Annotated in this window: 62 protein-coding genes, 6 tRNA genes and 1 pseudogene (1 of these 69 running past the window's edge); 58 read left to right on the plus strand and 11 right to left on the minus strand. The window is 37.0% G+C overall.

Going from position 1 to position 57,671, the window contains the following annotated elements:
- Positions 1-104 precede the first annotated feature (104 nt).
- On the minus strand, positions 105-653 hold the full coding sequence (locus MNY27_RS06465; RefSeq protein ID WP_346392021.1) for a hypothetical protein: 549 nt from the start codon (positions 651-653) through the stop codon (positions 105-107).
- A 310-nt stretch (positions 654-963) separates the two neighbouring features.
- Between MNY27_RS06465 and MNY27_RS06470 the strand changes: the two genes are divergently transcribed.
- From MNY27_RS06470 to MNY27_RS06520, 11 genes are all read left to right on the plus strand, one after another.
- The gene (locus MNY27_RS06470) at positions 964-2,880 is read left to right on the plus strand and encodes a ferredoxin--nitrite reductase (protein WP_152184512.1); all 1,917 of its coding nucleotides are present in this window, start codon (positions 964-966) and stop codon (positions 2,878-2,880) included.
- A 59-nt stretch (positions 2,881-2,939) separates the two neighbouring features.
- Positions 2,940-3,527 (plus strand): diguanylate cyclase, encoded by a 588-nt coding sequence (locus MNY27_RS06475; RefSeq protein ID WP_152184511.1) that lies wholly within the window; start codon positions 2,940-2,942, stop codon positions 3,525-3,527.
- Positions 3,528-3,554: 27 nt separating this feature from the next.
- Positions 3,555-4,727 (plus strand): EAL domain-containing protein, encoded by a 1,173-nt coding sequence (locus MNY27_RS06480; RefSeq protein WP_152184510.1) that lies wholly within the window; start codon positions 3,555-3,557, stop codon positions 4,725-4,727.
- Positions 4,728-4,796: 69 nt separating this feature from the next.
- Positions 4,797-5,507 (plus strand): UMP kinase, encoded by a 711-nt coding sequence (pyrH, locus tag MNY27_RS06485; RefSeq protein ID WP_152184509.1) that lies wholly within the window; start codon positions 4,797-4,799, stop codon positions 5,505-5,507.
- Between the two features lie 10 nt (positions 5,508-5,517).
- Entirely contained in the window at positions 5,518-5,739 is a 222-nt protein-coding gene (locus MNY27_RS06490; RefSeq protein ID WP_152184508.1) for a DNA-directed RNA polymerase subunit omega, read from the plus strand.
- 4 nt (positions 5,740-5,743) lie between these two features.
- A complete protein-coding gene (locus tag MNY27_RS06495) occupies positions 5,744-7,897 on the plus strand; it encodes a RelA/SpoT family protein (protein WP_152184507.1) in 2,154 nt (717 codons plus the stop codon).
- 23 nt (positions 7,898-7,920) lie between these two features.
- The gene (gene tyrS / locus MNY27_RS06500; protein ID WP_346392022.1) at positions 7,921-9,129 is read left to right on the plus strand and encodes a tyrosine--tRNA ligase; all 1,209 of its coding nucleotides are present in this window, start codon (positions 7,921-7,923) and stop codon (positions 9,127-9,129) included.
- Positions 9,129-10,220, plus strand: a complete 1,092-nt coding sequence (locus tag MNY27_RS06505) for a nitronate monooxygenase family protein (protein WP_152184505.1) — start codon at positions 9,129-9,131, stop codon at positions 10,218-10,220. The genes tyrS and MNY27_RS06505 overlap by 1 nt, the downstream gene beginning before the upstream one ends.
- A gap of 8 nt (positions 10,221-10,228) precedes the next feature.
- The gene (locus MNY27_RS06510; protein ID WP_346392023.1) at positions 10,229-11,641 is read left to right on the plus strand and encodes an N-acetylmuramoyl-L-alanine amidase; all 1,413 of its coding nucleotides are present in this window, start codon (positions 10,229-10,231) and stop codon (positions 11,639-11,641) included.
- 68 nt (positions 11,642-11,709) lie between these two features.
- The gene (locus tag MNY27_RS06515) at positions 11,710-12,903 is read left to right on the plus strand and encodes a molybdopterin-dependent oxidoreductase (protein WP_152184503.1); all 1,194 of its coding nucleotides are present in this window, start codon (positions 11,710-11,712) and stop codon (positions 12,901-12,903) included.
- A gap of 9 nt (positions 12,904-12,912) precedes the next feature.
- Positions 12,913-13,215, plus strand: coding sequence for a sulfite:cytochrome C oxidoreductase subunit B (locus tag MNY27_RS06520; RefSeq protein ID WP_346392024.1), 303 nt, complete (start codon positions 12,913-12,915; stop codon positions 13,213-13,215).
- A gap of 12 nt (positions 13,216-13,227) precedes the next feature.
- Here MNY27_RS06520 and MNY27_RS06525 read toward each other — a convergent pair whose 3' ends face one another.
- Genes MNY27_RS06525 through MNY27_RS06535 form a run of 3 tightly spaced genes read right to left on the minus strand, consistent with a single transcriptional unit; the run spans position 13,228 to position 16,930 of the window.
- On the minus strand, positions 13,228-14,307 hold the full coding sequence (locus MNY27_RS06525) for a phosphoesterase (protein WP_346392025.1): 1,080 nt from the start codon (positions 14,305-14,307) through the stop codon (positions 13,228-13,230).
- Between the two features lie 14 nt (positions 14,308-14,321).
- Positions 14,322-16,472 carry a flagellar biosynthesis protein FlhA gene (flhA, locus tag MNY27_RS06530; RefSeq protein ID WP_281346801.1) on the minus strand — a complete coding sequence of 717 codons (2,151 nt, stop codon included), beginning with the start codon at positions 16,470-16,472 and terminating at the stop codon, positions 14,322-14,324.
- 53 nt (positions 16,473-16,525) lie between these two features.
- The gene (locus tag MNY27_RS06535; RefSeq protein ID WP_152184499.1) at positions 16,526-16,930 is read right to left on the minus strand and encodes an Rrf2 family transcriptional regulator; all 405 of its coding nucleotides are present in this window, start codon (positions 16,928-16,930) and stop codon (positions 16,526-16,528) included.
- Between the two features lie 169 nt (positions 16,931-17,099).
- On the opposite strand from MNY27_RS06535, the gene rpsO reads away from it, so the two are divergent.
- The gene (gene rpsO / locus MNY27_RS06540; RefSeq protein WP_152184498.1) at positions 17,100-17,375 is read left to right on the plus strand and encodes a 30S ribosomal protein S15; all 276 of its coding nucleotides are present in this window, start codon (positions 17,100-17,102) and stop codon (positions 17,373-17,375) included.
- 81 nt (positions 17,376-17,456) lie between these two features.
- Here the strand turns inward: rpsO and kdsB are convergent, their stop codons facing one another.
- Complete coding sequence (gene kdsB, locus MNY27_RS06545; protein WP_152184497.1) at positions 17,457-18,173, minus strand: 3-deoxy-manno-octulosonate cytidylyltransferase; 717 nt, start codon at positions 18,171-18,173, stop codon at positions 17,457-17,459.
- A gap of 52 nt (positions 18,174-18,225) precedes the next feature.
- Between kdsB and MNY27_RS06550 the strand changes: the two genes are divergently transcribed.
- From MNY27_RS06550 to MNY27_RS06735, 38 genes are all read left to right on the plus strand, one after another.
- Positions 18,226-18,921 carry a methyltransferase gene (locus MNY27_RS06550; RefSeq protein ID WP_152184496.1) on the plus strand — a complete coding sequence of 232 codons (696 nt, stop codon included), beginning with the start codon at positions 18,226-18,228 and terminating at the stop codon, positions 18,919-18,921.
- Positions 18,915-19,286 (plus strand): YkgJ family cysteine cluster protein, encoded by a 372-nt coding sequence (locus MNY27_RS06555; protein ID WP_223176047.1) that lies wholly within the window; start codon positions 18,915-18,917, stop codon positions 19,284-19,286. Before MNY27_RS06550 ends, MNY27_RS06555 begins: the two co-directional genes overlap by 7 nt.
- Positions 19,279-20,556, plus strand: a complete 1,278-nt coding sequence (locus MNY27_RS06560; protein ID WP_152184494.1) for a hypothetical protein — start codon at positions 19,279-19,281, stop codon at positions 20,554-20,556. The genes MNY27_RS06555 and MNY27_RS06560 overlap by 8 nt, the downstream gene beginning before the upstream one ends.
- Entirely contained in the window at positions 20,553-21,350 is a 798-nt protein-coding gene (gene trpC / locus MNY27_RS06565) for an indole-3-glycerol phosphate synthase TrpC (RefSeq protein WP_152184493.1), read from the plus strand. The genes MNY27_RS06560 and trpC overlap by 4 nt, the downstream gene beginning before the upstream one ends.
- Positions 21,343-21,687 carry a hypothetical protein gene (locus MNY27_RS06570; protein WP_152184492.1) on the plus strand — a complete coding sequence of 115 codons (345 nt, stop codon included), beginning with the start codon at positions 21,343-21,345 and terminating at the stop codon, positions 21,685-21,687. Before trpC ends, MNY27_RS06570 begins: the two co-directional genes overlap by 8 nt.
- Before the next feature lie 3 nt (positions 21,688-21,690).
- Positions 21,691-22,791, plus strand: a complete 1,101-nt coding sequence (gene dapE / locus MNY27_RS06575; protein ID WP_346392026.1) for a succinyl-diaminopimelate desuccinylase — start codon at positions 21,691-21,693, stop codon at positions 22,789-22,791.
- Positions 22,791-23,201: a thioredoxin family protein gene (locus tag MNY27_RS06580; RefSeq protein ID WP_152184490.1), complete on the plus strand. Its 411-nt coding sequence runs from the start codon at positions 22,791-22,793 to the stop codon at positions 23,199-23,201. The genes dapE and MNY27_RS06580 overlap by 1 nt, the downstream gene beginning before the upstream one ends.
- Positions 23,198-23,578 carry a RidA family protein gene (locus tag MNY27_RS06585; protein ID WP_152184489.1) on the plus strand — a complete coding sequence of 127 codons (381 nt, stop codon included), beginning with the start codon at positions 23,198-23,200 and terminating at the stop codon, positions 23,576-23,578. Before MNY27_RS06580 ends, MNY27_RS06585 begins: the two co-directional genes overlap by 4 nt.
- Before the next feature lie 187 nt (positions 23,579-23,765).
- Positions 23,766-24,101, plus strand: coding sequence for a cytochrome C (locus MNY27_RS06590; protein ID WP_152184488.1), 336 nt, complete (start codon positions 23,766-23,768; stop codon positions 24,099-24,101).
- Positions 24,102-24,175: 74 nt separating this feature from the next.
- Entirely contained in the window at positions 24,176-25,582 is a 1,407-nt protein-coding gene (locus MNY27_RS06595; RefSeq protein ID WP_152184487.1) for a DUF3373 family protein, read from the plus strand.
- Between the two features lie 20 nt (positions 25,583-25,602).
- Positions 25,603-27,042, plus strand: a complete 1,440-nt coding sequence (locus MNY27_RS06600) for an FAD/NAD(P)-binding oxidoreductase (RefSeq protein WP_152184486.1) — start codon at positions 25,603-25,605, stop codon at positions 27,040-27,042.
- 323 nt (positions 27,043-27,365) lie between these two features.
- Positions 27,366-27,674, plus strand: coding sequence for a 50S ribosomal protein L21 (gene rplU, locus MNY27_RS06605; protein ID WP_152184484.1), 309 nt, complete (start codon positions 27,366-27,368; stop codon positions 27,672-27,674).
- Between the two features lie 30 nt (positions 27,675-27,704).
- Positions 27,705-27,962, plus strand: coding sequence for a 50S ribosomal protein L27 (rpmA, locus tag MNY27_RS06610; protein WP_152184483.1), 258 nt, complete (start codon positions 27,705-27,707; stop codon positions 27,960-27,962).
- A 151-nt stretch (positions 27,963-28,113) separates the two neighbouring features.
- Positions 28,114-29,214: a GTPase ObgE gene (gene obgE, locus MNY27_RS06615; protein ID WP_152184482.1), complete on the plus strand. Its 1,101-nt coding sequence runs from the start codon at positions 28,114-28,116 to the stop codon at positions 29,212-29,214.
- A 5-nt stretch (positions 29,215-29,219) separates the two neighbouring features.
- A complete protein-coding gene (gene proB / locus MNY27_RS06620) occupies positions 29,220-29,990 on the plus strand; it encodes a glutamate 5-kinase (RefSeq protein ID WP_152184481.1) in 771 nt (256 codons plus the stop codon).
- Entirely contained in the window at positions 29,987-30,898 is a 912-nt protein-coding gene (gene fmt / locus MNY27_RS06625; protein ID WP_188109492.1) for a methionyl-tRNA formyltransferase, read from the plus strand. Before proB ends, fmt begins: the two co-directional genes overlap by 4 nt.
- Entirely contained in the window at positions 30,876-31,514 is a 639-nt protein-coding gene (locus tag MNY27_RS06630; RefSeq protein ID WP_346392027.1) for a biotin--[acetyl-CoA-carboxylase] ligase, read from the plus strand. Before fmt ends, MNY27_RS06630 begins: the two co-directional genes overlap by 23 nt.
- Entirely contained in the window at positions 31,511-32,293 is a 783-nt protein-coding gene (locus tag MNY27_RS06635; RefSeq protein WP_152184479.1) for an AAA family ATPase, read from the plus strand. Before MNY27_RS06630 ends, MNY27_RS06635 begins: the two co-directional genes overlap by 4 nt.
- Entirely contained in the window at positions 32,293-33,138 is an 846-nt protein-coding gene (locus MNY27_RS06640; protein ID WP_152184478.1) for a ParB/RepB/Spo0J family partition protein, read from the plus strand. Before MNY27_RS06635 ends, MNY27_RS06640 begins: the two co-directional genes overlap by 1 nt.
- Positions 33,139-33,223: 85 nt before the next feature.
- The gene (locus MNY27_RS06645; protein ID WP_152184477.1) at positions 33,224-33,646 is read left to right on the plus strand and encodes a FoF1 ATP synthase subunit B'; all 423 of its coding nucleotides are present in this window, start codon (positions 33,224-33,226) and stop codon (positions 33,644-33,646) included.
- Positions 33,647-33,655: 9 nt separating this feature from the next.
- Positions 33,656-34,171: a F0F1 ATP synthase subunit B gene (locus MNY27_RS06650; RefSeq protein WP_152184476.1), complete on the plus strand. Its 516-nt coding sequence runs from the start codon at positions 33,656-33,658 to the stop codon at positions 34,169-34,171.
- Positions 34,172-34,705, plus strand: coding sequence for a F0F1 ATP synthase subunit delta (locus tag MNY27_RS06655; RefSeq protein WP_152184475.1), 534 nt, complete (start codon positions 34,172-34,174; stop codon positions 34,703-34,705).
- Positions 34,706-34,726: 21 nt separating this feature from the next.
- Positions 34,727-36,244 carry a F0F1 ATP synthase subunit alpha gene (atpA, locus tag MNY27_RS06660; protein ID WP_152184474.1) on the plus strand — a complete coding sequence of 506 codons (1,518 nt, stop codon included), beginning with the start codon at positions 34,727-34,729 and terminating at the stop codon, positions 36,242-36,244.
- 10 nt (positions 36,245-36,254) lie between these two features.
- Positions 36,255-37,145, plus strand: coding sequence for an ATP synthase F1 subunit gamma (gene atpG / locus MNY27_RS06665; protein WP_152184473.1), 891 nt, complete (start codon positions 36,255-36,257; stop codon positions 37,143-37,145).
- An 11-nt stretch (positions 37,146-37,156) separates the two neighbouring features.
- A complete protein-coding gene (atpD, locus tag MNY27_RS06670; protein ID WP_152184472.1) occupies positions 37,157-38,551 on the plus strand; it encodes a F0F1 ATP synthase subunit beta in 1,395 nt (464 codons plus the stop codon).
- Positions 38,552-38,576: 25 nt separating this feature from the next.
- Complete coding sequence (gene atpC / locus MNY27_RS06675; RefSeq protein WP_152184471.1) at positions 38,577-38,969, plus strand: ATP synthase F1 subunit epsilon; 393 nt, start codon at positions 38,577-38,579, stop codon at positions 38,967-38,969.
- A gap of 3 nt (positions 38,970-38,972) precedes the next feature.
- Positions 38,973-39,539: a MotA/TolQ/ExbB proton channel family protein gene (locus MNY27_RS06680; protein ID WP_346392028.1), complete on the plus strand. Its 567-nt coding sequence runs from the start codon at positions 38,973-38,975 to the stop codon at positions 39,537-39,539.
- 3 nt (positions 39,540-39,542) lie between these two features.
- Positions 39,543-39,935, plus strand: a complete 393-nt coding sequence (locus MNY27_RS06685; protein ID WP_152184469.1) for a biopolymer transporter ExbD — start codon at positions 39,543-39,545, stop codon at positions 39,933-39,935.
- A 76-nt stretch (positions 39,936-40,011) separates the two neighbouring features.
- Complete coding sequence (locus MNY27_RS06690; RefSeq protein WP_188109491.1) at positions 40,012-40,638, plus strand: TonB C-terminal domain-containing protein; 627 nt, start codon at positions 40,012-40,014, stop codon at positions 40,636-40,638.
- Between the two features lie 3 nt (positions 40,639-40,641).
- On the plus strand, positions 40,642-41,892 hold the full coding sequence (gene tolB, locus MNY27_RS06695) for a Tol-Pal system protein TolB (RefSeq protein ID WP_152184467.1): 1,251 nt from the start codon (positions 40,642-40,644) through the stop codon (positions 41,890-41,892).
- Between the two features lie 74 nt (positions 41,893-41,966).
- A complete protein-coding gene (locus tag MNY27_RS06700; protein WP_152184466.1) occupies positions 41,967-42,521 on the plus strand; it encodes an OmpA family protein in 555 nt (184 codons plus the stop codon).
- A 14-nt stretch (positions 42,522-42,535) separates the two neighbouring features.
- Positions 42,536-43,450 carry a tetratricopeptide repeat protein gene (locus tag MNY27_RS06705; protein WP_152184465.1) on the plus strand — a complete coding sequence of 305 codons (915 nt, stop codon included), beginning with the start codon at positions 42,536-42,538 and terminating at the stop codon, positions 43,448-43,450.
- 76 nt (positions 43,451-43,526) lie between these two features.
- On the plus strand, positions 43,527-44,048 hold the full coding sequence (locus tag MNY27_RS06710) for a peptidylprolyl isomerase (protein ID WP_152184464.1): 522 nt from the start codon (positions 43,527-43,529) through the stop codon (positions 44,046-44,048).
- A complete protein-coding gene (locus MNY27_RS06715) occupies positions 43,999-44,787 on the plus strand; it encodes a Fis family transcriptional regulator (protein ID WP_246153849.1) in 789 nt (262 codons plus the stop codon). Before MNY27_RS06710 ends, MNY27_RS06715 begins: the two co-directional genes overlap by 50 nt.
- A 12-nt stretch (positions 44,788-44,799) precedes the next feature.
- Positions 44,800-45,738: an ACP S-malonyltransferase gene (fabD, locus tag MNY27_RS06720; RefSeq protein ID WP_152184463.1), complete on the plus strand. Its 939-nt coding sequence runs from the start codon at positions 44,800-44,802 to the stop codon at positions 45,736-45,738.
- A 1-nt stretch (position 45,739) separates the two neighbouring features.
- Positions 45,740-46,456, plus strand: coding sequence for a nitrilase-related carbon-nitrogen hydrolase (locus tag MNY27_RS06725; protein WP_152184462.1), 717 nt, complete (start codon positions 45,740-45,742; stop codon positions 46,454-46,456).
- An 8-nt stretch (positions 46,457-46,464) separates the two neighbouring features.
- Positions 46,465-47,160: a 5'-methylthioadenosine/adenosylhomocysteine nucleosidase gene (locus MNY27_RS06730; RefSeq protein WP_152184461.1), complete on the plus strand. Its 696-nt coding sequence runs from the start codon at positions 46,465-46,467 to the stop codon at positions 47,158-47,160.
- The gene (locus MNY27_RS06735) at positions 47,160-47,918 is read left to right on the plus strand and encodes an ATP-binding protein (RefSeq protein ID WP_152184460.1); all 759 of its coding nucleotides are present in this window, start codon (positions 47,160-47,162) and stop codon (positions 47,916-47,918) included. Before MNY27_RS06730 ends, MNY27_RS06735 begins: the two co-directional genes overlap by 1 nt.
- Here MNY27_RS06735 and MNY27_RS06740 read toward each other — a convergent pair.
- The 6 genes from MNY27_RS06740 to ileS form a co-directional block, all read right to left on the minus strand.
- Positions 47,908-48,411, minus strand: a complete 504-nt coding sequence (locus MNY27_RS06740; RefSeq protein ID WP_152184459.1) for an RDD family protein — start codon at positions 48,409-48,411, stop codon at positions 47,908-47,910. The two genes, MNY27_RS06735 and MNY27_RS06740, sit on opposite strands and share 11 nt — an antisense overlap.
- A complete protein-coding gene (guaB, locus tag MNY27_RS06745) occupies positions 48,404-49,849 on the minus strand; it encodes an IMP dehydrogenase (protein ID WP_346392029.1) in 1,446 nt (481 codons plus the stop codon). The genes MNY27_RS06740 and guaB overlap by 8 nt, the downstream gene beginning before the upstream one ends.
- A gap of 66 nt (positions 49,850-49,915) precedes the next feature.
- On the minus strand, positions 49,916-50,257 hold the full coding sequence (locus MNY27_RS06750) for a hypothetical protein (RefSeq protein ID WP_346392030.1): 342 nt from the start codon (positions 50,255-50,257) through the stop codon (positions 49,916-49,918).
- An 89-nt stretch (positions 50,258-50,346) separates the two neighbouring features.
- Positions 50,347-50,760 carry a hypothetical protein gene (locus MNY27_RS06755; protein WP_152184456.1) on the minus strand — a complete coding sequence of 138 codons (414 nt, stop codon included), beginning with the start codon at positions 50,758-50,760 and terminating at the stop codon, positions 50,347-50,349.
- Between the two features lie 52 nt (positions 50,761-50,812).
- The gene (gatA, locus tag MNY27_RS06760; RefSeq protein ID WP_152184455.1) at positions 50,813-52,156 is read right to left on the minus strand and encodes an Asp-tRNA(Asn)/Glu-tRNA(Gln) amidotransferase subunit GatA; all 1,344 of its coding nucleotides are present in this window, start codon (positions 52,154-52,156) and stop codon (positions 50,813-50,815) included.
- A 147-nt stretch (positions 52,157-52,303) separates the two neighbouring features.
- Complete coding sequence (gene ileS / locus MNY27_RS06765) at positions 52,304-55,066, minus strand: isoleucine--tRNA ligase (protein WP_152184513.1); 2,763 nt, start codon at positions 55,064-55,066, stop codon at positions 52,304-52,306.
- Between the two features lie 112 nt (positions 55,067-55,178).
- On the opposite strand from ileS, the gene MNY27_RS06770 reads away from it, so the two are divergent.
- The 8 genes and pseudogenes from MNY27_RS06770 to MNY27_RS06805 all read left to right on the plus strand — a co-directional run.
- Positions 55,179-56,267 (plus strand): CinA family protein, encoded by a 1,089-nt coding sequence (locus tag MNY27_RS06770; RefSeq protein ID WP_152184454.1) that lies wholly within the window; start codon positions 55,179-55,181, stop codon positions 56,265-56,267.
- Between the two features lie 76 nt (positions 56,268-56,343).
- Positions 56,344-56,419: transfer RNA gene (locus MNY27_RS06775), tRNA-Lys, on the plus strand.
- Positions 56,420-56,434: 15 nt separating this feature from the next.
- A tRNA-Asp gene (locus MNY27_RS06780) sits at positions 56,435-56,511 on the plus strand.
- Positions 56,512-56,524: 13 nt separating this feature from the next.
- Positions 56,525-56,600: transfer RNA gene (locus MNY27_RS06785), tRNA-Val, on the plus strand.
- 32 nt (positions 56,601-56,632) lie between these two features.
- Positions 56,633-56,708: transfer RNA gene (locus tag MNY27_RS06790), tRNA-Glu, on the plus strand.
- Positions 56,709-56,738: 30 nt separating this feature from the next.
- A tRNA-Val gene (locus MNY27_RS06795) sits at positions 56,739-56,814 on the plus strand.
- Between the two features lie 15 nt (positions 56,815-56,829).
- Positions 56,830-56,906: transfer RNA gene (locus tag MNY27_RS06800), tRNA-Asp, on the plus strand.
- A gap of 121 nt (positions 56,907-57,027) precedes the next feature.
- Positions 57,028-57,671, plus strand: a pseudogene (locus MNY27_RS06805) (hypothetical protein); its annotated part runs 409 nt beyond the window's last position; the annotation flags it as partial.

Below are 57,671 nucleotides of genomic sequence, written 5' to 3' on the forward strand. Positions count from 1 at the left end.
AGTCAGGAATTATTCATTCAGATTTATATAAGTTTGGATCAAAATCTTCAAATAAAACAGGGCAAAACAAAGAGGTGGTTTAAGTTTCAAATTGTAACTTTTTTTTACTTTTTAGTGCAAATTTTTAGGGTTCGTTTGACAGGTGGATCAATAATTAATGTTTTTATATGATCTTTTAATAAATTTAGAATTTCAATTCCCCATGCTTGATTAGTGTGTTCTATTTTAAGCATAATACTTTTATTTGATTCTTCTGTATTAAAAGATACTTCAATTTTTTGATTTTCTATTGTTTGTGTATTTGGAAAATCTAGTATTATATTCCATGTAAGAATAATATTTCTTGGAGAAACATCTCTTGTCTCTAAATATGTTTTTAAAGAATTTATACCATTGATTTCTCGTTTAGTTTTGTCATGATAGGATATCAATACTGAAAAATAGTCTATATTCGTATAATTTTCTTTATGTATTTTTTCATCAATTAAATAATAAAATTGTTCTATATCATTCAATGTAATATGAAAATCATTTTCATTTTCATATGAAAGGATTTGTTTATTCCCCAAAAAGTTTAAAATAATATCAGCAAATATATTTTGTGAAATATTTAATACAACATCATTTTTTGCTATATCGATTTTTTTGTCCATTGTTTACCTTTTTATCTAACTGGGGCGTGGGTGTTTAACCCGCGCCCCAGTTGCCTCGGTAAGCGAAGCGTCCGAGGCAACTATTTATTAACAAACATTCTATCAAAAAGAGTCAATATATTCCAAATAAATAAACACATTTTTTGTATGTTAACTGTTCAATATCTTACATAATATACAAAATGTTACTTACGAAAGTTTTTTATATCTAAAGTTTACTGTCTAAAAAATAATCAAAAAATTAATAGAAACTGCCTAAAAATAGAATATAATTCTAGTATATAATATAAATTGGAGTTATAATAATAGTATGGAAGTCTTACAAAAAGCATATGAAGCAAGAAGCAAAAAGCTCAATAAAATTGAAAAACTCAAAGAGTTAAAATCTCCAAAAGAGGCTTATGAAAAGCTTGAGGAGTATGCTAAGAATGGATATGCTTCCATTCCTGATGAAGATAAATCCTACTTTTTAAAGTGTTTTGGGATTTATGACAGACCTGCTACTCCTGAGCGTTTTATGTTGAAACTCCGTATCCCGGGTGGTTATATGAATGCTGCTCAAGCTAAGGTAATAGGGGAGTGTGCCAAAGAGTTCGGTCAAGACTACATAGATCTAACAACGCGTGCACAGTGCGAACTTCGTTATTTACGCATAGAAGATTTGCCTACTATCATTAAGCGTCTTGAAGCTGTTGGGATTGATGCCTATCAGACCGGTGTAGATAATATTCGTGGGATTATGGCTGATCCTTTTGATGATAAAGCCTTTGATAACGTTCTTCCATCGCACCATATACTGCTTAAAATGCAAGATATCTTTTTACATAACTATGAGTGGATATCTGCGCTGCCTAGAAAATTCAACACGGCAATTACGGGTAATATCTCTAACCGCTGTAATATCTTTTGTCATGATGCATCATTTGTTCTTGCGCAAAAAGATGGAGTTTATGGTTACAATATGTACCTTGGCGGAAAAGTTGGAGTTGTCGGAAAATCTGCCAATATCTTTTTAAAAAATGAGGATGAGGTTCTTACTGCATTTAGTGCAATCATAGAGATATTTAAACGTTATGGATTTCGTGACAACAGAAACAAAAACAGATTACACTTTCTTATAGAAGCCATAGGTATAGAAGAGATGGCAAAGGCAATTCGTGAGCATGCAGGCATAGATTTTGCGACTGCCGGTGAGACGATGACCAAGATGGACTACTATGAGCCAGATCAGGGAAAAGTGCAGCTGCGTGATGGAAGTTTCGGTGTACATGTTGTTGTGCCTTCTGGAATTTTCAAAGGTTCCTCCATGATGGAAGCTGCACGTCTTTCTGAAGTCTATGGGGATGGTAATATCCGTCTTGATATGGAGCAGAGTTTTTACATTATGGGTGTTAAAGATGTAGATGGACTCTTGCATGAGCCATATTTTGAAGAGTATAAAAGTTTAAATACTCCATATTTTAACCATTTGATCGCCTGTGCTGGGACAGAACACTGTCCTTTTGGTGTGATAGAGAACAAAAACGATGCCATAACAATGGCAAGTTACTTGGATGAAAAAGTACCACTTGAAGCTGGACGTGTTCGTATGTACTGGTCAGCTTGTGTCAAAGGATGTGGGATTCACGGACTTGGAGATATCGGTTTTGAAGGCTGTAAGGCGAAAGTGGGTGGTATTAACGGCAGTGGTGTCAATATCTATCTTGGCGGTAAACTAGCAGGTGAGGGTGCTGTTGAAGGGCATACTGTACTTAAAGGTGCTCCGCTTGAGTATGCTAAGTATTATGTTGAATCATTGATGCTTGAGTATAGACGTCTGCGTGAGCCAAGTGAGAGCTTTGAGCGTTTTACAGACAGAGTACTACGTAATTTCACCAGTGCCAAGATTGGCTTTATGATGATGCTTTTAGCCTATATGCGAGCAAAAAACATCAACATTGATTTTGGTTTTGAGACGAAAGTCACTACCGGAAAGAATGAAGAATTTGAGGTATTTGAGCTTGGAAGAAAACTTTATTATCAGTTTGCAAAAAAAGAAGCATATAGCTCTTATGAGCGTTTTACGAATGTTATCAAGAGTGAAAAACTTGAAGATATCAGAAAACTTGTACCTGAAATCGATGAGAATATCGCTCAGATGTTGGAGTTGATACTACATAGTGATGAGAGAAAAAGAGCTGTTGTTTTTTCAGAGATTATTCCTTTTATCATGCTGTATGAGAAGTGAATTTATCTTTTAACATAATTTATGATACAATGAAGTAAATAGATTATGAGGTGTGAGCAATGTTGGAGGGTGATTTATATCAGTATTTAGCTGCAGTATTTGCTTTATTATTTTTTATAAGTTTATATTTTAATTTTAGATTTTTTAAAACAATAAAGCGGCATAATGAAAATGACAATGCACTTATCCGAAGTGCCTACTTTAATCCTGTAAGTGATCTTCCCAATCGTGCAAATATTGAGCTTGTCCTCAGCGAGCAGATTGAGAGAGCATTGCGCCATAATCAGACCTTTCTTATTACTGTCATAAAAATAATGAACTATCATGATGTGAAAATTCGCTCAAAAGAGTTAGCAGATGAGTTCATGTATGAAGCGAGCAACAGACTTCTCTCTTCGATTCGTGATGAGGATATTGTCGGACATATCACAGATGACGGTTTTATCATTGTGTTTAATGAATACCTTGATGAAAAAAATTATCATATCATAATTGATAGAATAAAAGTGGCTTTCTCTGAAAAACCTCATATCAACACAAAATACCATATAGAGTATAACTTAAGTATCGGTTACTCGAAGTATCCAAACGACGGGACTGATGCAAAGCTGCTGATTGACCGTGCAACGCGTAATGCCTTAAAGTAATCGATAGAAAAATTATTAAGAGAAGATATGAAGATCCAAAAAGCTATACAAAATAATCTTTTTACGCTGTATTATCAACCAAAAATTAATCTGCATACAAAAAAAGTAGAATCCGCTGAAGCACTTATTCGACTAGAGGGTAAAGATGGAATTATCATGCCTTCTGAGTTTATACCACAAGCAGAAGAGAGTGGTGAAATAATCGATATAGACAGATGGGTTTTTAACCGCTTGATAGAAGACTCAAGATACATCTCTATGATGGCACAAGATGATATTACTATCTCATTTAATGTCTCATCCACTCATTTTAGGCAGGACTGTTTTTTAGAAAACCTAGAAAATATTTTTAATTTTACTACAGATTTTCTATCACAGTTTGAAATAGAGCTGACAGAATATGCACTTATAGATGATGTTCAAGGTACAATATCTAAAATGAACACATTGAAGGAGAAGGGCTTTAAGATAGCTATTGATGATTTTGGAACAGGCTACTCATCTCTACTCTACTTAAAAGATTTTCCGATAGATACAATTAAAATAGATAAGGCTTTTGTAGATGGTATCGAAAATGATGATGAAAAAACGCTTAAAATTATCGATTCTATCATCTATCTTGCAAAAAAATTAGATTTAAACGTTGTTGCTGAAGGTGCTGAGAGTATGAAACAGGTCACTTGGTTATATGAAAATCAGTGTGATGAAGTTCAGGGATATTACTATTCAAAACCTTTACCAATAGATAAGTTTGTAAAGTTTGTTAAAGCAGTAAATGAGATAGACGACCCCAACGCTTATATCGTATGGAGCGAAAAATATTCAGTGAATAATTATGCATTTGATACACAGCATATGATAATAGCGAGTCTTTTAAATAAACTCTATGAAGAGTTGAAAAATAAAGATATGGCAGAGAAGACAGATGTAAACATCTATTTTTCTCTGTTGGACAGGTATATTGATATCCATTTTAAGGCAGAAGAGAAATTTATGTCAGATATGAACTATGCAGATATTGATGCGCATATAAATGCACACCATGAATTTAAAAAACTTTTAAAAGAATTTGGCACAAATCTTTCTCTTTCTAGCAAAAAAAACAGTTATGATCTTTTTGTAATACTGAAAGAATGGTTTATAAGGCATGAATTGACCATGGATAAAAAGTTTACGACAAAGTTTGCAATGGAAGATTAAACTTACTCCAAAGCAGATTTAAAGCCATTTTTTAGTATAATTCACGGATTTTTATAAAAAGGTGTATGCATGGCTAACAAACGTGTTTTGGTTAAGTTTTCAGGTGAAGCTCTTGCCGGTGAGGCAGGTCATGGAATTGACACACAGATTTTAAAGTATATAGCACAGGAGATAAAATCTCTCGTTGATGCAGGTATTGAAGTTGGTATCGTTATTGGTGGCGGAAATATCATTCGTGGTGTGACTGCTGCACAAGGTGGTATCATTAAGCGTACATCGGGTGACTATATGGGAATGCTAGCTACTGTAATTAACGGTGTAGCAATGCAAGAAGCGTGTGAGCATGCAGGACTTCAAGTGCGTATGCAAACTGCTATTAAAATGGAGCAGATTGCTGAGCCATACATAAACCGTAAAGCGACACGTCATTTAGAAAAAGGTCGTGTTGTGATTTTTGCAGCGGGAACAGGGAATCCGTTCTTTACAACAGATACGGCGGCGACACTGCGTGCAGTAGAGATTGGTGCAGAAGTTATCATTAAAGCAACAAAAGTTGATGGTGTTTATGATAAAGACCCTGCAATATACAGTGATGCGAAGAAGCTTGATGAGCTTACATACGATCAAGCACTTCAAGACCATATTAAAGTGATGGATGACACATCTATTGCACTTGCAAAAGATAATAGCCTGCCTATTATCGTTTGTGATATGTCTATTGAAGGAAATCTTTTAGACATTTTAAATGGCAATATGCAAAATTGCTCAATAGTTAAATAAAGGAAAAGAAATGAAAGTTGAAGAGTTAACAGCCAAAGTTTTAGAACAAAATCCAAATGTTGATCGTTATCAGTTGGCAATTGCAGTTTCAAAAAGAACAGATGAGTTGGAGAATGGTGCAACAAGCAAACTGAATGTAAATACTAGCCATATTAAATCAGCTGACTTGGCACTTATGGAAATCGCTGAAGGCCTTATCGTAATTAAAGGCTTTACTAAAAAAGAGAAGTAATCTCTTGGGACTGGATCAACTAAGTATTGAAAAGATCAAGCATCTTCGTGATGTTGATTCAGCATCTTCTTATCTATTCTCACAAATACCTCCAACAGAATTTTTAAAACAAGCTCTTGATTTTTCGATAGAAGCGCATAAAGAGCAGTTTCGAAAGAGTGGAGAGCCTTATATTGTCCACCCTATCTTGGTCGCTTCTATTGTCGCTGCACTTACCAATGATGAGTCTATGGCAATATCAGCTCTTTTGCATGATGTCGTTGAAGACACAAACATCTCTATTTTAGAGATTGAAGAGAAGTTTGGCAAGGATGTGGCACATCTGGTCTCGGGATTGACAAAGATAGATGTCATTCGTGACAGTGAATTAGTACCTTCATACTCTGATGAGAAGCTTGTTGTATCAGCACTTTCATTTAGAAAGATGCTGCTAGCAAGTATTGAAGACGTACGGGTCTTGGTTGTAAAACTGTGTGACAGACTGCATAATATGCTTACCCTTGATGCACTTCCTACACACAAACAAAAAAGAATCGCAGAAGAGACACTTGTTGTATATGCTCCTATTGCACATCGTTTGGGTATTAGTTTTCTCAAAAATATTCTCGAAGATTTGAGTTTTGCCTATCTTTTTCCAGAAGAGAAACATCACATAGACAACTATTTAGATACCAACTATCATGCCATGGAGATGAAACTCAGTGAGTTTAAAGAGTCCATCTCTAAAATACTTATCAAAAATGGTTTCTGTGAAGATGATTTTGAAGTCCTTTCACGTATCAAGCATCGTTACTCGATTTACCTGAAGATGCAGAGAAAGGGCGTCAGTATTGATGAAGTACTGGATCTTTTGGCTGTACGAATTCTTACAAAAGAGCCTATCAAGTGTTATGACGCTTTAGGGCATGTTCATTTGAATTTCCGTCCACTTGCATCTCGTTTTAAAGATTACATTGCCGTTGCAAAAGACAACGGATATCAAACGATTCATACGACTGTTTTTCATAAAACGGCAATTTTCGAAGTTCAAATCCGTACCTATGAGATGCATAAAACCGCTGAGCTTGGAGTGGCTGCACACTGGAAGTATAAAAGCGGTGGTAACAACATCAAACTTGATTGGCTGGATAATCTGCAGTATCAGAATGAATCAGTTGAGGATTTTTATGCGCTTATCAAAAATGATCTCTACTCTGAAGATATCTCGGTCTTTTCTCCAAAAGGAGATGCTTTTACGCTTCCTCGTGGAGCTGTGGCACTTGACTTTGCTTATGCGGTACACAGTGAGGTAGGAAATAAAGCAACGGCAGCACTTATTAATAAAACACGATCTTCATTGTTAACTGAACTCAATAATGGAGATATCGTTAAAATCATCTCCGGAGATGAAATTCAAACTCGATGTTCCTGGATAGATGCAGTCAAGACTTCAAAAGCAAAGACAAATATGAAGCTAAACTGTAATGCACGTCTGCGTGAGATTAATGCAAAATCAGCTATCAGTATTGTTGCTACTGCGATGAGCTTGAGCTATTCACGTGTTGAAGAGTGGTTTAAAAAGAACAAGTGTGATTCACTTGCAAACCTGCCAAATGATATTGAGCATTTTAAAAATGTCATCCACAAATATGTTACGGAGATCAGTAAAAACAGTCGCTTTAAAGCATTTATCTCACGTCACAGATTTAAAGTGAAAAAGTATGAATTCGCAGGCTTGGAAGTTTACGCTACGACTGGTATCAGTGATGTTGTTTTTGATTACTGTTGTCATCCAAAACCGGGTGATGAAGTGATGGCGTTTTTAGAAAAGGGTAAGGCTCACGTACACCATAAAATGTGTTCCAATGCTGCGAAAAAACTTGAGGCTAACGAACCTATGGTATTTGTCAAGTGGACACAGGAAAACCTTTACAGGTATAAGCTTATTGCATCACTGCATAATGAAAAGGGTGCATTGGCCGAGTTTTTAACATATCTTGTGAAATTAGATATTGATATATTATCGATTGAGCTAGGGAAAGAACATTCTGATTATATTCAATATTGTGAGCTGATTTTTACAACAAAAGAAGCCGATATTAATAGACTTCGTGCTAAAATAGAGTCAAAAATTAAAGTCATCCATCTTGTACGTAGTGATGACGCCTATAAAAATTAAATAATTCAAAAAGAAGAGATTAGATGATAGATGAAGCTTTAAAAGAGATACACAGAGGTTGTGCTGAGATTATAGACAACGAAAGAGTTGAAAAACTTCTCAAAGCTTATTATGATGAAGGAAAAACGTATACAGTTAAAGCCGGTTTTGACCCGACTGCACCGGATTTGCACTTAGGACATACAGTTCTTTTACAAAAATTGGCAACTTTTCAAAAATATGGTGGACGTGTACAGTTCCTTATCGGTAGTTTTACTGCAATGATCGGTGACCCTACTGGAAAAAATGTTACAAGAAAAATTCTTACACAAGAAGAGATTGTAAAAAACATTGAGTCCTATACTTCACAGGCCTTTAAGATTTTAGATAAAGAAAAAACTGATATTGTTTACAATAATGAATGGCTTGATGAGTTGGGTGCTGCAGGTATGCTGCAGCTTGCTTCAAACCTGACAGTTGCCCGTATGCTTGAGCGTGATGATTTTTCTAAACGTTATGCGGCAAATACACCGATAGCAGTAAGTGAGTTTATGTACCCACTGCTGCAGGGTTATGACAGTGTACATCTTGAATCTGATATCGAGATAGGTGGGACTGATCAGAAGTTTAATCTTCTAATGGGAAGACAACTGCAAAAAGCATATGGTCTTAAAAAGCAGCAGGCAGTTCTGATGATGCCAATCTTAGAGGGTCTTGACGGTGTTCAAAAGATGAGTAAATCTCTAGGAAACTACATCGGTGTTTCCGATGAGCCAAATGATATGTTTGGTAAAGTTTTAAGTATCTCAGATGATTTGATGTGGCGTTATTATGAACTGCTCAGTACGAAATCTCTTGATGCAATTGCAGCCCTCAAACAAGGTGTAGAGGAGGGTACACTCCATCCTAAAAAGGTAAAAGAGGAACTCGCTCTTGAAATTACAGAGCGTTTTCACTCACGTGAGGCAGCTGAGCAGGCAAAGAATGAATTTGAAAAAGTTCATGCCAAGAGTCAAATCCCGACCGATATCGAAGAGTTTAGTATAGATGCAGAAGATGGCAGTGTTTGGATAGCAAAAGCGCTTGTAGATTGTAAACTTGAACCATCTACTTCTCAAGCAAGAAGAGATATTAAGCAAGGTGGTGTTAAAATAAACCAAGAAAAAGTTTCTGATATGCAACTACAACTCACACCTGGTGAGTATCTTTTACAAGTTGGAAAAAGAAAATTTGCGAAAGTAAAGGTAAAATAATGAGTTTTGAATCATTAAAGATTGGAAAATACACAATTGACAAGCCTATAGTACAAGGTGGAATGGGTGTAGGAATCAGCTGGGACCAATTAGCTGGAACAGTTTCAGCCGAAGGTGGTCTTGGTGTTATATCTGCAGTTGGAACAGGATACTATAAAAACAAAGAGTATGCACATAAACTTGTAGCAAACAGACCACTGAGTGAAGAGAACTTCTACTCAAAAGAGGGTTTTAAAGCAATCATAGACAATGCAAGAAAGATTTGTGGAGACAAGCCTCTTGCTGCAAATATTTTGTATGCTATTAATGATTATGGAAGAGTAGTGCGTGATGCATGTGAAGCTGGTATTGACATTATTATCACGGGTGCTGGACTTCCGACAAATATGCCGGAGTTTACTGAAGGATATCCTGATGTAGCACTTGTACCTATTGTATCTTCTGCAAAAGCACTTAAGATCATCTGTAAACGCTGGAAAAAACGTTATGACAGAATTCCTGATGCAGTAGTTGTTGAAGGACCAAAATCAGGTGGACATCAAGGCTTTACTTATGAGCAGTGTAAATTACCGGAAAACCAACTTGAAAATATTGTCGGTCCGGTTGTTGAAGAAGCAGCTCTTTGGGGAGACATTCCTGTTATTGCTGCCGGTGGTGTTTGGGATAAGAATGATATTGAAGATATGTTAAGCCGTGGAGCACGTGGTGTTCAAATGGGTACACGATTTATTGGTACTTTTGAGTGTGATGCACATGCAAACTTCAAAAAAGTGCTCCTTGATGCGAAAAAAGAGGATATTGTTCTGATGAGCTCCCCTGTTGGTTATCCTGCACAGGGTGTAGTAACAAACCTCACGCACCTGGTAGAAAAACGTGAAGGTCCAGCTATTAAATGTATCTCTAACTGTGTTGCACCTTGTAATCGTGGTGAAGAGGCGAAAGTTGTTGGCTTTTGTATTGCAGACAGACTCTCTGATGCATATGAAGGAAACATAGAGACAGGACTTTTCTTCTCTGGGACAAATGGCTACAGACTCGATAAAATTATTTCTGTAAAAGAGTTAATGCAAAAACTGACAGAAGGCGAATAGAGACTTTAATGCTTCGCTCTTTTGTATTACTCCTTGTTTTACTGGTATCGCTTTACGCTCAGAGTGACAGCGAGCTTTTAAAGCGCGCGAATACGTATGCTAAATCTTCAAGTAAAACAGATCAGTTTCGGGCTTATAATGACTACAAAAATCTCTACCTTCGTGCATTGATGGGTGATGATGAAAAGCTAAAAAAGTTTGCACTTGAAGGTATAGTGAGCTCAGGTACGAAACTGCATATTGATGTTTCACAATATGCAAGAGAACTGTTACATATGCACTCATCTTACCAAGCCCCAAAGAAACAAAAAAAGCAAACGAAACATACTTCAAAAACAAAAAAATCCAAAAAAATCAAAGTTAAATCATCTCATAAACTTAAAGCTGTCCGTTGGAAAGATGGAAAATTGGTTTTAAAATTTGATAAAAAACTGCGCAATAATCAGATAAACTATTTTACTCTTTATGATTCTAAAAAGAAAAAGTATAAATATATCTTTGATATTCATGCATCGATGCTGACAAAATCGCAAACTTTGAGAAAAAACGGTATTGACAGAATTAAGCTGGCACAATACAATCCAAATACACTGCGACTTGTAATTGCAAACAGTAAAAAACTGAGTATCCACTTCAAAAAAGAGAGTACAACTCTCTATATTCGAATGAACAAGGCAAAGAGTCAAAAAACATATAAATCAGTAGCTAAAAAAGGCACAAAGGCAGTGCAAAGCTACTATTACAAAAATAAAGTAATTGTAATTGATGCAGGACATGGTGGGAAAGACCCCGGTGCATTAGGATACCGTCGTTATCGTGAAAAAGTAGTTGTACTGCAGATTGCTCAAGAGTTAAAGAAGATATTGAGATCTCGTGGATATCGAGTTTATATGACACGTGATAGAGACAAATTTGTAAAATTGAGAGACAGAACAAAGTTTGCAAATGATAAAAAAGCGGATATCTTTATCAGTATCCATGCAAATGCAGTGAATAGAAAGATTGCAAAAAAAGCACATGGGATAGAGTGCTACTTTTTATCAACTTCTCGTTCGGATCGTGCAAAAAAAGCTGCCGCAATGGAGAACTCGGCTGATTTAGAAGATATGAACTTTTACGGAAAACAATGTCTTTTAAATACAATCAATTCCCATAATATCATTGCAGCAAACAAACTGGCAATTGACCTGCAGCGTGGAGCGCTCTCAACACTGAAAAAACGCTATAAAAATGTCAAAGATGCCGGTGTAAGAGAAGGTCCATTTTGGGTACTTGTTGGTGCTCAAATGCCTGCAGTTTTAGTCGAAGTTGGTTTTATTACGCATCCGATGGAAGCAAAACGTTTGGCAAACAGAAAATATCAACGTACAATGGCACTAGGTCTGGCAAATGGAATAGAGCGTTATTTTATAAATAATTAGAGTTTCTCTTAACGATTCTTTTTGATTTTTAATGATAAAATAAATAAAAAAATCATCAGGGATGAAAAATGCACAGAAGAGAGTTCTTCAAAATTTCATTTGCAGCAGCAACAGCCATAGTTGCAAATCTCGAAGCTTCAAATACCATACGACCTAGAGACAATCAAAAAGTACTTCCTATTAAATTTCCACAAAAAAGAGAGCTGATACTGCATTCAGACAGACCGCCTCTTTTAGAAACACCAAGAGATTTTTTTACAACGGCAATTACTCCAAATGATGCTTTCTTTGTTCGTTGGCATATGCCAATCATTCCAACAGCGACAAATCTAGATACATATTATGTTCATATCCATGGCGAGGTTGAAAAGCGACTCTATCTGACAGTAGATATGCTCAAAAATGATTTTGAAGCGGTAGAAGTTACAGCTGTTATGCAGTGTGGAGGAAACTCTCGTTCGGCTTTTCGTCCAACAACAAGTGGCATCCAGTGGGGAAGTGGAGCTATGGGCTGTGCTACTTTTAAAGGAGTACGACTCAAAGATATTTTGAAAAAAGCAGGCTTAAAAGAGGATGCTAGATGGATTAGTCTCAACGGCAATGATAAAGCAGTAATGACAAAGATTGAAAACTTCAAGCGTGAGCTAAAAATTGATGAGATCAGTGATGATACGATTGTTGCCTATGAGATGAATGGTGAAGAGATACCGTTTTTAAACGGCTACCCTCTGCGTTTGATAATCCCTGGATTTTATGCCGATAGCTGGGTAAAACAACTGAGTGACATCTATGTTACAAAAGAGTATCAAAAGTACTTTTTTATGGATGTCGCCTATAGAATTCCAGATAACGAATGTGAATGTGAAGAGCCTGATAATCTTGCAAAAAAGACAAAACCTTTAGAGTATATGAATGTAAAATCTTACATAGGCTATCCGAAAAACAACCAAAAAGTAAAAAGAGCTACTAACCTACGTATTAAAGGTGTTGCTTTTGATGCAGGAGAAGGTATTAAAGCTGTACAAATTTCTTTGGATGGGGGTAAAACATGGCAGAGTGCGACTTTGGCAGATGAACTTTCACGCTATGCATTCCGAGTCTTTACCTATAATCTGAAGCCTATGAAAAAAGGGAAGCTGCAGATTATGGCTAAAGCGATAAATAACAAAGGTGAAGAACAGCCCTTCGCTCATGAGATAAAATGGAATCATGGTGGGTATAAATATAATGGCATTGACAGTGTAACTGTCACTGTGGTTTAGGAAAGAATTATGAAAAATATAGTATTGATTTTATTGCTTGGCCTGCAACTCAGCGCCGCATATACACAAAAAGTAAAACTGCCAAGCGTTACCTTTGCAATAGAGAATGATAAAAATATCAAAGTGATGCAGAGAAACTGTCAGTGGTGTCATTCATATGGGTACATTCTTAATCAGGGAAAACAGTCAAAAGAGTTTTGGCATAAAATTGTACTGAAGATGCGAGATGTTTATCATGCACCTATCAATGCAAGAGATGAAAAGATAGCGACAGAGTATTTGTTTAAATATTACGGCAACGGAAAAATGTAGTAGCAAAGAGGATTAATCCTCTTTTTTATACTCCAAATCTCCTGCACGAGACTCTTTTTCATTGATGAGTCGTTCAATCTGTGCTTTGACTTTATCATAACGAAATTGTTCTTTAAAGCCTTGAATACGTCCACCTGCAGCATTTGGATGTCCTCCGCCTCCTGCCCACTCTTTAGAGATTTGTGAAACACTTACTTGATTGTTTGCTCTTAGACTCATTGTTCCACGTGAGCTTACATCAACGATGAAATCATACTCCGGAAATCTTGTTAAAAATCCGTTTCCAATGATAGAGGTATTTCCAACTCCGTAAGAGAGATATCCACGATAACCTTTGTAATAGATGGTTTTCTCATCACGTGCACGTCCAAGAAGCTCGACAACATATTCAGTTACCAGATTATCTAAAGTATCGTTTTTTTCACGTTTGAAAAAATCCTTTTTCAAAAAGTAGATTTTTTCATCTAAAACGATTGGGGCATCAGGTTCGTTAATGTATTTAGCTGCTTCATGGAGCAGTGAGAGTTTGTACTGTGAATCTTCCTCCGGAAACATAACACGGTTTAACTCTCGTGTTTCAGTAACGAGACGCATACAGACTTTACCATATTCAAAGTTTTCTTTCTCTTCTTGTTTCCAAAGGTCAACCGCATTGACTACATCTACATACTTCTGCATCCATGACGGTTCATCAAATTCAAAATGTTCTTTTACATAGTCATAAGTGATCTTTGTAGCACAGCGTGAGGTGTCAAGATAATACCAGTCATACTTTTTAGCACTCTCTTCGCTACTGCCGTGATGGTCAAGGAGTTGAAGCTCTACATCCATCTTGTTTTCATTAAGCTTTTTTACTTCATGCGTGAGCCATTTGGACTCATCAGCTGTGAGATTAAGGTCTGTTATCAAGATAAGAGCAGCTTCTTTACGCTCTTTTATCTTTTCAAGCATCAAATCAAGTTTTTGTTTTACTTCAGCCCCGTAATTTGCATTGTAGTTAAATTTTCTATAGGGAGTATACATCATTACAAGTTGACAACTGTAGCCATCCAAGTCAATATGTGAGAGATGATGGGTTGTTCTGTTTTTCATTTATTACCTTTTATTTATTCTTCTGTTTGGGTTGTTATGGAGATCGAGCCAAGGACTTCAAACGTTGCACTTGAATCTATCTCTGCGTGAGAGAGAGTAACGACATCTAATGAGAATCTCTCAAAAATTTCAGCGACACCACGACGGATCTGTGGATCGACTATAATAATAACCGGAGAAATCCCTTTTTGCAGTATCTCTGCAGCTTTTGTACTTGTTGCTTGAATCAGTGCATTTATCTCACCGACATTGAGCATAAGATTTCTCACACCATCTTGTTCTTGGGATTTTTGCAGTAGAAGCTGTTCTGTGTTGGTATCAAAGGTCAGTAGACGTATAACGCCATCATCTCCGGTGTACATCTGTGTAATAACACGTGAGAGTTTTGCACGAACCTGTTCATTGATGAAGTCTACATTTTTCGTGTATTCAGCAACATCTGCGATAGTCTCTAAGATTGTCAGCATATCTTTGAGTGGGATTTTCTCATGTAGCAGTGCTTTGAGTACTCTTTGGATAAGACCGATAGAAGCGACTTTTAGCACATCATCAACAATGACAGGATAATCATTTTTGATTTTGTCAATAAGAGACTGTACCTCTTGACGTGTAAGAAGTTCTTCTGCATTGCGTTTGATGAGCTCACTCATATGGGTTGAGATGACAGTGGCCGGGTCCACAACGGTATAACCATTAATGATGGCATCCTCTTTTTGTTCTGGGGTAATCCAAAAGGCATCAAGACCAAAAGCAGGCTCTTTTGTCGGTTCACCTTGAATCTCGCCTGTTGCCATACCACTGTCCATGGCAAGAAATTTATCGGGTTGGATTTCCCCTTCGCCAACAGAGATACCTTTGAGCAGGACCTGATACTGGTTTGGTTTGAGATGCAGATTGTCTCGAATACGTACCTGCGGCATTAAAAAACCGTAATCTGAGGCAATTTTTCTTCGCATGGATCGGATTCTCTCAAGCAGATCACCGCCCTGACTTGCATCTGCGAGCTTGATGAGCTGATAACCAAGAGTGAGTTCCAGCATCTCTACTTTTAAGATATCTTCGAGGGCATTCTCTTCTTCTTTTGCTATCTCTTCATGTGATTTTTTCGGTTTGAGTTTTGCCTCGTCTTCCAATTCTTTTTTGGATTTTTTTCCCAAAATATTTTCAACATCCAAGATTGTAAGCTCGCCTCTTTCATACTTATAGATGGACCATCCAAGCAGAGCAAAAAGCAGACCGACAAACATCATTGAGGCTGTTGGAAGACCTGGGACAAGTGAAAAAAGAATCATAATGAAACCAACAATCATCATGGTTTTTGCATTACCGACCATCTGATTGATTGTGCCTTCAGCAAAGTTTTCCCCGTCACTTGAACTTCGAGTGATCATAATACCTGTAGCTGTAGATACTATAAGTGCTGGAATCTGACTTACAAGTCCATCACCGATTGTTAGAAGTGTAAAGGTAGCTGCACTATCACTTATGCTCATATCATGTTGAAAAACACCGATAAGAAACCCACCGATAATGTTGATGAGCGTAATGATAATCCCTGCAATTGCATCACCTTTTATGAATTTAGAAGAACCGTCCATAGCTCCATAAAAGTTTGCATCCTGCAGAATTTCCGCACGTCTTGCTTTTGCTTCTGCATCATCTATAAGTCCGGCATTTAAATCCGCATCAACGGCCATCTGTTTACCCGGCATAGAATCTAGTACGAAACGAGCAGCAACTTCTGCAACTCTTGTAGAACCTTTGGTAATGACCATAAAGTTAATAAGAACTAAAATCGAGAAAACAATAATCCCAATGACGAAGTTCCCACTGACAACAAAATCACCAAAAGAGGTAATGATATCACTTACGGATTCAGGACCTTCATGTCCTTTACTTAAAATCATCCTCGTTGTAGCGATATTAAGTGAGAGCCTGTAGAGGGTTAGAATAAGGATGAGTGTTGGAAATGTTGTTAAGTCTGTCGGTTTTGGAACATAGAGTGAAATTAAAAGAATCAAAACCGATACAGCGATAGATACTGTTAAAAGTACATCGAGCATAGAAGATGGCAGTGGAACAATAATAATGGCCAAAATTGCCATTACAAAAAGAACGACACTTAAATCTCGTTGACCTATTAAAAAGTTAAGTCCGGTTCCTATTTGCTGTCTCGCAGTTAATTTTCTTTTTGCCAAACTATTTGTTTTCCACTCTTTTAATCTTCTAATATATCAGCAAGGCTTAATTCTGCTAAAAAGAAATCGATTTTGCCTTGCAGTTTATGTAAAAATGGCCATATAGTACAGATCTGAGCTTTATTTGAAGGGCAGTCGTGCATCGATGGAGAACACTCAAAAACTGCCGGTGCTTTGCCTTCTACACTTGTCATAACATCAAGCATATTGATATTTACCGGCTTTTTATTAAGTGCAAAGCCACCTCTGACACCTTTGTATGACTTGAGGATGTCAGCTTTTGCAAGAGATTGTAAAATCTTTGCTAAAAAACTTTTTGATATAAAAAGCTCACGTGAGAGAGTTTCACTGTCTAATGGGTCTTTTGCTTTTGCCAAAACGATAAGAGAAAGTATTGCATATTCACTGGCGCGTGTTATTAACATTGTCTGAAATCTTTATAGTATTATTTTTGCTCTTATTATAGCCAAAAAAGTTAAAACTCTCTATAGAAATATTATAAATAATCTTAAAGAATAATTTTGGTATAATCCCGCTTCAACTTCTTTTGCATTTGTGTAAGGGCAGTAAATTTATACCATTCAGGAGGCTATTATGGCTTTAGATTCGGCGAAAAAACAAGAGATTATCGCAAAATACGGACGTAATGAGAATGACACTGGTTCTAGTGAAGTTCAAATTGCACTTTTAACAGAAAGAATTTCAGAACTTACTGAACACTTAAAAGTTTTCAAAAAAGACCACGCTTCACGTCTTGGACTTCTTAAATTAGTTGGACAACGTCGTCGTTTAATGAAATACTTCAAAAGAACGAACAAAGAGGCTTATACTAAACTTGTTGATGATTTAGGTATCCGCGACAATATCTAGTAAACTTGTAGAAGTTTATGTTTTTAAGGGAGGAACACTTTTTGTGTTTCTCCCTTTTTTTATGCCAAAAATTTAGTATTTTTATAAGAATATCTCAATGGCCCTTGCCAAATCCTCTTTTGTATCGATTCCAAATCCAGTACTTGCCACTTTTACCATAGCAATGTTTTTTTGATGATAGATTGCACGCAGTTGTTCAAGCTTCTCAATATCTTCAATCGGTGCATCATTTAATGAGCAGAACTCTTTAAGACTTTTTTTAGAAAATCCGTAAATTCCGATATGTCCAAAGTAAACTGCTTCTCCACTTTGATTGTGTGGGATTTTAGCACGTGAGAAATAGATGGCATTGCCTTTTGCATTGAGAACAACTTTTACAAGATTTGAATCCTCTGCAGCTTCAGCATTGATAGAGTTGTAGCAACTCCCCATGATAAAATCAGCACTCTCTTTTTGAAGCTCACGTAGTTTATTCATCAAAGATTCTACAACATCAGGCTCGATAAAAGGCTCATCGGCTTGAACATTGATAATAAGCTCATCATCATCAAGCCCTAAAATAGTAGCACATTCATGAATACGGTCTGTTCCGCTTTTATGTGTTGTTGAGGTAAGCATCGCTTTTATGCCATGGGCTTGACATACTTCTATGATCTTTTCATCATCGGCAGCGACCACAACATCATCAAGATGTGCTACTCTCTTTGCAGTTCGAACAACCATAGGCAGACCACCGATGTCTGCTAAAACCTTTTGAGGAAAACGGGATGATGCTAAACGGGCAGGAATAATTATCATTTAAAGCCTTTAAGATATAATAACGTAATTATATCAAAGGCTTTATCAAAATATGCTTCTTTATCAGCCCGAATCCGGTTATTGTTACAATAGTGACTCCATATTTTTATATGACTTTATAAACAGTTTTTCTCCCAAAGGCAGTGTGCTTGATGTTGGTGCAGGTTGTGGTATTGTAGGACTTTTAGTCGCACGTGATAATAAAAAGGTAGAACTTGAAGCTGTTGAAAAGCAGGATGTTTTGGCTGCTTATGCAAAAAAAAATGCAGAGGCAAATAGTATTGACTATAAATTGTACGAAGCAGATTTTTTGGCCTTTGAGACTGAGCAAAAGTATGACTATATCATCTCGAATCCGCCTTTTTATCCTGATGGGGTACAAAAGTCCAAAGATACAATGCTCACATATGCTAGATATAACTCATCGTTGCCGATGGATGCTTTTTTTAAGAAGGTTTCACAGCTTTTAAAACCGCATTCACATTTTATCTTCTGTTATGATGCAACGCAGTTTGGTCTTATTTCTGCAGCATTAGATAGAGTAAAAATGCGTCTTGTGGATGTACGCTTTGTGCATCCAAAGATAGACAGAACTGCTTCGTTGGTAATGATTCATGCAAGAAACGGTTCTAAGGCAATGGTAAAAGTACATCCGCCTTTGATCCATTTTGATGGCAATGACCTCACGCAAGAGGTGCAAAAAATTTATGCAAAAGCTAAAACAGAGAGTATCAAATGTCAATTGTAAAAAAAGAGGGCTATCCTTATGCTTTTAATTCTGATGCATGTGCTAGTTGTGAAGGGCGCTGCTGTACGGGTGAGAGTGGTTACATTTATGTCACAAAAGCAGAGATATTTGCTATTGCAGAGCTTTTAGATATGGATGTTAATGATTTTGGAGTAAAATATCTCTTCAAAAACGGGTACAAATATTCACTCAAAGAAAACAAAATCGAAGACTCTTACGAGTGTGTCTTTTATGACAGAGAGTCCAATGGATGTAAAATATATATGGCACGACCAAATCAGTGTAAAACTTTTCCTTTTTGGGACTATTTCAAAACACATGTTGATGAACTTAAAGCCGAGTGTCCGGGGATTATTGATGCTTAGAGTTTTTCTGATATCGCTTTTACTGCTTTTATCAGCCTGTTCTCAAAAGAGTATCAAACCACATGAGAAGGCTTTTGATGTAGAAGATACGTACATAGTATTTGCATTGCGTGCAGAGCAGGTAGGTGATTATAAAAGTGCTGCAAGACTTTTTGGAGAACTTTATGAAAAATCATCGAAAAAAGAGTACCTTTACAGATATTTGCAAGATAAGATTGTATTAAAAGAGTATGCTGATGTTGTAAAAACTGTTGATAATCTCACAGATGGTTCTTTTGAAGATACAGAACTGGTGAGACTAAAAACTGTTGCATTGTTAGAGTCAAACAGACTTCAAGAAGCAAAAAAAGTCTCCATTGCATTGGCACAATATACACATGCACCAAAAGATTACTTGCTCGTGAGTGATGTCTATACAAAAAGCAAAGATTATGATTTGGCACTAAAATATTTAGAAGGTGCCTATATCAAAGAGTATAATGAAGAGATACTTGATAAAATTTCCATCATTCTTTATGTCAATCTGCACAGAAAAAAAGAGGCGATTGCAGAGCTGGAGTCTCACGCAAGAATTCATGGATGTTCCAAGCTTATTTGTAACAGACTTGTCAGTTTTTACAGTCATGATAACAACATAGAGGGATTGCTTTCTGTCTATAAAAGACTCTATGCAAAAGAAAAGAGTGAGGATATAGCGCAAAAAATCATTCAGATATACTCCTATAAACGAGAGTATGTGAAACTGATGAATTTCTTAGAAGAGAACCATATCGATGATGAGCTTTTACTTCAGCTTTATGTCTCTGGAAAAAACTGGAAAAAAGCAAGTAAGCTGGCATTTAAACTCTATAAAGAGAACAGTGATTATGCATACTTGGGACAGAGTGCCATTTACAAATATGAGAGTTACAGAGGGAAAGTTCCTAAAAAAGTTCTTTACAATGTAATAGCAAATCTTGAAAATGTTGTAAAATACAATAAAGATTCACTTTACATGAACTATCTTGGATATATTCTGATAGATCATGATGTCAATGTTCAAAAAGGTATGAGTTATATCCGTGAGGTTTTGAAAAAACAACCGAATTCCGCATACTATTTAGACTCACTAGCGTGGGGATATTACAAGCTTGGGAAATGCTATAAAGCTAAAAAAATCATGTTAAAAGTTGTCAAACTAGAAGGGGGAGATGAACCCGAGGTTAGAGAACATTTGAAAAAAATCAACAAGTGCATTAAAAAATTAAGAAGGGCAAGAAAGAAAAAATGATTTTAGATGATATTATTAAAAAAACAAAAGAGGACTTGGAAAAAAGAGAAAAAGAGTTCTCACTTGACTGGTTAGGACGCTCACTTGCATTTAACGCAAGACAGCCGCGTGATGTTTTTCCATATTTAACAGCGACTGAAGAAGACCCGTACAGAATTATCTCAGAAGTTAAAAAAGCTTCACCTTCAAAAGGTGTAATTCGTGAAGATTTTGACCCACTCGCTATTGCTCAGGCATATGAGCGAGGAGGAGCAAGTGCGATTTCGGTACTGACTGAGCCTCACTTCTTTCAGGGAAATCTAGAATATTTGGCAGGTATTCGCCGTTATGTTGGTATTCCGCTTCTTCGAAAAGATTTTATCGTCTCAAAGTATCAAATTTTAGAGGCTTTGGTCTTTGGAGCTGACTTTATCCTTCTTATTGCAGCGGCACTTTCAAAAAAAGAGCTTAAAGATCTACTCAACTATGCAAGACACCTTGGTATGGAAGCACTTGTTGAGGTGCATGATAAGGCTGACCTTGTAAAAGCCATTTATGCAGGAAGTGATATTATTGGAATCAACCATAGAAATCTACAGACTTTTGAGATGGATATGGAGCTCTCTTACAAACTGATTCCGCTTATTCCAAATGGTAAAATCATCGTTGCTGAGAGTGGTATTTATGAGCATGGACAGTTGGAAGATCTGAGTAAAGCAGGTGTGGATGCTTTCTTGGTCGGTGAATCGTTAATGCGTCAAGAAGATGAAGAAGCAGCACTGAAAAAATTAAAATATGGAGAAGAGAATGCATAAACTGTTTTTAATTACACTCGTTGCAGTGGCACTGTTTTTTACTGCATGTACACAAGAGACACAGAACAAACTAGGACGCAGCATCCAAAACTGGACAGGTACTCACGGGGTTCTTGATATCTATATGGGTGGGAAGCTTGTGCAGAGATTCATAAATATTGATAAACTCTCAACAGCTATCGCTACAGATGGTACAACACCAAGAAACTATAGATATGGTTACGGATATTTGGATACAAACTTTAACTACAAGGTAGATGAGGGTGAGAAAAAACTCTATTTTGAAGTAAGTAACTACTCTACACCTTATGTTTTTTATGAGAACCCTGGAAAATAGTTCGTGGAAGTATTAGAGCTTTTTAAAAAACTGGTCTCTACAAAGAGTGAGACTCCTGATGATGGAGGATTACTGGATTTTATCAGTGAATATTTAGAAGATTTTGAGGCTGTACGAGTAGATGTAGAGGATGTGAAGAACCTTTTTATCTATAAAAAGTTTGGAGAAGGAGAACATCTCTGTTTTGCCGGACATGTGGATGTAGTTCCCGCTGGTAGTGGATGGAAGTATGACCCTTATGAAGCTGTAGAGGAAGGTGAGTATATCTACGGTCGTGGGACACAGGATATGAAAAGCGGCGTTGCTGCATTTGTGCAGGCTGTCAAAGAGGCAGAGAACTTTCAAGGAACACTTTCATTGCTGCTTACTTCTGATGAAGAGGGAGAAGCAATCAACGGTACTGTAAAGGTGCTAGAGTATCTGCGTGAGCATGATATGCTTCCTGATGTCTGTGTTGTTGCTGAGCCAACCTGTGAAGAGATATTTGGTGATGCCATAAAAGTTGGACGTCGTGGCTCTATCAATGGATACTTGACACTAAAAGGCAAGCAAGGCCATGCTGCTTATCCCGAAAAAGCCATTAACCCTATCCATCAGATTGCAAAGCCGCTCTCTGAGATGGCAGGTGTTGATTTGGATGATGGCGATGAAGCCTTTGCGCCTTCAAAGTTTGTCATTACCGACATCCGTTCGGGAATGGAAGTGACCAATGTGACACCAAATGAACTCAAAATGATGTTCAATGTTCGAAATAACACAAACATTACACAAAAAGAGATTACAATGTTTGTACAAAAACACCTGGAGGGATTGGATTATGAACTGCGTCTCACGCAGGGTTCGTATCCGTTCCAGACCGATACCAATACAAAACTTGTACGTAAAATAGATGAGGCCATAGAGAGAGTAACGGGTATAAAACCAAAACACTCAACAGCCGGGGGTACAAGTGATGCAAGATTTATCGCTCCAATGGGTGTTGATGTTATCGAGTTTGGTGTTAAAAATGATACGATTCATTCAGTCAATGAGCGAACAACAAAAAAGGAGGTAGAAGATTTGTACAGAGTCTTTAAAACTTTAATTGAGATTTGGGAGAAGTAATGAGATATATAGTATCAATGATATTATTGGCAGTAACGCTTATGGCAACTGAGCTGCAGTGGTTAGATAACTACAATGTAGCAATGGAAAAAGCAAAGAAAGAGAATAAACTTATCTATATTTTCATATCATCATCTACATGTGGCTGGTGTGATAAGTTTGAGAAGACAACATTGCAAGATGAGAATGTCAAAAAGAGACTAAAAAAAGAGTTTGTTCCTGTTCATCTTGTGCGTGAATTTGATGATGTACCTCAAAAATTTGCTACTGCACCTGTACCTAGACACTACTTTACTGATAGTAAAGGAAATATTTTATATAACAGTCTAGGATACAGAAAAGTAGATACTTTTGAATCATTTATGGATAATGCACAAGAAAAATTCACAATGACAAAGGAGAAAAAATGAAATTTGTACAAACCCAAAAAGCCCCGTCTGCCATAGGACCATACTCTCAAGCAACAGTAGTAAATGGTATGGTCTATACTTCAGGTCAGATAGCACTCCTTCCAAATGGAAGTGATGAACTTTTAAGTGCAGATGTTGCAACACAGGCTAGACAGGTTTTAAGCAATCTACGTGAGGTTTTAGAAGCAGCAGACTCTTCTTTAGATAATGTAATAAAAACAACTATTTTTATTGCAGATATGGATGATTTTGTAACAATTAACGAAATTTATGAAAGTTTTTTTAAAGATCATAAACCGGCCCGCTCAACTGTGGCTGTAAAAACTTTACCTAAAAATGCTCTTGTAGAGATTGATGCAGTAGCACTCATCAAATAAACAAACAATACTATAATACCCCTTCAAAACACTATGAGAGAGAGTTAAAGACTCTCTGTCTCTTCCAAAATTAAAATCTCCAAATATAATCTATAAATACTGTTTATAAATATTTTAAGTTTATATTATCTTAAAGTTTAAATATGTATAATAGCTACTTATTAATATCATAATATAAGGAAATGAAATGACAACAGTTAAAAAAGTAGCTTTCGCAGCAATATTAGGTTTTGGTTTAATTGCAACAACTGCAAGTGCAGATGCAGATAAAGGAAAGAGAATCTATCAGAAAAAACTCAAGAATGTTTGTGGTTTTTCTGGAGCAGTGTTTGCAGCAAAACATACACAAGATGAGTGGGCAGAGGCAAAAGAAAATGGTGAACTTGGAAAAGTGATGACTGAAGCATGTCCGGCTGGAGCTGACTTTTTTGAGAGCGCAAAATTCAAGAAAAAATTCTCAACACATTTATATGACTTCGTGCATGATTTCGCAAGCGATAGTGGAAACATCCCTTCTTGCTAAGTAAAACAGTACACTCGTAAGAGAGTGTACTCTACAAAACTAAATAATTATAAGCTTTCACTCAAGGAAAACATATGAAGAAAATTTTATTGTCACTTGCCGTAATCGGTGGGCTTGCATCTAGTACATTCGCAGATGATATTGCAGATTTAAAGGCTGAGATAGATGCATTGAATAAAAAAGTCGCAAAACTGGAAAATCAACAAAAACGCACAAAAAAATCTTTAGCAAAAGTAAGAGCACATGATGCTTTTGATAATATCAAGTTTGATATAGACTTTAGAACAGCATATGACTATATCAGTTATAAAACAGCTACAAAAACTTATACAAATGATGCACTTTTTTCAAATCGTTTGTGGTTAGGTATGGGATATCAGCCGACAAAAGATATGATATTTAAAGGTCAGCTTGCTTTTAATAAGGCTTTTGGTGCAGATACAAATGGAAGAGGTCAAGGTTATGATGGCTTTGACTGGGTTATCAATGAAACACTGACAGATGATACTCTAAAGGTTAGAGAGGCATACTGGCTTTGGACTCCGACTGTTGGTGGTTTTGGAACAACACTGAGTGTTGGTCGCCGTCCTGCAACAAATGGATATCTTATCAATCTGCGTGATGATGATAAAGCAAAATCTCCACAAGGTCATATTATCAATATGGAGTTTGATGGTTTAAGTGCCAGTATCAAACTCGATAAATATGTCTCAGGTTCGTACTTAAAACTCTGTTTGGGTCGTGGTCTTACAAATGCTAGAACAAGATTTGATGCACAAGGTTTAGACTATGCTACAGATACAAGTGCAGATAAACTGGATAATATGGATCTAGTAGGTGTGCTTGCAAAAATTTATGATGATGGACAGTATAGTGCTATGGCTACATACTATCGTGGCTTTAATGTCCCAGGAATTGACTCAACATTAACGACTCCAGCACTTAGAACATTTGGGAATATGGATGGTGCTGCTTTGTCTGCGCAAATACAGGGCATTGGAGATATGATCAATGATTTCCTTGATGATACTATACTGTTTGCTTCTGTTGCTTGGTCACAAACAATACCAAATGCTAATCAACCAATGTTAGGAAGTATTAATAAAGAATCCGGTTACTCATACTGGATAGGTGCACAGGTACCAAACCTTACAGGTGGAAAATTTGGACTAGAGTATAACCACGGTTCAAAGTACTGGAGACCATTTACATATGGTGAAGATACAATGATAGGCTCAAAGATGGCAACTCGTGGGAATGCGTATGAAGCATATTGGACACAGCCAATTATAAAAAAAGATGGAAAAAGTCTGTTTTCCATGCAAATCAGATATACATATTTAGATTATGATTACACTGGATCAAATGGATTCTTTGGTGATAACGGTACACCGCTTACAATGGCTGAAGCAGTTGCAAATGGATTGGATCCAGTTGAGAGTGCACAGGATTTAAGAGTATATTTTAGATATAGATACTAGTTAAAGAAGGGGAAATGAAAATGAGTAAAAAAATTGACTTTATGGATGAAATAGTGAATGAAAAAGGGATGAGTCGCCGTGATGCCTTGAAATTTATGGGTATCTCACCAATTGCTGCAGGTGTACTAGCAAGTGCAGGCAGTTCGACAGGTACAAAAGCTGAAGCTTCAAGTGCAGAAGGCAAGATTGTAATCGTTGGTGGAGGTGCCGGTGGTATTATGGCTATGGCACGACTCCATGCTGCGCTTTCACATCCAGATATTACACTAATTGCTCCAAATGAGAAGCATCTTTATCAACCAGGTCAAGTATTTATGGCTGCAGGTGAGTATACCTTTGAAGATATTGTCAAAGATAACAAAGAGTTCATTCCAGATGATGTAAACTGGATTAAAGATGAGGTAAAAACTTTTGATCCGGATAACAATAAGGTTATCACACGTGCTGGTAAAGAGGTGAGTTATGACTACCTTGTTGTAGCTACTGGTCTTCAGTATCATTATGAGTGGATTGAGGGGCTTACAAAAGATATGATCGGTAAGAATGGTATCTCTTCGGTTTATCTCAATGACCCTGAAGCTGGAACAGCAGATGGTGGTAGTATCACTTGGGATTGGTTCAATGAGCTTAAAGAGGCTGCCAAAAATGGTAAGCCAAAAGTTATCTGTACACAGCCTGCAACACCGATCAAATGTGGTGGTGCTCCTCAAAAAATCCTCTATCTCAGTGATGACTATCTTAAACGTGATGGTTTGACAGCTGAGTTTACTTTTGCGACAAACGGTAGTAAACTTTTTGGTGCGGTACCGGCAGTTGACAAAGAGTTAAAAGAGGTTGTTCAGCCTCGTTATGGAAATATTACAAATAAATTCAAACATAACCTTATCGCGATTGATGCTGATAAAAAAATAGCAACATTTGAGTATAAGTATGAAGTTAAAGGTGAATATGACGAGGACTTAGAAGAGTATGATATGATCAAGAAGGTTGATCGTGTTGAGATGCCGTATGACTTTATTCATATTGTACCACCGATGGCTGGGGTTGATGCCGTGGCTAACTCCAAACTTGCATGGCAAAAGGGAACTGGAAAAGGTTGGCTTGAAGTTGATCAGTATACATTGCAACACAGACGCTATAAAAATGTATTTGGAATTGGTGATATCTGTGGTGTTCCTAAAGGCAAAACCGGTGGATCAGCTCGTCACCATGGGCCGATTATGGTCGCAAACCTTTTAGCTGTGATGGAAGGAAAAGAGCCAAAAGAAAAATTTGACGGCTATACTGTATGTCCACTCAAAACACAGTATGGTAAAATCATTCTTGCAGAGTTCAATTATAAAGGTGCAGCACCGTCATTCCCACTAGCAGTAGAACAACCACGCTGGATGTGGTGGGCATTTGACCTCTATATGTTAAAACCAATGTATTGGTATTTGATGATGAGAGGATTGATGTAGGATGCAAAAAACTCTGATAAGAGAGATGGCGATTTATGCTATCTTGCTTGTCGTCCTCGCACTTATGATGCATCCTGATTTGCTCTTTAATCCTACAGAGAGAATCTCTTTGATGCAAGAGAGAAAAAATTACTTTCATCCTTTAATATATACGTTTATTCTTTATAGTTTATTCTTTTTTATACGACTTGTTGTTAAAAAAACAGTAATACTTTTTAGGAAAATAAGAGATAAATAAGAAATTAAACATAACTTAAAGCTTGAATGGGTATAATTCCGCACTTTTTGTAGAAATACAACCTAAAAATATTTAAGGACCATAGATGTACGCAATTATTAAAAATGGTGGTAAGCAGTATAAAGTTCAAGAAGGTGACGTTCTTTCTTTAGATAAAATGTCATTAGAACCAGAAGCTACTATCGAAATCAAAGAAGTTCTCGCAGTAAATGCTGGTGAGCTTAAAGTTGGAGCTCCATATGTGGATGGTGCTGTTGTAACTGCTGAAGTTATCAGCGAAGGACGTGACAAGAAAGTTGTGATTTTCAAAAAACGTCGTCGTAAAGATAGTAAAGTAAAACGTGGTTTCAGAAGAGATCATACTCGTGTACGTATCACGAAAATAGCTGCATAGTAGCTTAACTAAACTTAGAGGAGATTCAAGATGGCACATAAGAAAGGTCAAGGGAGTACACAGAATAATCGTGACTCAGCTGGTAGAAGACTTGGTGTAAAAAAATATGGTGGTGAAGCTGTAATCGCTGGTAACATTATCGTTCGCCAACGTGGAACAAAAGTTCATCCGGGTAAAAATGTAGGTATGGGAAAAGATCATACTCTTTTTGCTTTAGTTGACGGTGTTGTTGCGTTTGAAAGAAAAGATAAAAAACGTAAACAAGTTTCAATTATCCCTGCTGCATAATTCTACATCTGTTTGAGCTTTGGCTCAAACATTTTTTTTCTATCACTTCGGAATATATTTCCAAAAAACAAAACTCAAAATATTTAATAATTTACTTTATAATAGTTTTTTCTTAAGTATTTAAATAGCTAGATATAAAAAGGATCAGACAATGTTTACAGATAGTGTCGAATTAACAGTCTCATCAGGTAAAGGTGGGCCAGGATGTGTGGCATTTCGTCGCGAAAAATTTGTACTCAATGGTGGTCCAAATGGCGGAGATGGTGGAAAAGGTGGTGACATCTGGTTTCGATGTGACAACAACACACATACACTTTCACATTTTCAAAGAAAGATGCATATAAAAGCAGATAACGGCCGTCCTGGTGAGGGTTCAAACTGTACAGGAAAATCAGGTGCTAAAAAAGTTATCATCGTACCACCTGGAACGCAGATAGTTGATGCTGAAACAGGCGAAGTTTTACTTGACATGGTTGAAGATGGTCAAGAGGTAAAGTTTTTAGAAGGTGGAAAAGGTGGACTTGGAAACACGCACTTCAAATCCCCTACAAACCAAAGACCAACCTATGCACAACCGGGTGAAAAGGGAGAAACGCGTAAAATCAAGCTTGACTTGAAACTTATTGCTGATGTTGGACTTGTCGGTTTTCCAAATGTTGGAAAATCAACACTCATCTCAACAGTATCAAATGCTCGTCCTGAGATTGCAAACTATGAGTTTACAACACTCACACCAAAGCTCGGTCAGGTAAATATTGGAGATTATGAGTCATTTGTAATGGCTGATATCCCTGGAATTATCGGTGGAGCACATGAAGGTAAAGGACTTGGAATCAAGTTTCTTCGTCATATTGAGCGTACAAAAACACTCCTTTTTATGATTGATTTGGCTTCATACCGTGATTTAAAAGAGCAGATAGAAGTTCTTAAAGATGAAGTGGCTTCTTTTTCAGAAAAACTTGGAACTTCAAAATATGCGATAGCACTGACTCGTGTAGATATCGTTCCACCGGAAGATGTTGAGAATTTAGTGACGAATTTTATTGAGATGTTGGGACTTACTCCAAGTAAGCAGAGTGAATTTGACTTTGACGCTGCATTACCATATTTTATTCAAGAAAGTGCGGATGAAACACTTGGTTTTAAGAGAGAAAAACCATATTTCATTGCTCCAATCTCTTCTGCTACACATAAAAATATAGAGCCACTCAAATATGCACTCTTTAATTTAGTACAGTCTGACAGAAAGTAGAAAATATGAAACGTGTTGTTGTTAAAGTAGGAAGTGCAGTACTCACACAAGATGGTGAAATTGCACTCACTCGTATGCAGGCACTTGTAAATTTTTTGGTTGAGCTTCGTAAAAAATATGAAGTGATTTTAGTCTCTTCAGGTGCTGTTGCTGGTGGATATACAAAACTCAAACTTGATAGAACAGTCATCGCCAATAAGCAGGCATTAGCTGCTATTGGGCAACCGGTTCTTATGGGTAGATATGCAAAGAAGTTTGAGAAACATGATGTCGTGACTGCTCAGGTTTTGGTAACTGCAGCAAATCTCAATAAATCAGATGATATTAAAAGAATAAAAAATACAGTTGAGACACTGCTACGTAACGGTGTTATCCCAATTGTCAATGAAAATGATGCAACCGCAACTGATGAGCTCGAAGTTGGAGATAATGACCAACTCTCAGCCTATATAACAAAACATACAGATGCAGATATGCTTATTATCCTTTCAGATATCGATGCTTTTTATGATAGTGATCCGAGAAAAAACAGTGATGCAAAAGTTCAAAAAGTTGTCCATAATATTGATAAAGAGATGTTAAGTCAAGAGGTGACACCAAACAATATCTTTGCAACGGGTGGGATAGTTACAAAACTCAAAGCAGCAGCATATCTCTTAGAAAATAACAGAGAGATGTTCTTAGCAAGTGGATTTGATTTAAGTGATGTCAAACATTTTATGCTTGAAGGCAGACATATGGGTGGAACACTCTTTACTAAGGCTGCAGAGTCATGATAAAAGTCATTTTTATGGGAACTCCCGATTATGCTGATGCTATTTTACAAGAGCTTATAGAAGATAGTAAGATAGATGTTGTTGCAGTATATACACAGCCTGACAAACCGGTAGGACGTAAAAAAGTACTTACACCTCCACCAGTAAAAGTAACGGCACAAGAGTATAATATACCTATCTATCAACCTGTACGTCTGCGTGAGGAAGCAGTTGTGCGTGAGCTTTTGACAATAGAGTGTGATTATATTGTAGTAGCAGCATATGGACAGATATTGCCACGTGAGATATTAGATCATGCACCATGCATTAATCTTCATGCTTCCATACTCCCACAGTATCGTGGAGCATCTCCAATTCAACAAACTCTTTTAAACGGTGATAAAGAGACAGGTGTGACTGCAATGTTGATGGAAGAGGGACTTGATACGGGTGATATCTTAAAGATTGAAAAGATTCAAGTGGCCGATGATGAGATGCTTGAGCAGCTTTTTCATAGGCTCACGCAAGTAGCTACAACACTGACGATTGATGTAGTGAAAAACTTTCATTCATATACTCCCATTCCACAAGATGAAACAAAAGCAACACACTGTAAGAAGATAACAAAAGCGGATGGCTTGGTTACTTTTGAAGATGCTCAGATACTTTTTAACAAATATAGAGCTTTTACACCTTGGCCAGGCATATACCTAGAGAGTAAGTTAAAACTCAAGAAAATCGTACTTGAAGCCAAAGAGTCTTCTAATGAAGCCGGAAAGATTTTGAACATTGATAAAGAGAGTATTGTTGTCGGATGTCAAAAGGGAAGCATTAGAATTTTTAGAGTGCAGCCAGAATCAAAAAAAGAGATGGATGTGCTTGCTTATATTAATGGCAAAAGGTTAAGTGTTGCAGATTATCTATCTTGATACTATCCACTCAACACAAAAATATCTCAAAGAAAAAATCACTACAAATGAACTTCAAGCTCCTGTAGCTGTTAGTGCTGACTTGCAGACTGACGGTATAGGAAGTCGTGAAAATAAGTGGATATCAGAAGAGGGAAATCTCTTTTTCTCTTTTGCTGTAAAAAAGAGCTTTTTGCCAGAAGATCTGAAACTGGAATCTGCATCTATCTATTTTTCCTATATTTTAAAAGAGACACTCCAAGAGCTTGGTTCTGATGTATGGATAAAGTGGCCCAATGATTTTTATCTTGCAGATAAAAAAATTGGTGGAACAATTACAAATTTAGTACAAGATATAGTAATTTGCGGCATAGGATTAAACAGCAGCAGTGCACCAGAGGCTCACGCATCACTTGATGTTGCAGTAGAGAAAAAAAAGCTCTTGGAAAATTATTTCAAAAATATTGAAAAAAAAGTTTTATGGAAGCAAGTTTTTAGCAAATATAAGTTAGAATTTTACAAGAATCAAAATTTTTACACACATATTAACAAGAACAAAGTTTCTCTGCGTGGTGCAAAATTAAGTTCTGATGGCAGTTTGGAGATAAATGGTGAGAGGATATACGGTTTAAGATGAGTGAAGTAATTGTAATTGCAAATCAAAAAGGCGGAGTAGGTAAAACGACGACTGCTGTAAACCTGGCAGCTTCTCTTGCCGTTGCTGAAAAAAAAGTACTGCTCATTGACTCAGATCCACAGGCTAATGCAACGACATCACTTGGATTTCACAGGAATGATTATGAGTTTAATATCTATCATGTGCTCATCGGTACAAAAAAACTCAAAGATATCATTTTAAAGTCAGACCTCCCAACTCTCCATCTTGCTCCTTCAAACATCGGTCTTGTAGGGATAGAAAAAGAGTACTATGATGCAGATAAAGCCAAAGGACGTGAGTTGGTGCTTAAAAAAGCCATTGCGAATGTAAAAAAAGATTATGACTATATCATTATCGACTCTCCTCCGGCACTTGGACCGATGACGATCAATGCACTTTCAGCTTCAAATTCGGTTATCATTCCTATTCAGTGTGAGTTTTTTGCACTGGAGGGTCTTGCACAACTTTTAAATACTGTAAAGTTAGTAAGAAAATCGATTAATCCAAAACTGACTATCAAAGGTTTTATCCCTACAATGTTCTCTGCTCAAAATAACCTTTCAAAACAGGTATTTGCAGATTTGCGTCAGCATTTTAAAGGGAAGCTCTTTAAAGATGAAAAAGACAGATATATAGTAGTACCTAGAAATGTAAAACTTGCAGAATCACCATCTTTTGGTAAACCTGCAATTTTATATGATGTAAAATCAGCAGGTTCTCTTGCATATCAAAATTTAGCACAGGCGATTATAAAATAATGAAGACACAGAAACTTGGACGTGGTTTAGATGCACTTTTAGGTGAAATGGATGAGGCGTACGAGAACGAGAGTTCACAGCGTGATGCAGTTCTAGAGATTCCTTTAAAAGATATTCGACCTAATCCTTTCCAACCGAGAAAATCTTTTGATGATACTGCTTTGGCAGAACTTGCCGAATCAATTAAAAATGATGGATTATTGCAACCTGTTGTCGTTACTGAAGATATTGACGGTTATGTTCTAATTGCAGGTGAGAGAAGATTTCGTGCCTCCAAGCTTGCAAAGCTTAAAGAGATTCGTGCCATTGTTCTGAACTCTGATGAACAGAAGATGCGTCAGTTCGCTCTTATTGAAAACATTCAAAGAGAAGAGTTAAATTCTGTTGAATTGGCTGAGGCATATCATGAACTTATCAAACTTCATGACATAACACATGAAGAGTTGGCAACGATGATTCATAAAAGCCGTGCACATATTACAAATACACTGCGACTTTTACAACTCTCATCCAAGACACAAAAAGCACTTATTGAGAAAAAGATATCAGCAGGTCATGCAAAAGTTTTAGTTGGTCTTGATGAAAAAGAACAACAACTAATGGTTAACTCTATTATCGGTCAGAAACTCAGTGTTCGTGATGTTGAGTCGATGATTAAAAACATCAAAAAAGAAGATGTAAAAAAGAGTTCATCTACAAGTGATGAAATTATATTAGACTTTTCAAAACTCAAAGAAAAACTCAATGATTTGGGATTTTATGTAAAAAGTTCTAAAAACAGACTTACATTAGAGTTTGATTCTCAAGAAGAAGCAGAGGAATTTTTGTCACATTTAACAGACTAGTGACAAAAAATTTCAATTTTTTACTCCAATTTAACTATCCTTTCAATTTAATCATAGTATAATCTCGCAACTTTTAGGAGGTGCTATGTTAGATATAAATCCAATACTACTCTTGGCTACATTTGTTGTATTTGTTTCGCTTATAGCCGTTCTAAATAGTTGGCTTTATAATCCATTAATCAGTTTTATGCATAAACGTGATGAAGATATCAAAAGAGACCTTGATAAAGTAGGCTCAAACGATAGTGAAATCAATGAACTTCATGCAAAAGCAGAATCAATTATTATGAATGCTAAACTAGAAGCTGCGGCCCTAAGAGAAAAAGTTATCGCGGATGCTAAGGAATTGGCAGACAGTAAGTTAGAAGCAAAACGTGCTGAACTTGCACAAGAGTATTTAGAGTTTGAGCAATCACTTGCGAAATCTAAAGAAGAGTTGACTAATGACTTAATGAGTCAAGTTCCAATGTTTAAAGAAGCTTTAAAAGCTAAAATGAGTCAGATATAAGGGTGTGATGTGAGTAGAATTCTAGTATTAATACTTATGATATCAACTTATGCATTAGCATCTGAAGCTGCGCATGAGGGAGGAACGGATATAGTTCAAAGAACTGTGAACTTTCTTCTTTTTGTAGGGCTTATTTGGTATCTAGTAGGGGAACCGGTAAAGAACTTTTTTGTGTCAAGAAGTCAGGGTATTGCTGATGAGTTGAAAAAAGTTCAAGAGAAACTTGATGAATCAATTGCTCTTAAAAAAGAGGCACTTACTAAAATTTCTGAAGCAGAGAAATTTGCTGAAGAGTTGGCAGTAAGTTCTAAAAAAGAGAATAAGATTATAAATGACAATATCATGGCACAGTGTGATGTTGAATTAGAAGCTATGGTGAAGCAACATGCATCTAAAAAAGAGTTTGAACAAAGAAATATGGTTCGTGACGTAGTTGAAACTGTTGTCGCTGAAACATTAGATCAAAGTTCTGAAATCTTCGATAGAGAAGCTATGGCAAATGTTATTTTGAAAAAGGTGGCATAGATGGAAGAACTGATTGCAAAAAGATATATAAAAGCACTCAAAAGTGATTTCGACTTAGAGACAGTTCAAAATATCTCATCTGTATTTGATGCTTTGGCAGACTCTTTTAAGGATGATAAATTTGTTAGCATTATTGGTAATCCTGAAGTGAATGCTAAGGTCAAATCAGAGATTTTATTAGAAGCAGTAAAGCCAGCTAATTCAGATAAATTAAACAACCTTATTAAGTTATTGGTTGAGAACAAAAGAGTAAGTATCATTCCTGCGATTGCAAAGGAATTGAAAAAAGATATAGCAAACACGACAAAAACTTATGAAGGCATAATTTATAGCGACAGTGAGATTGACACGAAAGTTATAGATGAACTTGGTAAGGGTTTGAGTAAAAAATTTAATTCTACAATCTCTTTTTCATTCGTGAAAAACGATTTTAATGGAATCAAAGTAGAAGTCGAAGGTCTTGGAATTGAGATTAATTTCTCTAAAGATAGAATCGATAGTCAAATTATAAATCATATAATTAAAGCAATTTAACTTCAAGAGAGGAGAACAATAGTGGTAGCAAAAATTCAAGCTGATGAAATCAGCTCAATAATTAAAGAGCGTATCGACAACTTTGAACTAAGTGTTGATATTAATGAAACAGGTAAGATTGTTTCTTATGCTGATGGTGTTGCACAGGTTTACGGACTTAGCAATGTTATGGCAGGAGAGATGGTAGAGTTCGAAGAAGGAACAAAAGGTTTAGTAATGAACCTTGAAGAGAGCAGTGTAGGTGTTGTTATTCTTGGTTCTGGAGTTGAGCTTAAAGAGGGTATGAGCGTTAAACGTTTAGGTACTCTTTTAAAAGTTCCTGTAGGTGATGCACTTCTTGGACGTGTTGTAAATGCACTTGGTGAGCCAATTGACGGTAAAGGTCCAATTGAGACAAGCGAAGTGCGTTTTGTAGAAGAGAAAGCTCCTGGTATTATGGAGAGAAAATCTGTTCATGAGCCACTTGCAACTGGTATTAAAGCGATTGATGCACTTGTTCCAATCGGTCGTGGTCAGCGTGAGCTTATCATCGGTGACAGACAAACTGGTAAAACTACAGTAGCTATCGATACAATCATTAACCAAAAGGGTAATGGTGTTGTATGTATCTACGTTGCTGTTGGTCAAAAAGAATCAACTGTTGCACAAATCGTTCGTCGTTTAGAGGAGCACGGTGCAATGGAGTACACAATTATCGTATCTGCTACAGCTGCTGAAGCTGCTGCACTTCAATTCTTGGCTCCATACACTGGTGTTACTATGGGTGAGTATTTCCGTGACAATGCACGTCATGGTCTTATTGTTTATGATGATCTTTCTAAGCATGCAGTTGCTTACCGTGAAATGTCACTTATTCTTCGTCGTCCTCCAGGTCGTGAAGCATATCCAGGGGATGTTTTCTATGTTCACTCAAGACTTCTTGAGCGTGCTGCGAAACTTTCTGACGAAAATGGTGCAGGTTCACTTACTGCACTTCCTATCATTGAGACACAAGCGGGAGATGTTGCGGCTTATATCCCAACAAACGTTATCTCAATTACTGATGGTCAAATCTTCCTTGAGACTGACCTTTTCAACTCAGGTGTACGTCCAGCGATTAACGTTGGTCTTTCAGTATCTCGTGTTGGTGGTGCTGCTCAGATTAAAGCTACTAAGCAAGTTGCTGGTACATTACGTCTTGACCTTGCTCAGTACCGTGAACTTCAAGCATTTGCTCAGTTTGCATCTGATCTTGATGAAGTTTCTCGTAACCAGCTCGAGCGTGGGCAAAGAATGGTTGAAGTTCTTAAACAAGGGCCTTTCTCACCACTTTCTGTTGAGAAACAAGTTGTTATTATCTTCGCTGGAAATGAAGGTTTCTTAGATGATATCGATGCATCAAACGTTGTACGTTTCGAAGCTGAACTGTATCCATTCATTGAAGCTTCTTATCCTCAAATCTTTGAGAACATCAGAAGCAGCAAAAAAGTAGATGATGATACAAAATCATTATTAATGAAAGCACTTGAAGAGTTCAAAGCTAGCTTTGTAGCGAACTAAGGAATATTTTATGGCAAACTTGAAAGATATTCAGAGACAGATAAAGAGTGTTTCTAACACTCAAAAGACGACACGTGCTATGAAGCTTGTTTCAACTGCAAAGCTTCGCCGTGCAGAAGAACTTGCAAAACGTTCTCGTCTTTATGCTCAAAAAATGAATCAGGTAATTGCCGAAATAGCTGGACGCATTAAATGTAGCAAAGTTGGCGGATTAGACAATCGTTGTTTTAAAAAGATTGAAAATCCAAAAATGGTTGACATCGTTTTTGTTACTGCTGATAAAGGTCTTTGTGGTGGTTTTAATATTCAAACAATTAAAGCTGTTAACAAACTTTTAAAAGAGTATAAAGAGAAAAACGTAAAGGTGCGTTTACGTGGTATCGGTAAAAAAGGTATAGAATTTTTTAACTACAATGAAGTTGAGATGTTTGACACAGTTGTAGGTCTTAGTTCTAAACCGGATAAAGAGAGATCTGATGATTTTATCATGACTTCTATCGCAGATTATAAAGATGGAAAGATTGATGCTCTACATATCGTATATAACGGGTATAAGAACATGATAACACAAGAGTTACATGTAAACACTATCTTACCTGTTGATACAGAGGCATTTGATTGTGACAAAATACAATCAAGCTCTATGTTAGAGATTGAAGCTGAAGATGAAGAGAAAATGCTTGATTCTTTAGTAGAAAAATATATTAATTACAATATGTACTACTCTTTGATTGATTCAGTTGCTGCTGAACATTCTGCACGTATGCAGGCGATGGATACGGCAACGAACAATGCAAAAGAGATGGTGAAAAACTTAAATGTTGAATTTAATAAAGCACGTCAAGCTGCTATTACTACAGAGCTGATAGAAATTATCAGTGGTGTGGAGTCTATGAAATAATGGAGAAAAATATGATTGGAAAAATTAGCCAGGTAATGGGTCCTGTTGTTGATGTTGATTTTGATGGTTATCTTCCAGTAATTAACGAAGCTATTGAAGTAAATGTTAATTTGGATGGTACGGAACATCGTTTAGTTTTAGAAGTTGCTGCGCACTTAGGTGACGGTCGTGTAAGAACGATTGCAATGGATATGAGTGAAGGTTTAGTTCGCGGTATGGAAGCTACTGCCACTGGTGCACCTATTCAGGTTCCAGTTGGTGAGAAAGTACTTGGACGTATCTTCAATGTAATTGGTGAGACAATCGATGGTGGTGATCAAGTAGAAGATGCACCAACATGGTCTATTCACCGTGATCCTCCACCGTTAGTTGATCAGTCAACTACAACAGAGATGTTTGAGACTGGTATCAAAGTTGTTGACCTTCTTGCTCCTTATGCAAAAGGTGGTAAAGTTGGACTATTCGGTGGTGCTGGTGTTGGTAAAACAGTTATTATCATGGAGCTTATTCACAATGTTGCTCATGGTCATGAAGGTTTGTCAGTTTTCGCTGGTGTTGGTGAAAGAACACGTGAAGGTAATGACCTTTACTACGAAATGAAAGAATCGAACGTTCTTGACAAAGTTGCACTGTGCTACGGTCAAATGTCTGAGCCTCCTGGAGCACGTAACCGTATCGCGCTTACTGGTCTTACTATGGCTGAGTACTTCCGTGATGAGAAGAAACTTGATGTTCTTATGTTCATCGATAATATCTTCCGTTTCGCACAGTCTGGTTCAGAGATGTCTGCACTTCTTGGTCGTATCCCTTCAGCTGTTGGTTATCAACCGACTCTTGCTCGTGAAATGGGTGCATTACAAGATCGTATTACATCTACGAAAAATGGTTCAATTACATCAGTACAAGCGGTATACGTACCTGCAGATGACTTGACTGACCCGGCTCCGGCATCTGTTTTTGCTCACTTAGATGCGACAACAGTACTGAACCGTAAAATTGCGGAAAAAGGTATCTATCCTGCAGTTGATCCACTTGACTCAACTTCAAGATTGCTTGATCCACAAATCTTAGGTGAAGAGCACTATGCAGTAGCTCGTGGTGTTCAACAAACACTTCAAAAGTATAAAGACCTTCAAGATATCATTGCGATTCTTGGTATGGATGAGCTTTCAGAAGATGATAAAAATGTTGTTGAGCGTGCTCGTAAAATTGAGAAATTCCTTTCTCAACCATTCTTCGTTGCAGAGGTGTTCACAGGTGCTCCTGGTAAATATGTTTCTCTTGAAGATACTATTAAAGGATTTAAAGGTATTCTTAATGGTGACTATGACCATATGTCAGAAAACTCTTTCTACATGGTTGGTAGCATGGATGAGGCTATTGCTAAACACGAGAAAAACAAATAAGCTCTATGCTTAGTAAAGGACTGTAATGGATAAGTTTAAACTTGAAATCCTAACTCCTAACGGTGAAATCTTCAATGATGAAGCTGTTAGTGTGGTTCTTCCTGGTAAAGAGGGAGAGTTTGGCGTTTTAGCAGGTCATGCTTCACTGACAACTTTGTTGGAAGCTGGTGTTGTTGACGTTGAAAAAGAAGATAAATCAGTCGAATCTGTTGTTATTGACTGGGGTGTTGCTCAGGTTAGTGAAGATAAAGTTGTTATTTTAGTAGAGGGTGCTGCACCTATTCGTGGTGCAAACGAAGCTGAAATCGCCAAAGCTCTTGAAGATGCGAAGAAACTCATTAATGATGTTGCAGATTCAAGCACTGCTATTGCTTCTGTGTCTGCTAAAATAGAGTCAGCAGCTCAAAGATTAATATAATATATGATTAATAATTTAATCGATTTCTATCTGAAAAGCCATCCGGTTACGATAGGCGTATTGATTCTCTTGTCAATATACTTTATTATTTTGAACTGGGTGTTTTTCTACCGCTATTTTTCTCTTAACAGTTGGCTCAAAAGTGAGAGTGCTTCTTTAGAATCACTCCTGCTTGGTGCCACTACTGTTAACGAAAACTCTTTTTTAAATAATTTTATTAAAAGTAGTAATATTGTTTCAAAAGAAGTTTTAGATCTTGCAATGCTTGCTGCAACAAAAGAGGCGACAAAAGGGCTCTCAATCCTCTCTATTTTTGCTTCAACATCACCGTTTATCGGACTTTTTGGTACGGTAGTCTCTATATTAGATACCTTTGCACATATCGGTCAAACTACGGGAAGCATGTCTGTCATATCTGCAGGTGTAAGTGATGCACTTGTCGCTACGGCTTCAGGTATCTTTGTAGCAATATTTTCCTATACTTATCATCAACTATTAAAACGAAAATCTTTTGAATTGATTTCTTATCTTCAGATGCAAAGTGATGCAATTTTAGCTCGTAAGGCCTAAAAAATGAACTATGATTGGGATGAAAAACCAGAACTGAACATTACACCTTTAGTGGATGTAATGCTGGTTTTACTTGTTGTTTTGATGGTTATTGCCCCAAATATTATTTTTGAAGAAAATATTAAACTGCCACAAGGCTCTACAACAGAGCAACTCTCTAAAATTCCTCCTGTTCATATTACTATCGATAAAGAGGGCAATATAAAGGTAAATAAAAGAAATTTTCTTTTGAATGCTTTTACAGACAACTTTTTTCTCTATGCAAAAAAACTCGATAAAAAAGCAACCGTGCTAATCAGTGCAGATAAGACACTGGATTACGGTGTTGTTATGTCTATACTGGCTGCAGTAAAGCAGGCAGGTTTTTCTGAGGTTTCACTAGCGACCAATGGATAAGAACAAAAATTATTTTATTCTTGGTGGGGTGATTTCTTTTACTCTTTTTTTCCTTTTTTCAACACTTTTTATTGTTATGATGTTTGCAATAAAAAAAGACAAATCCTATGCAATGAAAAAAGATAAATTCATCGCAGTATCTGTTGTTATGCCAAAAGATATCTCAAAGTTTACATCTCAGGTTTCAGCTCCACAGAGTACTGCAACAAGTAAAGCGCAAGATATTGATGTAAATGATCTCTTTTCCAATGTCTGGACACAGAAGATTTCCCATAAACAAAAGCCAAAAAAAGTTAACTCAAAACGTATTCAAGATATAGCAAAAAAGATAAAAACTGCAGAGAAAAACAGCGTAGACTCACTCTCTGAAAAACTAGAAAAACTTGATAGTAAAGAATCTGATAAAAATCAACAGCAGACTTCAACGGCAAATGAGGTTAATGAATATTTAGCTAAAATTCAAGCAATTGTTTATCAGCATTTCAATGTTCCTCCAAACAGTGAGGGACATAGTGTTAAAACAGTCATTGAGATAGACCCTTTGGGGCGCATGACTGATTTTCGAATATTAAACTATTCGGCAAATGAAGCACTCAATGCAGAAGCTGATAAGATAAAAGAGAGACTTAAAAATGTTGTATTTCCAAAAAATCCTCAAGGTAAGTCTAGCAGAACAATTGTAGTACTAATTTCCAAGGAGTAGAGTTTGAAAGTTATATTTTCATTATTGATGCTAATAAGTTTTGTTTTTGCAAATGATGCAACGATAGAAGTGATAAAAAAAGCTGATACGGTTCCCTCAATTGCAGTAGAGGATGCATCTATCAGTTATGATGACACTTTTCGACTGCGTTTTTTTAAAACATTGATAGCAGACTTGAATGTTCTTTCAATTTTCAATGTTGACAGACATCACCGCATAGCAAACTATAATGATGTTGATGTACTTGTTGAAAATAAAGACATGGCCTATGTACTTCGCTATAAAATGTTTGAAGATGACAATGCTGCTTTAAATGTTCAAGTAAAACTACTGCAAAAAAATGAAGAGGTTTATTCTAAGAACTATAGAGTAAGTAAACAAGATATATTTATGTTTATCTCTCACGCAATTGCCTATGATATTAATGAGTTTATGGGTGAACCTTCAGTCGCATGGATGAAGAGAAAAGTTATATTTTCTCGAATAATCGCACCTATGAAAAGTGAGATAGTTATTGCAGACTATACACTTTCATATCAGCATACAATTTTAAAAGGTGGGTTTAATATTTTCCCAAAATGGGCAAACAAAGCACAAAATGCTTTTTATTATACAGTTTTAGATACAAGCAAACCTACACTGAAATATGTAGATATAAAGAGTGGAAAAGTAAAAAATATCATATCTTCAGATGGTATGATGGTATGTTCTGATGTAAGTAGTGATGGAAAAACATTGCTACTTACTATGGCTTTAGATGGTCAGCCGGATATCTACAGCTTTAACACAGTGACTAAAAAATACAAACGTCTTACACAATACAGTGGTATAGATGTAAATGCACAGTTTATGAGCAAAAATCAAATTGTTTTTATATCTTCTAGACTTGGGTATCCAAATGTTTTTTCAAAACGACTCGATACAAATGAAGTTGAGCAGATGGTTTATTATGGAAGAAGCAATTCAGCGTGTAGTGCACATGGAAATTATATAGTATATAAAGCAAGAGAGAGCTCAAATGCATTTAGTCAAAATACTTTTAATCTGCATCTGATCTCTACTAAAACAGACTTTATCAGACGTCTTACTGCAATAGGTGTAAATGAGTTTCCAAGATTTTCAAAAGATGGTGATGCAATAATTTTTATTAAAAACTATAAAGGCCAAAGTGCCATTGGTATCATAAGACTTAATTACAATAAAAACTACCTTTTCCCTTTGAAATACGGAAGAGTACAATCTATGGATTGGTAAGTAAACATAGGTAAAGAAACTATTGCCATTTTTTTGGTATAATATTTTGACATTAAATATTCAAGGAAATAGATATGAAAAGTATAGTACTTTCTAGTGTTGTTACAGCACTTTTAGTTTTTAGTGGATGTTCTTCTAAAGAACCTGCAGTAGATAGCAAGACAGAAGAGGTTTCTGCGCCAGCTGCTCAGGAAGTTCAAGCTCCAGCAACTGAGACTGTATCAACTGAAGACAGTGTTGTAAGTTCAAGTACAGAGACTACAGCTGAAATGACAATGGCTGAGATAGAAAGTAAACTTCCAACAGTTTATTTCGCATTTGACAAGTATAATATTACTCCAGAGATGCAAGCTAAAATTGACGAAGCTGCAGAGCTTGGAAAAACAGATGCTGCAAAATCTTTCAATGTTAAGCTTGAAGGTAATTGTGATGAGTGGGGTAGTGATGAGTATAACTTTGCACTTGGCCTAAAACGTGCTGATGCAGTTAAAAAAGCACTAGTAGCTGATGGCATTGATGCTTCTCGTATCTCAATGGTAAGTTATGGTGAGTCTAATCCTGTATGTACAGATCATACAAGAGAGTGTTGGTCTAAAAACCGTCGCGTTAACTTCAAACTTCTTCCATAATTTAAGTAAAAATTATGAAACGTAGTGCAATAGTAAGTGCTTTTATTGTTGCTACTGCACCAATCTATCTCTTAGCAGCCGAACCTTCAGCGTTTGGTGCCGGAGATCTCTCAAGTCCTGAGCCTTACGGGCTTACTTCTAGCGAAAAAGTTATATTAGAAACAAAAGACAAGCTGAAAAAAGTTGCACAGAAGAGCAATTCACAGGCAAGTCAATTAGATTCTTTACGTGAGAGAATAGATGGTCTGCAGAGCATAGTTGAGAGTATAAGCAGAAAAACACATAACAATAAAATCAATCTTCAAAAATTAAAAGAAGAAGAGGAGTTAGGCTTTACTAGTGCCAATGAGTATCAGGTAAGACTTAGTGAATCTATTCAAGAGAATTCTAAAAAAATTGAAGAATTGAAGCTAAGTATTTTAGAGATCTCAAAACTTTTAGATGAAATCAATACACACTATGTTACGAAAGATGAATATAACTCTTTAGTAAAGAGTGTGAATGATTTTAAAGATTTAGTAGCAAAAGAGTTAAAATCAGGGAAGAGAGGCAAATCAAATAGCAGCTCTAAGATCAGCAGTGCAGAGCTTTATAATTTAGCGAAAAAGAATTATGATAAAAAGTACTATACAAAAGCAATTGCCAATTATGAAGAGTTGATAAAGAGAAAGTATAAACCTGCATATGCACACTATATGATAGGTGAGATGAATTTTAAACGTAAGAACTATGCAAGAGCAATCTCTTATTTTAAAAAGTCATCACAGCTTTATTCTAAAGCGAAATATATGCCAACATTGATGTTGCATACAGCTATCTCAATGGATAGAACAGGGGATAAAGCGCATGCAAAATCTTTTTATAAGGCAATCATTGCGAAGTATCCAAACTCCAAGGAAGCAAGTGAAGCCAAAAGACGCTTAAAGTAAAAAAACGAGCATAATTTTCAGCTAAAGAAATAAGAAATTATGCTAAAATCCACGAAACAAAAATTAAGGTATAAATATGGCAATTGAGCAAAATCAAATCGTATCATTAGAGTATGAAGTAAGAGATGGCGATAAAGTAGTAGATAGTAATGTTGGTGGACAGCCATTAGTATTTATGTTTGGAAAAGGTCAAATTATTCCAGGTTTAGAAAATGGAATCAAAGATATGAACATCGGTGAAAAAGGTGATGTTCTTGTAAAAGCTGCAGATGCTTATGGTGAGTACAATGCAGAAGCTACTCAAGAAGTTCCAAAAGAGCAGTTTGCTGGAATTGAACTTACTGAAGGTATGACACTTTATGGTCAAGGTGAAGATGGCTCAACTGTTCAAGTTGTTGTTAAAGAGATCAAAGATACTTCTGTAGTAATTGACTTCAATCACCCTTTAGCTGGTAAAGATTTAATGTTTACAGTGACAATCAACAATGTTAGAGATGCTTCAGCTGAAGAAGCAATGACTGGTGTTCCTGCTGAGAACAAACAAGCAGATGATGGTTGTTGTGGAACAGGTGGCGGCAGCGGCTGTGGATGTCACTAGTTTTATAACTGAATCTTCAGCCTCCAACCAGGCTAAGAAAACAGCATCACTCCTCAAGACACTGAGTGTCAATGCCCTCATCATGGGTGAGAGTGGTGTTGGTAAAAGAACATTAGCTTCTTTTATACTTCCTGATACATCGATTGTTGATGCATCAAACTTTGATGAACTGCTTGTTGCACTAGAGAGCTCCAAAGAGTTAATCATAATCAATATAGACAACTCCCCCAATTTAAGTAGACTTGTACAAATGATTAAAGAGAAACAAGTACGTGTCATCGCAACTGCGAAACAATCTTTTGAGAATGAGCTTATTGATGATCTTTTTAGTGTTAAATTTGATATTCCACCTCTGCGTGAGAGAGAAGAAGATGTCTCTTTCTTAGTTGAGAAGTTCGCTAAGGAAGCAGCAGAACTTTTTGGTGGCAATGAATCGTTTAATACTCAAAACTTCAAAGCTGATTTATCAAGAAATGCAGATTCTCTGAGACGTCAGGTAATGATTAACTATCTGCTACAGGATATTCAAGATAGTGAATTGATGGAAATCATTGAGAATTATCTTTATGACAAGCTGGGTTCAAACAGTGACTATAGAAACTTTTTGTATCTTTATGAGGTACCACTGATTCGCGCAGGACTTAAAAAGTTCAAATCACAACTACAGTTGTCAGATAAACTGGGACTCAATCGTAATACACTCAGAAAAAAGATCTCAGAAAACAAACAATATTTATAAAAAGGAAAACAGATGAAAAAAATAGCTATGATATTTGCAGGACAAGGCTCACAAGCGGTAGGTATGGGTAAAGATTTTTATGATAATTCGGAAGTGGCACGTGAGATGTTTGCTAAAGCTGGTGAGAGAATCGGAGTGGACTTTAAGGAGATAATCTTTGAAGAGAATGAAAAGCTTGGACAAACTGCTTATACACAACCTGCGATTTTATTAGTTCAGATGGTTGCATACAGACTTTTTAAAGATGCATGTCCAGATGTAAAAGCTGAGCTTTTCTTAGGACACTCTCTTGGTGAATTTTCAGCGCTTTGTGCGGCAGGTGCTATTGACTATGTTGATGCAGTTGAACTTGTTCATAAGCGTGGTGCATATATGCAAGAAGCATGTGAAGGAAAAGATGCTGGTATGATGGCTATTGTTGGTCTTGATGATGTAAGTGTTGAGAAAATTTGTGCAGATGCGCAGACGCAAGGTAAACAAGTATGGCCGGCAAACTATAATCAAGATGGACAACTTGTTGTTGCAGGAAACAGAGCAGATTTGGCATCTTTAGAAGATACTTTCAAAGAAGCAGGTGCAAAAAGAGCACTGCTTTTAAATATGTCTGTTGCTTCACACTGTGAGATTTTAGCTCCGGCTCAAGAGCCATTGGCAGAGCTAATGGAGAAATATATCATTGATAGTTTTGAAGCACCGGTTATCTCTAATGTTACCACAAAGCCTTATGCTACAAAAGCTGAAGCAGTTACACTCTTAAAAGACCAACTTGTAAAACCTGTAAAATATAAACAGTCAATCCAGGCAATTGCAGGGGATGTTGATATGGCAATTGAGTTTGGAAACGGAGTTGTGCTTAAAGGGCTTAACAGAAGAATAGCAAAAGATCTAAAAACGCTTAATATCTCTGATATGGCGTCACTAGAGAAGGTAAAAGAGGAAGTTTGCTCATAATATGAGAGTAACACTTGCACAGACTTCTCCCAAATTAAACCGTTCGAATTTAGAAGAAGTCATTAAAATTATTGAAGCGAATAAGACGACAACAGATTTAATAGTCTTTCCAGAATTGGCACTGAGTGGCTATCTTTTACAAGATAAACTGCATGAAGATGCATGGAATGAGTCTGAACTGACCTCATTAATTGAATTAAGTAAAGATGTAGATATTGCTATTGGTGCAGCACTGCGTGACGGGGATGTTTTTCGAAACTGTGGACTCTATTTTACACAGGGAAAACTTGTTGCCAAACATATGAAAGTACATCTGCCAAATTATGGAATGTTTGAAGAGGCACGCTACTTTGAAGGTGGCGATAGCTTTGAAGCTTTTGAAGCCAATGGTAAAAGAGTCTCTCTTTTGGTTTGTGAAGATCTATGGCATAAGAGTGTGCATGAAGAGCTTATCGGATTAGATCCTGATTTGATTATCGTTCATGTAGCTTCACCTGCACGTGGATTTGGAGATGATGGACTGAGTATTGAAAAGAGTTGGTATGAGATTATTCAAACAGTTGCTTGTGAGTGCTCGGCACAACTTGTTTTTGTAAATCGTGTCGGTTTTGAAGATGGACTTGGCTTTTGGGGTGGAAGTTGTGTTGTTGATGAAAAAGGCAATATAAAAGAGCAACTTGCCAAATTTGAAACAGTGATAAAAACTGTAGAAATATAAGGAAGAAAATGAAAATAGCGATTATGGGTGCAATGCCAGAAGAGGTGGCACCGATTTTAGAGCGTCTTGATGATGTAGAAGAGGTCAATTACGCAAAAAATAAGTACTATAAAGCAAAATATAAAGATATAGATGTGGTTGTGGCGTATTCGAAAATAGGAAAAGTATTTTCAACATTAACAGCGAGTACAATGCTGCAGATGTTTGCTTGTGATGTGCTTCTTTTTAGCGGTGTTGCCGGAGCAGTTAATCCTGAGCTTAAAATCGGTGATTTGGTAGTGGCTTCCAAACTTGCACAGCATGATTTGGATATTACAATCTTTGGACATCCGCATGGATATGTTCCGGAAGGAAGTGTTTATGTTGAGGCTGACAGAGATTTGATAGCGCTGAGTAAGATAGTCGCTTCTGAGATGGGTGTTGACGTGAAAGAGGGTATCATTGCAACTGGAGATCAGTTTATCGCATCAGAGGAGCGTAAAGAGTTTATTGCTGAGACTTTTAAAGCAGATGCTTTAGAGATGGAGGGTGCGAGTGTTGCAGTTGTATGTGATGCACTAGGAGTTCCTTTTTTCATTCTTCGTTCTATCAGCGACTCTGCAGATATGGATGCAGGCTTTAATTTTGAAGAGTTTGTTGAGAGCTCTGCAAAGGTCAGTGCCGAATTTTTAATGAAGATGGTTGACAGGTTGGCAAACGCTTAATGGGAGTAAAACTTTCTAAAAAAATCATGTCCAAGCTCGGCAAAACAAATGCCGAGTTTAATCTTATAGAAGAGGGTGATAAAATCTTAGTGGGTCTCTCTGGTGGAAAAGATTCTCTTACTATGATTCATGCTATGAAAGAGCAACAACGCCGTGCCCCCTTTAAGTTTGAGTTTTTGGCAGTGACAATTAGCTATGGTATGGGTGAAGATTACTCAAATCTTGCAGCACACTGCAAAGAGCATGATATCCCGCATATTATCCATGATACACAAACCTATGATCTGGCAAAAGAGAAGATTCGTAAAAACTCCTCTTACTGTTCATTCTTCTCTCGCATGCGTCGCGGATATCTCTACTCTGTGGCACGTGAGCATGGATGTAATAAAGTAGCACTTGGACATCATATGGATGATGCTGCTGAGAGCTTTTTTATGAACTTTATCTATAATGGTCAGATGCGCTCTTTAGCACCAAAATACAGAGCTGAAAATGGTTTGATTGTGATTCGTCCATTGATTCAGTTGCGTGAGCGGCAGTTGCGTGCTTTTGTTGTAGATAACGGTATTGAAGCGATAGGGGATGAAGCTTGTCCTGCTATGCGATTTGATATTAAAGCTCCTCATGCAAGAGAGAGTACAAAAGCGATGCTTGCAAAGATGGAGCAAGAATTTCCGCAACTCTTTACTTCACTCAATGCTGCTTTTAAAAATATCTCTGTTGATAGCTTTTTTGATAAAGAGAAGTTTAATTTATAAGTGCCTCTTCATCATAGATAACAGCAGTATTTGCTAGCAGGTCATGTAGAGCTCGTTTGTCTTTACGAAAGGCAACCATTAAAAATCCTATACCAAAAAGCAGGGTTGATGGAATATATCCGAGTGAGCGGGTAATTGCCTGCTTATTTGTAATATCTTGATACGTTTTGGCATCTACAATCTTAATGTGTACGATTTTTTTCCCCGGTGTAGCGCCTTGCCAATTATCCCAAAAGATGACCGTAACGACTAACACAGAGATTTCAAAGATCAGTTCCCATGTAAAAGAAGTTTGTGGCTGATTGTCGAGTGCGTGAGGATTACCACTCATTGCAAGTTGCATATTTTGTTGGTATTGTGCGAAGTCGAACCAGTTGCCATCACTTAAAAAGTAGATGACGATAGCGACTGGCAGAGCTAAAAAAAGTGTATCTAAAAATGAAGCGATAAAACGGATCCAAAAACCCGCATATCGTACTTCTTGATTAGACATGGTAGTTTGGCGCTTCTTGTGTGATAATTACATCATGAACGTGAGACTCTTTGAGACCCGCAGATGTTATCTCTACAAACTCTGCTTTGTTCCAGAGCGCTTCGATACTTTCACTACCACAGTAACCCATAGAAGAACGCAGACCTCCCATCATTTGATGAACGATTCCTGCAATATGTCCACGGAAAGGTACACGCCCTTCGATTCCTTCTGGAACAAGCTTGTCTGCTGCAGTTCCCTCTTGGAAATATCTATCGTTTGAACCTTTTTGCATTGCACCGATACTTCCCATACCACGGTATGATTTGTATTGACGCCCTTGAAACATAATAGTCTCACCCGGTGACTCTTCCGTACCGGCAAGTAGACTTCCTGCCATTACACAGCTAGCTCCAACTGCAAGAGCTTTTGCAATATCACCAGAGTATTTGATACCACCGTCTGCGATTACAGGTACCCCATGTTTTCTTGCAGCTGCAGCACACTCATCGATCGCAGAAATTTGTGGTACACCAACACCTGCCACGATTCTTGTTGTACAGATCGATCCCGGTCCGATTCCAACTTTTACACCATCAGCTCCAGCCTCAATCAGTGCTTCCGTAGCTTCTGCTGTAGCGATATTTCCAGCAATTACATCGACTTCCAGTGACTCTTTAATGGCTTTTACAGTATCAAGAATTCCTTTGGAGTGTCCGTGAGCTGAATCAAGAACAAGTACATCAGCACCGGCATCAACAAGTGCTTTTGCTCTGTCCATCTGCCCAACACCGATAGCCGCACCAACAACTAAACGACCAAAATCATCTTTGTTTGAGTTAGGGTACTCGATGCGTTTTTTGATATCTTTGATAGTAACAAGACCTTTTAAGAAACCATCTTCATCAATGATAGGGAGTTTTTCAATTTTGTTTTTATGCATAATATCTGCTGCATCATCCAAAGAGATACCTTTTTTTGCAGTGATAAGCGGCATTTTTGTCATTACATCATCTGCACGTTTACGCATATCTTTCTCAAAGCGCATATCACGATTTGTAAGAATTCCAAGAAGCTTGTTATGTCCATCTACAACAGGAACACCAGAGATTTTAAACTCTTTCATAAGGGCTTCTGCATCCGCAAGTGTTGCATCAGGATGTACATAGATTGGATCAATGATGATACCACTCTCAGATTTTTTAACTTTTCTAACCTGTTTACATTGTGTTTCAATATCCATATTTTTATGGATAATTCCGATACCACCGAGTCTTGCCATTGCAATTGCAGCACGGTATTCTGTAACTGTATCCATTGCAGCTGAAACCATAGGAATTTTAAGGCTGATATTACGTGTTAATTTGGTTTCAAGAGAAACCTCTTTTGGTAAAACTTCAGAATATTGCGGTACTAAAAGTACATCTTCAAATGTTAGGGCGCGTTTACGAATTCTCATGGTTATCCTTTGCAGAGTATATAGAAGTTAAATGTTTAAAATTTTTGGATTATACCTTTTTTGTGGTTAAAAAGAGGTAAAATCCAAAAACATAAATTGTGAAAGCAGTATAATTATAACTACTAAAATGAATGGAAAGATATGGCTTTTAAATACCCATGGCTGAATGCCAAAAAAGACCTGATTGACACCACGAAATCCAAGCCAGAGACCTAAAAATGCCTTGATGGAGAGGGCAATTTGAAAAGTTGAGAGACCATCTGGGCCAATCTCTCCAAAAACCTGTGTAAATAAATACATTCCGGATAATACTGCAACAATAAGTGCTTTTGGAACAACTTTACGTACATGCATCATAATTGCTTCACGTGCTTTTGTATATTCCTCTTCATTTAAAGTTTGTTTCATCTTCGACATAAAGAGATTGTCTGTAAATAAAAATCCACCGTAGATAAATACGGCAAAAATATGAATGGTATGAATAATAGTGTAAAGTATTATTTATCCTTTTTCTTTAGAGATTTTCTAAAGAGGTGATAGTTTTCAGCTTCTAGCATATCTTCAACATACCCTGCAACACATTTTGTACAATCTGTCCAGATACCAGAAGGAAGACGAACTTCAAGCTTGTTCTTCTCACGCAGTTTAATAATTTTTTTAGGTGAGAGCACTTTTGTTACTGGTCCAAAGTCAACATCAGTAAGGTCGATATCTTTTTTATAGAATATTGTCTGTTTTTTAAAGTTTCCCCAACCCGGAATGCCATCTTCCGTATATGGTACTTCATATCCGTTTTTGAACTTTACCATCATTTTATAATGAGAGTCTTCAAAAACCTGAGAAACTTTTCCCGGACCAAATACAAGTCCGTAGAGTTTGTCTTTTACTTTTACTTTGTCAAAATATGCCATGTTGTACTCCTTTTTTAAAATAATAGCAAAAGATTGTTTCACTATTATTACATTATGCTTTGTAAGCGACTTCTCTCTCGAGTGAAAGTGCTCCATCAAAGAGAGTTTGTTCATCATATGCTTTTGCAATGAGTTGCAGACCAACCGGCATACCTTCACTGTTTTTTGTAATCGGTAATGAGAGAGCAGGAAGACCAGCAAGATTGACACTGATAGTGTAGATATCACTGAGATACATATCCATAGGATTTGCCAACTCTCCAAATCTTGGTGCTACAGTCGGTGCAACAGGCGAGAGAATCAAATCTACATCTTCAAAGATTTTCGCATACTCATCTTTGATGATATGACGTGTCTTTTGTGCTTTTACATAGTACGCTTCATAGTAACCGCTTGAGAGTACGAAGTTTCCAAGTAGGATACGGCGTTTTACTTCATCGCCAAAACCTTCGCTTCTTGTGTTGTAAAATGTCTCTTCAAGGTTTTTCCCCTCTACACGGTTTCCATAACGTATACCGTCATAACGTGCAAGATTAGTTGTAGCTTCTGCAGTTGCAGTGATATAGTACGCTGAGATATCATACTTCGCATCCATCATCTCACGCTCTACAATCGTATGACCTGCAGCTTTTAGTGCTTCTATAGCTTTTGCATAGGCATCTTTTATATCTTGGCTTGCATTTTCAACATATTTTGGTAAAACTGCAATCGTGAGTTTTCTTGTTGCATCCAGGTTTGGTATAACCTTATCATCACGTCCAGCATTTGTAGAGTCTTTCTCATCGCTTCCGCTGATGATGTCATATAAAATTGCAGCATCTTCAACATTTTGTGTCATTGGACCGATCTGATCCAAGCTTGATGCATAGGCACCTAAACCGTAACGACTCACTCGCCCATAAGTCGGTTTCATTCCTACGATTCCACAAAAAGCAGCAGGTTGGCGGATAGACCCACCTGTATCACTTCCAAGCGCTGCAATGGCAAGACCAGCTCCAACAGCAGCAGCACTTCCACCAGAACTTCCGCCGGGAACTCTATCACTTGCGTGAGGATTTTGTGTTTTTCCATAAAAGCTGGATTCTGTAGTCGAGCCCATAGCAAACTCATCCATATTGACACGACCAAAAGGAGAAAGACCATTATCAAGTAGTTTCTTAATGACAGTAGCATTGTATGGTGCGATATATCCCTGTAAAATTTTACTTCCTGATGTTATAGACCAATCTTTTACCTGAATATTGTCTTTAATAGCGATAGGTACACCTTCGCCAACACTGTTAACATCGATATATGCGTTTAAATCTTTATTTGCTTCTATTTTATTACGTAGTTCGTCTTTAAATTTGTTGAGTTCATCTTTGTTTAGTGTAAGTGCTTCTTTTAATGTAATCACTAGATATCCTACCTATTTTATTATTGTTATTATAGCAAGTCTCTGCTTTATTTAAATCTCTTTACAAAAAAGATACCAAGACCAATAAGTGCAAAAATAACACCTATTGAGCTAAATACAAAAGTGAGTGTTACAGGTTCACTAAAGTTAGGCACCTACAACTTCCTCACATCTTTTACATACTTTGTCTTCTGCATCTGATTGGTATTTCCAACATCTTGGACATTTATGTTGTGTCGCTTTTGCTATTGTAAAAGTATCATTACCCACTTTAAAGCTTCCAAGTTCATTCTCTTCAGGTTTGTCTTCAAAAATACCAGATACAACGAACCAGTCCTCTGCATCAACTCTATCCATATCTAAAGTTGTTTTTGACTCTGTATAGATAATTAACTCTAGTGTTGATTTGATAACTTTTTCTTTTTTGAGTCCATCGACAACAGCTCCAAAACCTTCACGTGCTTTTACCATATACTCTGCATCAAAAGGTGCATCGATTTGTTCTAGTGCTGTGTAAGTCATATCAAAGATATCCTCAGCATCACCTGTAATGATAGTTGGAGCATTCTCTACAATCTCATCAGCTGTATATGTAAGAATCGGTGCCATTAAAAGCAGAAGTGTTTTTGTAATCATCGCCATTGCACTTTGACTTGCACGACGACGTGTAGAGTTTTGTGCATTACAGTAGAGATTGTCTTTTGTCATGTCAATATACATACCACTAAGCTCATTTACAATGAAGTTGTTAAGTGTACTCATACCATTTACAAAGTTATATTCACTAAATTGTTTGTGAACCTCTGCTAGTACACGGCTCGCTTCACTGAGTATCCATTTGTCTAAGTCACCCATCTGTTCATAAGAAGTAAGCTCTTCAAGGTCATTGATGTTTGCAAGCATGATTCTAAATGTGTTTCTCAGTTTTCTATAGCTCTCAGAAGTCTGTTTTAAGATACCTTGAGAGATTTTGAGATCTCCCTGATAGTCAGATGAAGCCACCCAAAGACGCAGGATTTCACTTCCGTACTCTTTGAGAACCTTATCAGGTGCGATTACATTGCCTTTTGATTTGGACATCTTCTCACCTTTTTCATCTACTGTAAAGCCGTGTGTGAGAACACCCTTGTATGGTGCTTTATGCTGTACGGCAGTTGATAAAAAGAGTGATGACTGGAACCATCCACGGTGTTGGTCACTTCCTTCTACATATAAATCAGCCGGATACTCCCCTGCATCATAGTTACGAGATTTTAGCACTGAATTCCATGTTGAACCTGAGTCAAACCAAACATCTAAAATATCTGTTACTTTCTCTAACTCTTCTGGTTTGTACTCACATCCAGGGTAGAGCAGTTGTGCAATGTCCATAGAATACCATGCATCACTTCCCTGCATTTCAAAAATCATCGCAACAAAGTTTAAAACTTTTTCATCTAAAAGAACTTCACCAGTAGCTTTTACTCTGAAAAATGCGATAGGAACACCCCAGTCGCGCTGACGTGAGATACACCAGTCAGGACGGTTCTCGACCATAGAAGTAAGACGTTTACGCCCAGTTTCTGGAATAAACTGAGTCTTTTCAACTTCACCAAGTGCTATCTCACGCAGAGTTTTGCTTTCCCCTTCAGGAGTTCCATCAACAGAGATAAACCACTGTTTTGTTGCACGATAGATAAGCGGTGTATGACTTCTCCAACAGTGAGGGTAGGAGTGCATAAACTTATCTACTTTAAGAACTGCATCACCCATAAGGGAGATGAGGTCTTCATTTGATTTAAAGATATGACGCCCTACAAAATTTTGGGCATTTGGAATAAGTCCAAGTCCTACTACGCTTTCATCATAACATCCTGTCTCATCAACAGGCATAATAACTTCAAGGTCATATACAAGACCAACACGGTAGTCATCTTCACCGTGACCAGGAGCAGTGTGTACACATCCTGTACCATTGTCCACTAATACATGTTCACCTAAAACCAAACGAGACTCTCTACCGTTAAGCGGGTTGATGGCGATGAGGTTTTCAAACTCTTTTGCATCAAATTCTTTAGCGACACTACCACTCACAACTTCACTTTCTACAAGTGAGTTTAAAAGCTCTTTGGCTACGATATAACCATCAGTAGTGAGTACATATTTTTCTTCAGGATTGAGTGAGATACCTGTATTTGCCGGAATTGTCCAAGGAGTTGTTGTCCAGATAACAGGAGCAGCTTTACCTTCAATACCAAGTTTTGCTTTCGCTCCGTCACTTAGTTCAAATGCGATAAAGATAGAGTAGTCTTCTTTATCCTCATACTCAACTTCGGCTTCTGCAAGAGCTGTTCTCTCTGCCCATGACCAAAAAACAGGTTTGCTACGCTCTACCAAAAGACCTTTTTTTGCAACCTCACAAAGTGTTCTGAAGATATTTGCTTCAAATCGAAAGTCCATTGTCACATATGGTTTTTCCCAGTCAGCAATGATCCCGAGCGTTTTAAACTCATCTCTTTGAATATCTACGAATTTTGCAGCGTGCTCACGGCAGAGTTTACGAATCTCAGCAGTCTCTAATTGCTCTTTTTTCTTTTTTCCACCAAGCTTCTTCTCCACTTGCTGCTCGATTGGCAGACCGTGACAATCCCATCCCGGAGTAAAACGGATAGATTTGCCAGAAAAATAGTTATGTTTTATGATAATATCTTTTAAAACTTTGTTCAGTGCATGACCGATATGGATATGACCGTTTGCATAGGGAGGTCCGTCATGGAGTGTAAAACTCTCAGCATCTCTACGATTTGTCTTCATTTTATGATAGACATTTTTTGCATCCCACGCCCCGTAGCGTTTTGGCTCATTGTTTATCAGGTTTCCTCGCATTGCGAAAGTCGTTGTTGGTAAAAGTAGTGTCTCTTTATAGTCCATCTCTGCCCCAAAAATATATTTAAAGTCATGCATTATATCTATAATGGTTTTAAAAGCTTATAAAACTGCTATAATACTTCATATCAAATCCTTATAAAAGGCCTTGCAAAAGATGAAGTTACATCTCATATTTATTGGAAACAAATTTATCTATAATGAGCCGCTTAAAGAGTATATTTTTAGAAATATAGAAAAAGAGCTGCACTTTATCGATTCTATTACTTATTTCAAAGAGAGTGACAACTCTCTCTTTTTATATTTAGAACAAGAGTTAAATGTAGAGAATAGAGTTTTAATAGTAACAAGTAAACAGAACTTCTCAACTATTGGAAAAGTCATCTGTACTGTAACGGGAGATAATCAGGTACTAAAAGATGGCATGTTAATACCACAAAAAGCTACACTTTTTGAGGAGAGAACATATTTGCTTGAGTATAACAAGGCTACAATTAATGTGATGCAGATGGATGAAGGTAGTAAAATGCCACAAATTTTACTGCATACCAACGATACACAAGCAACGATTCATGTCTTTGATGAAAATAAGGATGACCTTATTAGCATATTAAATCCGATAGCGCAGACATATGAGGTTAACTTTGGAGTCACAAGTTACGTAGAGGGATGGCTCCGTGTTGATATCAACTCAAACAGGTATGGTGATATCTCAAAGTTCATTCATGCGGCAAAAAATCTTTTACCTAAAAAGCTTATAGCCTCTGCAAACATTATAGAATATATCATCGAAAAACTCTCAAGTAGAGGAAAAAAGATAACATTTGCGGAGAGCTGTACAGGCGGACTTTTAGCATACTATTTTACAAAACATAACGGAGCATCGAAGATTTTAGACGGCTCACTTGTAACGTACTCAAATGCTTTAAAAGAGAACTGGCTTGCTGTAGATCATGAAGTTTTGGAGAATTTTGGGGCAGTCTCACGTGAAGTTGTTTCTGAGATGAGTGAGGGAGCACTCAATGTAAGTGAAGCAGATTATGCCCTCAGTATCAGCGGCATTGCAGGAGATACAGGAGGAACAGAGCTAAAACCTGTTGGAACAGTTTATATCGGTGCAAGGAGCAAGGATATTAGCGACGAAAAACACTTTCTTTTTCAAGGCGATAGAAACTATGTACAGTATCAAAGTGCAATGATGGCAATAAAAATGCTGCTTTTAATTGACAAAGAGACTTTTTTCTAAATTTCTCTCTGTTTTTCTTGACATATAAAAATGATTTGTCTATAATTTCGACCTCTTAACAAAGAGAAGAAAACATGTCTCGTTAGCTCAGCTGGTAGAGCACGTCACTTTTAATGATGTGGCCGATGGTTCGAATCCATCACGGGACACCATTTTAAACTAAATATGCGGTGGTAGTTCAGTTGGTTAGAATACCTGCCTGTCACGCAGGGGGTCGCGAGTTCGAGTCTCGTCCACCGCGCCATTTTAGTTTGGATGGGCGCTTAGCTCAGTTGGTAGAGCGCTACCCTTACAAGGTAGATGTCACTGGTTCGAGTCCAGTAGTGCCCACCATTTATTTTAATAACCTTGTTATTGAAGAAAGTGACCCTTTCGTCTAGTGGCCAAGGACACTATCACTTCATGGTAGTAACAGAGGTTCAAATCCTTTAGGGGTCGCCATCATATGGTGTTTTATTTTCCATTTTAAATGGGCGCTTAGCTCAGTTGGTAGAGCGCTACCCTTACAAGGTAGATGTCACTGGTTCGAGTCCAGTAGTGCCCACCATTTTTTACTATATATGCGGTGGTAGTTCAGTTGGTTAGAATACCTGCCTGTCACGCAGGGGGTCGCGAGTTCGAGTCTCGTCCACCGCGCCACTTTCACAAATTAATTTCCTTCTATTTGATACATATTTTCTACAACTTGTACTCCAGTACAATATCAATTTTTTTTTAATTATCATAATATTTCTTTAACAATAGATTTTAGGAGTATATTATGGCTCAAGTAGTTGCAACAGTTTCAAGTTTAAACGGTACTTTTTATATTAAACAAAAAGATGGTTCAATGGTTGAACTCTCAGTAGGTGATAAAATCCACGAAGGTGATTTAGTTGTAGGGGCTGACTCTAACACATCTTTTAGCAACATCAGCATATCTATGCAAGATGGTACGAATATCATTATGGTTGCAAATGAGGAACAACTGTTTGATGCTTCACTGCTTAATGAAATGTTTTCATCTGATGAAACTGTAACAGAAAGTGAAACGATAGCAACACTTGTAGATGATAATTTGCTCGATATTGATGATAGTAAAAAGATAGAGACAGATAATATAGAAACAACTGCCGATGATGGCATAAATCCATCTGACTCAAGTTATACTCCAGATTTTCAAGAGATTGATACAAATGCATTAAATGTTGATATCAATACACAACTTAGAGATGTTCAACTAAATGATGCTAATAAAGTATCAATTTTAAGTCCAGATGAAATTTTAGTTGATTTTGTAGCTCAAAAAAATTTTGCAGAAGCTAAACAATATATCATAAATCTTACAGCTATAGCCAATGATGCAGCAGAAGCGGCGACGGATGCGGCGAGTGCAGCAGACAAAGCGGCAGCAACAGCATCAGA

The organism is Sulfurimonas sp. NWX79 (assembly GCF_039667035.1).
GTDB lineage: Bacteria > Campylobacterota > Campylobacteria > Campylobacterales > Sulfurimonadaceae > Sulfurimonas > Sulfurimonas indica.

What these genes read in the sequence shown, in the direction of transcription:
- MNY27_RS06465 (WP_346392021.1), bottom strand. Translation starts at nt 653, where the DNA reads ATGGACAAAAAAATCGATATAGCAAAAAATGATGTTGTATTAAATATT.
- MNY27_RS06470 (WP_152184512.1), top strand. Translation starts at nt 964, where the DNA reads ATGGAAGTCTTACAAAAAGCATATGAAGCAAGAAGCAAAAAGCTCAAT.
- MNY27_RS06475 (WP_152184511.1), top strand. Translation starts at nt 2,940, where the DNA reads ATGTTGGAGGGTGATTTATATCAGTATTTAGCTGCAGTATTTGCTTTA.
- MNY27_RS06480 (WP_152184510.1), top strand. Translation starts at nt 3,555, where the DNA reads ATGAAGATCCAAAAAGCTATACAAAATAATCTTTTTACGCTGTATTAT.
- pyrH (WP_152184509.1), top strand. Translation starts at nt 4,797, where the DNA reads ATGGCTAACAAACGTGTTTTGGTTAAGTTTTCAGGTGAAGCTCTTGCC.
- MNY27_RS06490 (WP_152184508.1), top strand. Translation starts at nt 5,518, where the DNA reads ATGAAAGTTGAAGAGTTAACAGCCAAAGTTTTAGAACAAAATCCAAAT.
- tyrS (WP_346392022.1), top strand. Translation starts at nt 7,921, where the DNA reads ATGATAGATGAAGCTTTAAAAGAGATACACAGAGGTTGTGCTGAGATT.
- MNY27_RS06505 (WP_152184505.1), top strand. Translation starts at nt 9,129, where the DNA reads ATGAGTTTTGAATCATTAAAGATTGGAAAATACACAATTGACAAGCCT.
- MNY27_RS06510 (WP_346392023.1), top strand. Translation starts at nt 10,229, where the DNA reads ATGCTTCGCTCTTTTGTATTACTCCTTGTTTTACTGGTATCGCTTTAC.
- MNY27_RS06515 (WP_152184503.1), top strand. Translation starts at nt 11,710, where the DNA reads ATGCACAGAAGAGAGTTCTTCAAAATTTCATTTGCAGCAGCAACAGCC.
- MNY27_RS06520 (WP_346392024.1), top strand. Translation starts at nt 12,913, where the DNA reads ATGAAAAATATAGTATTGATTTTATTGCTTGGCCTGCAACTCAGCGCC.
- MNY27_RS06525 (WP_346392025.1), bottom strand. Translation starts at nt 14,307, where the DNA reads ATGAAAAACAGAACAACCCATCATCTCTCACATATTGACTTGGATGGC.
- MNY27_RS06535 (WP_152184499.1), bottom strand. Translation starts at nt 16,930, where the DNA reads ATGTTAATAACACGCGCCAGTGAATATGCAATACTTTCTCTTATCGTT.
- rpsO (WP_152184498.1), top strand. Translation starts at nt 17,100, where the DNA reads ATGGCTTTAGATTCGGCGAAAAAACAAGAGATTATCGCAAAATACGGA.
- kdsB (WP_152184497.1), bottom strand. Translation starts at nt 18,173, where the DNA reads ATGATAATTATTCCTGCCCGTTTAGCATCATCCCGTTTTCCTCAAAAG.
- MNY27_RS06550 (WP_152184496.1), top strand. Translation starts at nt 18,226, where the DNA reads ATGCTTCTTTATCAGCCCGAATCCGGTTATTGTTACAATAGTGACTCC.
- MNY27_RS06560 (WP_152184494.1), top strand. Translation starts at nt 19,279, where the DNA reads ATGCTTAGAGTTTTTCTGATATCGCTTTTACTGCTTTTATCAGCCTGT.
- trpC (WP_152184493.1), top strand. Translation starts at nt 20,553, where the DNA reads ATGATTTTAGATGATATTATTAAAAAAACAAAAGAGGACTTGGAAAAA.
- MNY27_RS06570 (WP_152184492.1), top strand. Translation starts at nt 21,343, where the DNA reads ATGCATAAACTGTTTTTAATTACACTCGTTGCAGTGGCACTGTTTTTT.
- MNY27_RS06580 (WP_152184490.1), top strand. Translation starts at nt 22,791, where the DNA reads ATGAGATATATAGTATCAATGATATTATTGGCAGTAACGCTTATGGCA.
- MNY27_RS06585 (WP_152184489.1), top strand. Translation starts at nt 23,198, where the DNA reads ATGAAATTTGTACAAACCCAAAAAGCCCCGTCTGCCATAGGACCATAC.
- MNY27_RS06590 (WP_152184488.1), top strand. Translation starts at nt 23,766, where the DNA reads ATGACAACAGTTAAAAAAGTAGCTTTCGCAGCAATATTAGGTTTTGGT.
- MNY27_RS06595 (WP_152184487.1), top strand. Translation starts at nt 24,176, where the DNA reads ATGAAGAAAATTTTATTGTCACTTGCCGTAATCGGTGGGCTTGCATCT.
- MNY27_RS06600 (WP_152184486.1), top strand. Translation starts at nt 25,603, where the DNA reads ATGAGTAAAAAAATTGACTTTATGGATGAAATAGTGAATGAAAAAGGG.
- rplU (WP_152184484.1), top strand. Translation starts at nt 27,366, where the DNA reads ATGTACGCAATTATTAAAAATGGTGGTAAGCAGTATAAAGTTCAAGAA.
- rpmA (WP_152184483.1), top strand. Translation starts at nt 27,705, where the DNA reads ATGGCACATAAGAAAGGTCAAGGGAGTACACAGAATAATCGTGACTCA.
- obgE (WP_152184482.1), top strand. Translation starts at nt 28,114, where the DNA reads ATGTTTACAGATAGTGTCGAATTAACAGTCTCATCAGGTAAAGGTGGG.
- proB (WP_152184481.1), top strand. Translation starts at nt 29,220, where the DNA reads ATGAAACGTGTTGTTGTTAAAGTAGGAAGTGCAGTACTCACACAAGAT.
- fmt (WP_188109492.1), top strand. Translation starts at nt 29,987, where the DNA reads ATGATAAAAGTCATTTTTATGGGAACTCCCGATTATGCTGATGCTATT.
- MNY27_RS06635 (WP_152184479.1), top strand. Translation starts at nt 31,511, where the DNA reads ATGAGTGAAGTAATTGTAATTGCAAATCAAAAAGGCGGAGTAGGTAAA.
- MNY27_RS06640 (WP_152184478.1), top strand. Translation starts at nt 32,293, where the DNA reads ATGAAGACACAGAAACTTGGACGTGGTTTAGATGCACTTTTAGGTGAA.
- MNY27_RS06645 (WP_152184477.1), top strand. Translation starts at nt 33,224, where the DNA reads ATGTTAGATATAAATCCAATACTACTCTTGGCTACATTTGTTGTATTT.
- MNY27_RS06655 (WP_152184475.1), top strand. Translation starts at nt 34,172, where the DNA reads ATGGAAGAACTGATTGCAAAAAGATATATAAAAGCACTCAAAAGTGAT.
- atpG (WP_152184473.1), top strand. Translation starts at nt 36,255, where the DNA reads ATGGCAAACTTGAAAGATATTCAGAGACAGATAAAGAGTGTTTCTAAC.
- atpD (WP_152184472.1), top strand. Translation starts at nt 37,157, where the DNA reads ATGATTGGAAAAATTAGCCAGGTAATGGGTCCTGTTGTTGATGTTGAT.
- atpC (WP_152184471.1), top strand. Translation starts at nt 38,577, where the DNA reads ATGGATAAGTTTAAACTTGAAATCCTAACTCCTAACGGTGAAATCTTC.
- MNY27_RS06680 (WP_346392028.1), top strand. Translation starts at nt 38,973, where the DNA reads ATGATTAATAATTTAATCGATTTCTATCTGAAAAGCCATCCGGTTACG.
- MNY27_RS06685 (WP_152184469.1), top strand. Translation starts at nt 39,543, where the DNA reads ATGAACTATGATTGGGATGAAAAACCAGAACTGAACATTACACCTTTA.
- MNY27_RS06690 (WP_188109491.1), top strand. Translation starts at nt 40,012, where the DNA reads ATGATGTTTGCAATAAAAAAAGACAAATCCTATGCAATGAAAAAAGAT.
- MNY27_RS06700 (WP_152184466.1), top strand. Translation starts at nt 41,967, where the DNA reads ATGAAAAGTATAGTACTTTCTAGTGTTGTTACAGCACTTTTAGTTTTT.
- MNY27_RS06705 (WP_152184465.1), top strand. Translation starts at nt 42,536, where the DNA reads ATGAAACGTAGTGCAATAGTAAGTGCTTTTATTGTTGCTACTGCACCA.
- MNY27_RS06710 (WP_152184464.1), top strand. Translation starts at nt 43,527, where the DNA reads ATGGCAATTGAGCAAAATCAAATCGTATCATTAGAGTATGAAGTAAGA.
- MNY27_RS06715 (WP_246153849.1), top strand. Translation starts at nt 43,999, where the DNA reads ATGATGGTTGTTGTGGAACAGGTGGCGGCAGCGGCTGTGGATGTCACT.
- fabD (WP_152184463.1), top strand. Translation starts at nt 44,800, where the DNA reads ATGAAAAAAATAGCTATGATATTTGCAGGACAAGGCTCACAAGCGGTA.
- MNY27_RS06725 (WP_152184462.1), top strand. Translation starts at nt 45,740, where the DNA reads ATGAGAGTAACACTTGCACAGACTTCTCCCAAATTAAACCGTTCGAAT.
- MNY27_RS06730 (WP_152184461.1), top strand. Translation starts at nt 46,465, where the DNA reads ATGAAAATAGCGATTATGGGTGCAATGCCAGAAGAGGTGGCACCGATT.
- MNY27_RS06735 (WP_152184460.1), top strand. Translation starts at nt 47,160, where the DNA reads ATGGGAGTAAAACTTTCTAAAAAAATCATGTCCAAGCTCGGCAAAACA.
- MNY27_RS06740 (WP_152184459.1), bottom strand. Translation starts at nt 48,411, where the DNA reads ATGTCTAATCAAGAAGTACGATATGCGGGTTTTTGGATCCGTTTTATC.
- guaB (WP_346392029.1), bottom strand. Translation starts at nt 49,849, where the DNA reads ATGAGAATTCGTAAACGCGCCCTAACATTTGAAGATGTACTTTTAGTA.
- MNY27_RS06750 (WP_346392030.1), bottom strand. Translation starts at nt 50,257, where the DNA reads ATGAAACAAACTTTAAATGAAGAGGAATATACAAAAGCACGTGAAGCA.
- MNY27_RS06755 (WP_152184456.1), bottom strand. Translation starts at nt 50,760, where the DNA reads ATGGCATATTTTGACAAAGTAAAAGTAAAAGACAAACTCTACGGACTT.
- ileS (WP_152184513.1), bottom strand. Translation starts at nt 55,066, where the DNA reads ATGGACTATAAAGAGACACTACTTTTACCAACAACGACTTTCGCAATG.
- MNY27_RS06770 (WP_152184454.1), top strand. Translation starts at nt 55,179, where the DNA reads ATGAAGTTACATCTCATATTTATTGGAAACAAATTTATCTATAATGAG.